Raw genomic sequence first — 57671 nt, 5'->3', positions numbered from 1 at the left:
ATGGATCCCATCCAAGCACCGGCCGCCCACCCGGCCGCCGTGCGGTCAGACTGCGGTCAGACTGCGGGCGGGGTGACGCCCAGCTCGACCAGCGCCGCGACGTACCCCTCGACGTTGCGGAGCTTGACCTCCTCGTAGCCGCGGACCATGTCCGGCAGCTCGGCGATGCGCACCGCGCGCTCGTAGTCGCCGGTGCCCAGCTCACGGGCCAGGCCGGTGACCGTCGCGCGGTAGTGGTCGCGCAGCTCCCGCTCGACCTTGCGCACGTGGGCGCGGCCGAACGGGTCGGCGGCGGTGCCGCGCAGCTTCTTCATCCTCGCGAGCGCCCGCAGCGAGCCGTGCGACTTCGGGCCGAAGGAGATCTTCTTCGTGCGGCCCATCGCGCGCAGCGCCGGCGGGTGCAGCTGGAAGGCGATCGTGCCGCCGGGGAAGGCGCCGCCGGTCTCGGCGAGGAACGCCGGGTCGGTCAGCAGGCGGGCCACCTCGTACTCGTCCTTGTAGGCCGTGAGCTTGAAGAGGTTGCGCGCGACGGCCTCGGTGAACCGGGTGCCGGTGCCGGCGGCCTGCTCGGCGCGGGCCACCTCGGCGACCAGCGCGACGTAGGAATCGGCGAGCTTCTCGTCCTGGTAGTCGACCAGGTCGGCGGCGCGCAGCTCGACGAGGCGGCGCACCTCGCCCTCCAGGCCGGACGCGGCGACGGACGCCGGGACGTGGCGCTCGCGCGCCGGTGCTGGGCGCGAGCCCGCGGCGCGGAACGCGGCCGGGTCGGTCACGGCGACGCGGCCCCAGCGGAACGCGGCGACGTTGGCGGCGACGGCGGTGCCGTTGATCCCGATGGCCTCCTCGATCGCGGCGGCCGGCAGGCGCAGCGCGCCGGTCTGGTACGCCGCACCGACGAGCAGGAAGTTCGCGGCGGTCGTGTTGCCGAAGATCCGCTCCGCCGCCTCGAGGGCGTCGAAGTCGAACATCTCGGCACTCACCGTGCGCACCCGCTCGAGCAGGCCCGCCTCGTCCGGGTGCTGCACCGACGGGTCCTCGACCATCGCACCGGTGGGGGTGCGGCTGGTGGAGACGACCGTGCGGGTCCACGCGGAGCTGCCGAACTGCAGGTTGCGGTCCTCGGCGAGGGTGAGCAGGTCGAAGCCCAGGAAGCAGTCCGCCGAGCCGGGCGTGAGCCGGTTGGCCGGCTCGAGGTCGTCGGCGGCGAAGCGCAGGTGGCCCACGACCGGGCCCGCCTTCTGGCTGAGGCCGGTCTGGTCGAGCGACTCCACGGCGTACCCGGCGCGCAGGGCGGCCGTGGCGAGCACCTGGTTGACGGTCACGATGCCCGTGCCGCCGATGCCGACCATGAAGACGTTCTGGGTGTGGTCCACCCGGTCCTCGGCGACGCTCGGGTCGACGCTCGGCGGGGTCGGGTACGACTTCTTGCCGCCGGACCTGCCGGACTTCGCCGCACCGGCAGCCTTCGCCGCGGCGGCCTTGCGGGCCGCCCGCTTCGCCCGGCGCGTGACCGGCGCCGTCTCGACGGTCACGAACGACGGGCAGTCGCCGTCCAGGCAGCTGTAGTCGGTGTTGCAGGAGGTCTGGTCGATCCGCGTCTTGCGGCCGTACTCCGTGTCGACGGGCTGCACCGAGAGGCAGTTGGACTTGCGGCCGCAGTCGCCGCAGCCCTCGCAGACCGCCTCGTTGATGACGACCCGCTTGGTGCGCGTCGGGAGCGTGCCCCGCTTGCGCTGGCGGCGCGCGTCCGCGGCGCAGTGCTGGTCGTAGATCAGCACGGTGACGCCGGGGATGTCGCGCAGCATCCGCTGCGCCTCGTCGAGGCGGTCGCGGTGCCACAGCAGCGTGCCGGGGGCCAGGTCGCGCTTCTTGTGCCGCTCGGGCTCGTCGGCGACGACGATGATCTGCTTGACGCCCTCGGTGTGCAGCTTGTGGGTCAGCGCCGGCACCCGCAGCGCGCCCTCGGCGTCCTGCGCGCCGGTCATGGCGACGACGTCGTTGTAGAGGATCTTGTAGGTGATGTTCACCCCCGCGGCGATGCAGGCCTGCACGGCCAGCTGCGCGGAGTGGAAGAAGGTGCCGTCCCCGACGTTCTGGAACATGTGCTCGGCCTCGGTGAACCAGGCCTGGCCGATCCACTGCGCACCCTCGCCGCCCATCTGGGTGACGCCGGTGACCGCGCTGGAGGGGCGGTCGGAGATGGTGACCATCGCGTGGCAGCCGATGCCGCCGCCACCGAGCGAGCCCTCGGGCAGGACGGTCGAGCGGTTGTGCGGGCAGCCGGAGCAGAAGTACGCCGAGCGGCTGGNCAGCCGGTCCTGCAGCAGGTGGCGCAGCGGCGCGAGCAGGCGGCCCGAGGTGAGCTCGCCGTCCGCGGGGATGAGCAGGTTGCCGTTCGCGTCCTTCTTGCCGAGGATCCGCGGCGCGCCCGGCGTGCCGTAGAGCAGGTCGCGGACCTGGGTCTCGATGAAGGAGGTCTTGTCCTCGACCACGATGACCTCGTCGAGGCCCTCGGCGAAGCGGTGCACCGCCTCGGGCTCGACCGGGCTCATCATGCCGAGCCGGAGCACGCGGATCCCGGCGGCGGCGAGGTCCTCGTCGGAGACCCCGAGGTCCGTGAGCGCCTGGCGCAGCGAGTCGAAGCAGCTGCCGGAGGCGACCAGGCCGGTGCGGGCGCCGGGGGCGTCGACCTCGGTGACGGACAGGCCGTTGCGGGCGGAGTACTCGTGCACGAGCGCGGTGCGCGGGCCGACCAGCTCGGCCTCGGCGCCGACGATCATCGCCGGGCGCAGCACGATCGGGCTCTGCGTGTAGGCATAGGGGTTGCCGTTCCAGTCGATGGTCGGCATGACGGGGTCGACGCCGAGGTCGGCGCCGTCGACGACCCACGCGCCGTCGGCGACGTCGGCGACGATCTTCAGTGCGACGACGCAGCCGGTGTTGCGCGACATCTCGACCGCGTGCAGGCCGAGGGTGACGATCTCGGTGGCGTTGCGCGGGAAGAGCACCGGGATGCCGAGCGCAGCGAGCGAGCGCTCGCTGACGGCCGGGACGGTCGACGACTTCGACGCCGGGTCGTCGCCGACGAGCAGCACGGCACCGCCGCGGCGGTTGACGCCGTACATGTTGGCGTGGCGCAGGGCGTCCGTCGCGCGGTCGACGCCGGGGCCCTTGCCGTACCAGAAGCCGGTGACGCCGTCGAACTTCGAGCTGGCGGCCGGCAGGTCGATCTGGCTGCCCCACACGGCGGTGGCGGCGAGCTCCTCGTTGAGGCCCGGTACGAAGCGGATGTCGTTCTCGTCGAGGACGTCCTTCATCCCCGACAGCATCTTGTCGAGGCCGCCGAGCGGGCTGCCCTGGTAGCCGGACACGAAGGTCGCGGTGTGCAGGCCGCGGCGGCGGTCGAGCGCGCGGTGCTCGACGAGCAGGCGGGCGATGGCCTGCACGCCGGTGAGCAGCACCGGCGGCGCGTCGTGGCGGAACCGGTCGTCCAGGTCGTACGGCGCAGCCGGCTCTGCCGGGGTGCCGGGGCGGTCGAGGAGCTCGGTCATGCGCGCACCTCCGGGGTGCTCTCGGGGACGGACGGGGCGGCGGCCAGCCGCTCCGCGACGATGTCGGCGGCGACGTCGCTGGTGGTGCGGCCCTCGGCCGCGGCGCGGGTGAGGATGGCCTCGACGGTGGTGGCGATCGCGCCGATCTCCGCACGCACCTCCTCGGGGGTGCGCGACCAGATCTCGCTGGCGACCTGGATCAGGCCGCCGGCGTTCGCCACGAAGTCGGGCACCCAGGTGATGTCGCGGCGCTGCAGCAGCGCGGCGACGGAGGAGTGCAGGAGCTGGTTGTTGGCGGCGCCGCACACCACGCTGGCGCGGATGGCGTCGACCGACGAGGGGGTCAGCGTCGCGCCCAGCGCGCACGGGGCGTAGACGTCGACCGGGGCGTCGAGGACCGAGCCACGGACCTCGACCTCCGGATGGGCGGCACGCAGCCGCGTGACGCCGGGCTCGTAGGGGTCGGCGACGGTGACCCGGGCGCCGGCCTCGAGCAGCAGGCGGACCAGGTGGGTGCCGACCTTGCCGACGCCCTCGACGCCGACGCTGCGCCCGCGCAGGCCGTCGGGACCCCACCGGTGCTCGGCGGCGGTGCGCAGCGAGCAGAAGACGCCGTACGCGGTGGAGAAGCCGCTGTCGCCGGAGCCGCCGTTGTGGCCGACGACGTACTTCGTGCGCGTCGCGACGACGTCGAGGTCGTCGGCGGTGGTGCCCACGTCGGCGGCGGTGAAGTAGCGGCCGGCGAGGGTGTCGACGAAGCGGCCGTAGGCGGCCAGCAGCTCAGGGGTCTTCGTCGTCGCGGGGTCGCCGATGATGACGGCCTTGCCGCCACCCAGCGGCAGGCCGGCGGCTGCGGCCTTGTGGGTCATGCCCTGCGAGAGGCGCAGCACGTCGGTCAGCGCCTCGGCCTCCGAGGCGTAGTGGTGGAAGCGGGTGCCGCCCAGGGCCGGGCCCAGGCGGGTGTCGTGGATCGCGATGATCGCCCGCAGGCCGCTGGCCTCGTCGCGGCAGAAGACCACCTGCTCGTGGCCGGCGGCGCTCAGCTCGTCGGTGCGCTCGAAGACGAGGTCGGCGTGCGGGGCGGTGATGGTCATCGGCTCTCCTGTGCGCGAGGAACGGGTCAGCGCAGAGCCTGCGGCCTGGGTGGGCCCGGTCACAACCATGATCGTCCAGTTTGGCGACGACGGGCAACGCCCTCGGGGTCAGCCACGACGGGCGCGCAACAGATCGACTGCGTGACCTACGATCTGTTGCGTGAGCGAACCGGCCGTCATCGACCAGACCGACCGCGAGATCCTCGACCTCCTGCGCGAGAACGCACGGCGCCCGCTGCGCGAGATCGCGGAGGCCGTCGGGCTCACCGTCGCGCCCGTCCAGCGACGCATCGCACGGCTGGAGCGGCTGGGGGTGATCGAGCGCTACACCGTGCAGATCAACCACGGCCGGATCACCGGCGGGATCGAGGCGGTGACCGAGCTGCAGTTCGCCGACGACCTCGACCTCGCGCAGATCATGGAGTACGTCGCCGGCATCCCCGAGGTCGAGGAGGTCCTCACCCTCGCCGGCGACCCGGACGCGCTGCTGCGCGTCCGGGTCGACGGGGTGGAGGACCTGCGGCGGGTGGTCAGCCGGCTGCGGGCCGGGGGCCAGATCTCCAGCACCAAGACGCTGGTGGTCCTGGAGCAGTGGACCCGGATGGGGTGAGCCGGGGCGGCTCGTCCCTCAGCGCCCGGGCGTGAGCCGGACCTGGGTGGTGACCGCGGCGGCGGCGCAGGTGGCGGTGCCGCGGCGGCCGTCGGCGAGCACCACGTCGATCGTGGCGAGGTACGGCGTCACGGTCTGCCGCTGCGTGGCGCCCTCCTCGACGCCGACCTCGCGCTGCTTCGTCCCCGCCTGCTGCAGGGTGACGCCGATGCTCGCGCGGGCGCTGGTCTCCCCGGTGAACAGGTCGACGACGTCGGTGTGCAGGGTGCCGCGGCCGCTCGGCATGCGCAGCGTGCCCTGCGCCTTCTCCGCGCCGGCCTCGCCGTGGTCGAGGACCACCTCGACCACGACGTCGGGCAGCTGGCCGCTGAGCCGGACCTCGCCGTCGGGCAGGCCGGGGACGGCGCAGATGTCGGAGCCGAAGTCGTGCCAGGTGCTCACGTGCGCGGCGGGGTTGTTGCTGCGCACGTGGAAGCCGGTGATGTCGGCGGTGCACGCGTTGCTCGCGAGCTCGACCGGCGCGCCGTCGTACGACGCCGTGGTGCCGGACAGCGTCATCTCGGTGTAGGTGCTCGTGCCCTTCGTCCACCGGTTGCCGTCGCGCTCGTCGACCTGCTCCGTGGTGGTCTCTCCGGGCGCGGCGTCGGCGGCGACGGCGAAGGTGTGGCCGTCGTCGAGCGGGACGGTCGCGGCGAAGCTGCTGCCGAACGTGAGCTCGGTCGCCTCGCCCTGGGCGACGAGGCCGCCGTCGGCGTCCTCGACGAACGCGCTCACGCCTCCCTCGGAGCCGTCGGTGGCGCCGCCGCCGACGAGGAAGAGGGTGTGGCCGTCGCCGAGGTCGGCGACGCAGCTTGCGCCCCAGTACTCGGCGTCGATGCGGGTCGGGGCACCGGCGTCGGCCGGTGCGGCGGCGAGGGCGAGGAGGGCGGCGCCGCAGGTGGCGCCGAGGCCGGCGCGGAGCGCACGGCGGGGGATAGTGGTCATGGCTGTTCTCCTGGGGTGGTTGTCGAGAGAGGTACGCCCGGCGGGGCCGCCGGGTTGCCGGCCGGGACCGGGTTTCTCGCCCCAGGCCGCCGGTCAGTCCCGGTCGGGGAGGGGCAGGCGCGAGCGGAGCCAGGACACCGTGCCGGCGGCCGCGCCCCGGGCCTTCGGACGGTGGTCGAGCGGAGCGACGAGGAGTGGGCAGTCGTCGGGGATCATCCACTTGATCTCGTGGAAGACCCGGGACAGCGTGTCCGTCGCCTCGATCAGGAGGAGGCCCGGCCCGGCCTCGTGCATCTCGCGCCACGGGCCGGGTGCCGAGCGGACCTCCGCGACGACCGCCGGGTCACCGAGCCATGCCATGCAGACAGCCATGACGCGAGGGTGCCCGGAAGCGACGGCGGCAGTCGCCGCGGAGATCGGGATCACTGCTGGTCAGCGGGTGCTCAGCGGGTCGGGGCGGCGAGGCCCTCGACCCGGACCGGACGCCCGGAGGAGACCACGACGACCTTGATCGTCCCGGACCAGGCCGAGCCGAACGTGGTGACCGGGATGACCCGCCTGGTGGTGGTGCGGGCCGTCCTGAGCTTGACCGTCTTCACCAGGCGCTTGCCGGCGTAGACCCGCACGGTGCCGTGGGTGCTGCCGCCGCTGGCGACCAGTGCGACGCGGCGCGCCTTCCTCACCGGGTAGGTCAGCGAGGCACCGCGGCGCGAGGTCGTGGCCACCTTGCCGCCGTACGCCGCCGGGGCGGACGCCAGCTTCCAGCCGGCCGAGCGCTTGAGCGAGCGCGCGGGCACGGGCACCGTCCAGGTGCGGGTCGCGGCCGTCGGGTCGGTGTTGCCGGCCGCGTCGGTCGCGCTGGCCCGGAACACGTGGGTGCCGGGGGTGAGCCCGGTCAGCGTGTGCTTGCCGGCGGTGCAGGCGCGGTCCCGGCCGTCGAGGCTGCAGCCGAAGCTGGACCCGGCCTCGGAGGAGCCGAGCGTGAACGACGCCGAGGTCGACGTGGTGATGGCGCCGTTCGCCGGGCCGCCGGACAGCGACGTGCTCGGCGGGGTGGAGTCGCCACCGCCACCGCCGCCACCACCGGTGCCGGCCTTCGTGGCGAAGAGCGGCACGTACGGCGTGACGTACTGCTTGTCGCTGCCGTGGCCGGTGACGGTGAACGCGACCTGCAGGTGGTCGCCGGACTGCGAGACCGGGCAGGGCGCCGTGCCGTCGCGGCGGGACTGGCAGGTCGGCGCCTGCGTCGCGGTGCCCTTGAGCTCACGGGTCGCGACGACGGGGAACTGGAACTCCAGGATCTGGCCGCGGCGCAGGACGAACGGCTCGCCGTCGGCCTGGGTCAGCGCGATGCCGCCGTTGACGCCGTCCCAGATGCCGAGGTCGGCGTCGGTCAGCGTGCCCGGCTGGTCGACCTGGTTGATGCCCCAGATGACCGGCTCCTCGGGGTAGGCGAGGCCGGGCGGCGGGAGGATCTCGGGGATCGTGTAGACCTTGTCGCTGCACGGCAGCCCGACGAGGGCGACGTAGCCGCGCAGGTAGAACTTCTCGCCGACCTTCGGCACCTGGCCGGTCGGGGAGCGCCAGCCGGTGTTGCCGCTGACGCCGACGGTGGGCGTGCCGGTCCAGCAGTTGATGATCGTGTCGGACTGCGAGTAGCCGTCCTGCCACTCGCTCTCGGCGGCGGCTGCGGCGCCGGTGATCGGTGGGGCCGCGACGAGGCCGGCGGTGAGGATCGCCGCGGCGAGCGTGGCGAGCCGGCGGGTGCGGGTGCGCATGGTGGTCCTCTCGGGTCGGGGGAGGCGGACGGTTCGGGGGCGGGGGTGCCCGGGCGTGCTCACGCGGTCTCCTGGACGAGGTCGGGCAGTGCGAGCCACTCGGCCCACGACAGGTCGCGGCCGACGTACCGCGGCCGGGCCAGGGGCCACTCCGCCGCGATCCAGCGGGGCACGAAGGCGTCGAGCGCGGCCTCGAGGTCGGACCCGACGAGCGGGTCGACGACCCACCACGAGATGTCGGCGTCGGCGCCGACCTTGGCCGGCGGGTCGACGTACAGGCAGCCGAGCAGAGCGGTCTCGTCGGCGTCGAAGAGGCCGTAGAGGAAGGACTCGTGGGCCTCGATCTCGGCGGCGTGGTGGGCGAGGTCGTCGATGTCGGCCTCGCGGCTCAGGTGCACTGGCGGCCAGCCCCAGGCCTGGCCGTAGATGGACCAGAGCCGGTCGCGGGAGCCGCGCACGGCGGGCAGGTCGAGGTCGACGTCGGCGGGCCCCATCGGCCGGAGGTGGTGGCGGTCGGTGAGGGCGACCCGGGTCGGGTGGGCCCAGTCGTCAGGCAGCCAGGCTGCGGGTTCGGTGGTCATGGGACGACCTTGTCCGCGCGCGCTTGCGGTGCCCTTGGGATCGGCTTGCGGGTGCTTGGGGCCGCCTGGCGGCGCTCGCTCAGGCGTCGGCGAGCGCGGCCATCGCGGCCACGTCGAGCGCCCGGCCCGTGGCCACGTCGTCGTCGTACGACGGCCCGCGGGTCGCGCGCGCGGTGGCGGACGCCTGCTCGATCAGCGCCTCGTCGGGCCGGTAGTAGCCGTAGACGTTGCCGCCCGCGCCGGCCCGCAGCTCGGCGGCGGCGCCGCGCAGCACGCCCACCCGGGCGAGGTCCCCGTCGCCGTCGAGGGACTCGACGACGGCCAGCGCCTCCAGCAGGTAGGCGAGGTTGGCGTGGTCGCCGGTGTCCATGCTCAGCGTGACGCCCTCGCGGATCTGGGCGCGGGCGCGGGTGAAGTCGCCGCGGACCACGGACACCTGGATCGCGGTGAACAGGGCGATGTAGACCGCGAGCGGGTCGTCGCGGCGCCGGCCCGCGTCGAGCGCGGCGTCGACGAGCGCGGCGGCCCGGTCGGCGTCGCCGCGCAGCAGCTCGACGGTGCCGAGCCACACGTGCGACAGCGTCCACAGCCACTCGCCGCCGAGGCCAGCGACGACGGTCAGGTCGATGGTCTCGGTGAACACCGCCGCCGCGGTGTCGAGGTCGTCCTCGGCGAGCGCGACCAGGCCGATGCCGCCGTACGCGTAGGGCAGGCCCTCGACGTCGTCGGTCGCCCGGGCGAGGTCGGAGGCGACAGCCCAGCCGGCGCGGGCGAAGGCGAGGTCGCCCTGGGCGAAAGCCAGCGCCGAGGAGACCGCGCCGGCACGGACCCGCACGCGGTCGTCCTGCGCGCCGGCGAGCACACCCTCCATCAGGCGGCGCCCCTCGCGCAGCGCGCCGCGGACCCACCAGAACAGCCACAGGTGCCAGCCGAGCCAGCCGCCGGCGTCGGCCTGCCCGGACGCGAGCGACCACTCGACGGCGGCGACCAGGTTGGCGTGCTCGCGCTCGATGCCGGCGAGGGTGTCGACGGTGCCGGGGCCGCGCAAGGAGGGCTCGTAGTGGGCGGCGAGGTCGGTGAAGTGGCGCAGGTGTGCGTCGCGGGCGACCCGCTCGTCGGCGGGTGAGAGCCGGGTCAGGGCGTACTGCGCGACCGGCTCGAGCAGCCGGAAGCGCGTGCCGCCGGCGCTCGGCTCGGCGACGACGAGGGACTGCTCGACGAGGGTCTCGAGCACCGCCAGCGCGCTGCCGCCGTGGTTGCTGTCCGTGCTGCCGTCAGTACGGCGGTCGAGGACATCGGCCAGCACCGCCTCGGCGGCGCGGAGGTCGAAGCCGCCGACGAAGACGGCCAGCCGCGGGAAGACCGCCTGCTCGGTGGGGGAGAGCAGCTCAAAGCTCCAGTCGATCGCCGCGCGCATCGTGCGCTGCCGCGGCGGGAGGTCGCGCGCGCCCTCGGCGGCCATCACGTCCGCCAGCCGGGCGCCGATGTCGGCCGGCGTGAGCAGCCGGACCCGGGCCGCCGCGAGCTCGATGGCCAGCGGGATGCCGGCCAGGCGCTGGCAGAGGTCGACGACGTCGGGGTCGTCCGCGCTGGTCGCCGAGCCTGGCGCGACGCTCGCGGCGCGCGTCGCGAACAGCCGGGTGGCCGCCGGCAGGTCCAGCGGGGTGAGCGGGTAGAGCACCTCGCCGCGCACCCGCAGCGGGGTGCGGCTGGTCACGAGGACCCGCAGTCCCGGGCAGGCCGCCGCGAGGGTCGCGACCTCGGGCCACGCGTCGAGCAGGTGCTCGGCGTTGTCGAGGAGCAGCAGCTGGTCGCGCCCGCGCAGCAGGTCGAGCAGCGCCGCGAACGGGTCGCCGCCCTCCGCGACGCCGACGGCGTGCGCGATCGCCGGGATCACCGCGGACGGGTCGCGCAGCGGCGCCAGCGGCACCAGGGTCACCCCGTCGGCGAAGTGCCGCTCAGCGGCGTGCGCGACCGCGAGCGCGACCCTGGTCTTGCCGCAGCCGCCGACGCCGGTGACGGTGACCAGCCGGGACGTCGGCGCGCGCAGCAGGTCGACGAGGTAGTCGACGTCGCGGTCGCGGCCGACCAGCTCGCCGAGCAGGTCGGTGGAAGGGATCCGGCTCGGTCGCGGCGGCTCGGCAGCGGGCGGCCCGGGGGTGGTCGCCGGTGCGGCCGGCGCCGGCTGGGTCGCCGGTCGCAGCGCCGGGTCCTGCTCGAGGATCTGCTGGTGCAGCTGCTGCACGGCGGGACCGGGGTCGACGCCGAGCTCCTCGACGAGGCGGGCGCGGAGGTCGGCGTACTCCTCGAGGGCGTCGGCCTGCCGCCCGGCGAGGTAGAGCGCGCGCATCAGCTGCCCGCGCACCGACTCGCGCAGCGGGTGCTGGGCGGCCAGGTCCTGGAGGCGTACGACGGCGGCCGCTGCGTCGCCGATCATCAGGTCGACCTCGGCGGCGAGCTCCTCGCCGGTCAGCCGCAGGCCCTCGAGGCGCAGCGCCTCGGCCCGGGCGAACATCTGCGGCACGTCGGCCAGCGGCTCGCCACGCCACCAGCCGAGCGCGGTGGCCAGGTGCTCCCGGGCGGCCGGGGCGTCGCCGGCGGCCAGCGCCTCGCGCGCCCGGTCGAGGCCGGTCGCGAGGCGGTGCGCGTCGATCGCGGCGAGGTCGACCTCGAGCCGGTAGCCGGGCGGCGCCGTGACGATCTCGGCCGGCACCTCGGCCTCGCGCAGCCGCGCGCGCAACCGGGAGATCACGGCCTGCAGGTTCGCCAGGGTGCCGCCGCGCCCGCTCTCGCCCCACACCCGGTCGAGCAGCATGTCGGTGGACACCACGCGACCGGCGTCGACGGCCAGCGCGGCGAGGGTCTCCCGGTGCCGGGGCGAGCCGACGTCGACCGGCTCACCGGCTGCGTCGAGGACCGCCAGGGGACCGAGCAGCCGGAGCGGGACGTCGCTCACTCGCTCACCCTCCTGCCGCCGGACACCGGGCAAGGCTATGGGCGCGCAGTCGGCGGTGCAGGAGATTGCCCGAGGAGCCGTCGGCGGCGGCGCCATGTAACACGTTGATCGCGGCTCTTGCCGCCCGTTGGCGTCTGTTCCAGCCGCACCCAGCGCGGGTTCTCCGCGGTCACGTGGCGCGTACGTCAGCGAACGACGTGTGACAGCGGCCGGCGCGCGGCCGGCCCGCCATGTAACACGTTGATCGCGGCTCTTGCCGCCCGTTGGCGTCTGTTCCAGCCGCACCCAGCGCGGGTTATCCGCGGTCGCGGGGCGCGTAGGTGGGCGGACGACGTGTGACAGCGGTCAGCCGGCCGCCAGAGCCGCGATCAACGTGTTACAGCGGCCGGCGCGCGTACGACGAGCACCTGCCCGTCCCCGTCCCGAGCCGCCCTCACCCAGCCTCGGGCAGCTCGTCGCGGAGCAGGACCACGCGGTCCATCTCCTCGCCGCCGTCGCAGGTGCACAGCGCGACGGTCACCCGGTCGCCGGACTCGGCGACCACGTCCCACTGGCCGCCGGAGGCGATCCAGCGGTCGAGGGCGGCGCGGGCGGTGCTCACCCCTCCATCATGCCGCGTGGATGCCGCGACGACGCCGCGCGAGCATCCCGCACGAGCGCAACGAGCGTTCACCACTCGCTTGCCACACTGGCTCCATGGCGACCGCGACGCAGGACCACGCCCCGGCCGGGCGGCCCGACCGGCCCCTCGACAAGGCCACGACGTGGCTCGGCCTGGTGCCCTTCGCCGTCGCCGTCGCGGCCGTCTCGGCCCTGGGCGGCCTGGCGTCGACGTCGTCGCGGGCGACCTACAAGAGCCTCGACCAGCCGTGGTTCGCGCCGCCGTCGTGGCTGTTCGGCCCGATGTGGACGATCCTCTACGTCCTCATCGCGATCGCCGGCTGGTGGGCGTGGCGCAAGCACGCCGGCAACCTCGCGCTGGTGCTGTGGTCGGTGCAGCTCGCCCTCAACCTTGCGTGGACGCCGCTCTTCTTCGCCGAGGACCTCTACACCTGGGCGCTCGCCGAGATCGTCGTGCTCCTGGCCGCGATCGCCGCCACCATCGTGGTCTTCTTCCGCCGCGGCGCGAGGGGCTCGGGCTGGCTGATGGTGCCGTACCTGCTGTGGGTCGGCTACGCCACCGCGCTGAACGCCGCGATCGTCGTCCTCAACTGACGTCCCGCTCCGAGCCGGCCCGGACCGCTCGGGACGGTTGTCCGCACGGCACTGCCGGCACAGGCCGACGTGCACCGTCTCGGCGTACCCGACCTCGAAGCCGGTCCGCTCGACCAGCTCCTGCGGCGCGCGCGGAGCGGGCCCGGGCACGTTGACGATCCGATCGCAGCGGCTGCACACGAGATGGTGGTGGTCGGGACCGGTGGCGGCCTCGAAGCGCACCGGCCCCTCGGGCAGCGAGACCCGGCGCACCAGCCCGGCCGCGGTGAGCGCGTCGAGGCACGCATAGACGGTCTGCGGCGAGACCCGGCCGAGGATCTCCCGGCTGCGCGCGGCGACCTCCCCGGCGACCAGGTGCGCGCCCTCGCTGCGCGCCCGGTCGAGCACCGCCACGACCGCCAGGCGCTGAGGCGTGACGCGGAGGCCGGCGTCCCGTAGCCGAGTCTCGGGATCGGTCATGAGCCGCGCGGTACCCCGCTGATCTGGACTGAGTCACGAACACGCCGCGCCTCGGCGGACCAATCGGATCACTGCTCCTGCGAGCCGTCTTGCCGCCGCGGGCCGGGGTACGGCGCGGCCAACGCACCGATCCACGGATGGAAGGAGGAGCGATGACGACGTACTACCCGCCCGGGACCCAGGACCAGACCGGCATCGCCGACAGCGGCACCGCCGAGCAGGCGAAGCACGCGGCCGCCACCGCGAAGGAGGACGGTCGCCAGCTCGCCGCGGAGGCGAGGGACGAGGCGAGGGCCGTCGCCGCCGACGCGCAGGAGCAGGCCCGCCGCCTGCTCGACCAGGCCCGTACGGAGGTCGAGAGCCAGGGCCGCTCCCAGCTCGACAGCCTCGTGACGACCCTGCAGGGCTTCGCCGACGACCTCGAGCGGATGGCCCGCGGCGAGGGCGCCGGCAACGGACTCGCGCACGACGTCGTCCGCGAGGTCGGCGACAAGGCGACAGCACTCACGCAGCAGCTGCGCGACCGCGAGCCCGGCGAGCTCCTCGACCAGGTCCGCTCCTACGCCCGCCGCCGCCCGGGCACCTTCCTGCTCGGCGCGCTCGCCGCCGGCGTCGTCGCCGGACGAGTGGTGCGCGGTGCCAGGGAGGCCAACACCAGCGGCGGCACGCACGCCGCCGGCACCTCCGCCACCCCGACGGGTGGTACGGCGGCCGGTGCGCCCCTCGACGAGGCGAACTCCGCCACCGGCACCACCAGACTCCCGACCCAGCCTGCTCCGCCGCCGCCCGCACCTTCGCCGGTGCCCGGCTTCGACGGCCCCACCGGACAGGCAGGCACGCCGTGACCGCGCAGCAGACGCGACCCACGGCGCAGGAGACCGGTCCCGCAGGGACCGACGCGACCGCTGAGGATCGCACCCTCGGCGAGCTCGTCGGCGACATCGCCACCGACCTCACCACGCTCGTGAAGCAGGAGGTCGAGCTGGCCAAGGCCGAGCTCAAGACCGAGGCGACCAAGGCGGGCAAGGGTGTCGGCCTCGTCGGCGGAGCCGGCGTGGCCGGCCACCTCGCGCTCCTCTTCGGCTCCTTCGCCCTGCTGTTCCTGCTCGACAGCTGGATGCACACCGGATGGGCAGCACTGGTCGTCGCGGCGCTGTGGGGCGTCGCGGCGGCGGTGATGGCGATGTCGGGGCGCAAGGAACTGAAGTCGTTCAACCCCAAGCTCGAGACCACGCAGAAGACCCTGAAGGAGGACGCGGCATGGGCCAGGCAGCTGAAGAACGGATGACCACGGGGATCGACCGGACGCGGCAGGACCTCTCCCGCGACGTCGACGCCCTCTACGACCGGGTCAGCCCGGGCCGGATCGTCGACCGGCGCAAGACCGCCGTGCGGCACCGGGTGTCCTCGATGAAGGACTCGGTGATGGGCACCGCCCACGACGTGGGTGGGTCCACTCCGTCGGTCTCCGACGCGGCCGGGTCCGTGCAGGGCGCCGCCGAGTCCGGCATCAACGCCGTGCAGCGTCGTACCGAGGGATCGCCCATCGGCGCCGGCCTTGCCGCCTTCGGCGCGGGCCTGGTCATCTCCGCCCTCATCCCGCCGAGCTCGAAGGAGACCGAGCTCGCCGGCCGCCTCACCGACGCCGCGAAGGACTCGCCGCTCGTGGACGAGGCGAAGGCCGTCGGCCAGGAGATGGGCCAGCACCTCCAGCAGTCCGCCACCGAGGCGGCCCAGGAGGTCAGGGCCAGCGCCCAGCAGTCTGCCGACCACCTCAAGGACGAAGGCCGCTCGGCGGCCGACGACGTCAGGAGTCAGGCTCCAGGCACCTGACTCCCTTCGTGGGACAGTCGACGCCCGCCCGTCCTCCTACGGGCGGGCGTCGGCGCTTCCGGACGCCTGCGCGGCCCGGTTGTCCACAACCGGTCACGGGCCCCTACCGGACGGACCCGGGTTGGCATACGGTCGGAGCCAGCCAAGGAGTCCTATCTCGGGGGAGTCGCCATGGCCCTGCTCCAGCCACCCGTGCAGCCGCCGGTGGTGGCGCCTGCCTCCGACGAGGTGGTCGCCCGGCTGGACGAGGAGCTCCGCGCCGCCGTACGACGCGACGGGCTCGACCCGCAGCGCGAGGTCCCTGCGGTGCGTCGCCTAGCCACCGCCCTGGTGCGTGAGCACGACGAGCGCAGCCTGACCGGTGTGGTCGCCCCGGTGGCCGATCCCGGCGCCCTGGTGTCGGAGCTGGTCGCCCGCGTGGCGGGCTTCGGGCCGCTGCAGCCCTTCCTCGACGACCCCACGATCGAGGAGGTCTGGATCAACAGCCCGGACCGCGTCTTCGTCGCGCGGCAGGGACGGCACGAGCTGACGAACCTCGTGCTCACCGAGGCGCAGGTGACCGAGCTGGTCGAGCGGATGCTGAAGTCGACGGGGCGCCGCATCGACCTGAGCCGCCCGTTCGTCGACGCGATGCTGCCCGCCGGGCACCGGCTGCACGTGGTGCTGCAGGGGATCTCGCGCGGGTTCTCGGCGGTGAACATCCGCAAGTTCGTGGTGCGCGCGACGCGGCTGGCCGAGCTCGTCGACCTCGGCACGCTGACGCCGGCGGCCGCGCGCTTCCTCGAGGCGTCGGTGCGGGCGGGGCTGAACATCCTCGTCACCGGCGGCACGCAGGCCGGCAAGACCACCATGCTCAACTGCCTGGCGGCCGCGATCCCCGGTGGGGAGCGGGTGATCTCCGCCGAGGAGGTCTTCGAGATCCGGTTCCCGCACCCGGACTGGGTCGCGCTGCAGACCCGGCAGGAGGGACTGGAGGGGACGGGCGAGGTCCGGCTGCGCGACCTGGTCAAGGAGTCGCTGCGGATGCGCCCGAGCCGGCTGATCGTGGGGGAGGTGCGGGCCGAGGAGTGCCTCGACCTGCTGCTCGCGCTCAACGCCGGGCTGCCCGGGATGTGCACGCTGCACGCCAACAGTGCGCGCGAGGCGCTGACAAAGGCCTGCACCTTGCCGTTGCTGGCCGGGGAGAACATCTCGGCCCGCTTCGTCGTCCCCACCGTTGCGGCGTCCGTCGACCTCGTCGTCCACCTCGCGCTCGACCCGTCGGGTGCGCGCCGCGTGGTGGAGGTCGTCGCGGTCCCCGGCCGCATGGAGGCTGAGGTCATCGAGACCGAGCCGGTCTTCGAGTGGCGCGACGGCCGCCTGGCGCGGGGGATCGGGCTGCCACCGCGGCTCGAGCAGTTCCAGCGCCTGGGCATCGACGTCATGCGGCTGCTGAACGAGGATGCCGACTGATGGGTGCCCTGGTCGGCCTCGCCTTCGGTATCGGGTGCCTCTTGGTGTGGTCGGCCTTCCGCTCCCCGCGGCCGGCGGTGGCGGCCTCGAAGGAGAGCGGCACCCGCCGGTTGCTCGCCGAGGCCGGGCTGCGCGACGTCGCGCCGCGCTCGCTGGCCGCGCTGTGCGCCGGGAGTGCCCTGCTCGCGACGGTGCTCGTGCTGGGGCTGACCCGCACGGTGCCGATCGCGCTGGTGCTCGGTGCGCTGGCGGGATACCTGCCGCTCGCGGTGGTCCGCGGGCGCGCGCGGCGCCGGCAGCGGGAGTTCGCCGAGGTCTGGCCCGAGGCTGTCGACGACCTGGCTTCCGCCGTACGTGCGGGGATGTCGCTGCCCGACGCCGTCGCCGCCCTCGCGGTCCGCGGCCCGGACGCCCTGCGACCGTCCTTCGAGGCGTTCGCCCTCGACTACCAGGTGTCCGGCCGGTTCGGCGACTGCCTCGACCGCCTCAAGGAGCGCCTGGCCGATCCGGTCGGCGACCGTGTCGTCGAGGGCCTGCGGATTGCGCGTGAGGTCGGTGGTGGCGAGCTCGGCCGGCTGCTGCGGAACCTGTCGGGCTACCTGCGCGACGACCTGCGCACGCGCTCGGAGCTCGAGGCGCGCCAGTCGTGGGCGGTCAACGGGGCGCGGGTCGCGGTCGCGGCGCCGTGGGTCGTGCTGCTCGTGATGTCCACCCAGCCGGAGGTGGTGCAGCGCTACCAGAGCGCCGCAGGTGCGGTGGTGCTCGTCGCCGGCGCGGGCGTGTGCGTGCTGGCCTACCGGCTGATGATGCGGCTGGGCCGGCTGCCCGTCGAGCGGCGGATCCTGCGATGACGCTGGGGATCTGGGGTGGCCTGCTCGGCCTCGGTACGGCGGCCGGGTTGCTCCTCGTCGCCGCGCGGGTCGTCGTGATCCGTCGGCCGCCCCTCGAGCTGCGCGTCCTGCCGTACGTCCGCGACCTCGCGCCCCCGCAGCGCGGCCCCGCGGTTGGCGCGCCGCCGGGCAACGCCGTGGCGGCAGTCTTCGGGCCGTTGCTGCGCCGCGCGGCCGATGGTGTGGAGCGGGTGCTGGGCGGCTCCGCCTCCGTCCGCCGGCGGCTCGACCGCGCCGGGATCGACCTGGAGGTGCACGACTTCCGCGTCCAGCAGGTGCTGTGGGGCCTGGCCGGGTTCGGCGTCGCTGCGGCGTACGGCCTGCTCCACAGCTGGACGAACCCGGGCAACCCGCTGCCGCTGCTGATCGGTTGCGTCGGTGCGTGCATGCTCGGGGTGATGCTGCGGGAGAACCGGCTCTCCGCGCAGGTGCGACAGCGCGAGACCGCGATCGTCGCGGAGTTCCCGACCGTCGCCGAGCTCCTCGCCCTCAGCGTCGCGGCCGGCGAGGCACCCGTCGCCGCGCTGGCCCGGGTCGTCCGCCGCAGCGGCGGCGAGCTGTCCCGCGACCTGGCCGACGTGCTGGCGCGGATCCGCACCGGCGAGCCCGTCGCCGACGCCTTCGACCGGCTCGCCGCGTCGTCCGGCGTGCCCGTCGTCGCTCGGTTCGCCCACGCCGTGGCGGTCACCGTCGAGCGCGGCACGCCGCTCGCCGACGTCCTGCACGCCCAGGCTTCCGACGTCCGTGAGGCCGGGCGCCGCGCGCTCATCGAGCAGGCCTCGCGCAAGGAGATCTTCATGATGGTCCCGGTGGTGTTCCTCGTGCTGCCGGTGACCGTCGTCTTCGCCTTCTGGCCGGGCTTCATCGGCCTCACGCTCAGCTACTGAACCAGCACCTCTCGGGAAGGAACCACCGTGCACCACCGGACACCGATCCACCTGGCCCGACGGCGCTGGCGGCAGCGCGACGAGCGCGGCGACGTCCCGGGCTGGGTCCTCGTCACGATCATGACCATCTCGCTGGGCGTCGCGGTCTTCGCCCTCGCCCGCCCGCAGCTGCTGGCGATCCTCCAGTCCGCGCTCAACTCGGTGCGGTGACCGCCCGTCGGCGGGACGAGCGCGGTTCGGCCCTGGTCGACTTCACGCTGGTCTCGGTGGTGCTGCTGCCGCTCGTGCTCGGCATCGTGCAGGTGGCGCTGGTGCTGCACGTGCGCACGACGCTCGCCGCAGCCGCCGCCGAGGGGGCCCGCCTCGCCGCGACCTCGGGCAGCAGCCCCGGCGACGGCGTCGCGCGCACCCGGTCGCAGATCGCCGACGCGGTGGGGAAGAGGTACGCGCGCGACGTCCGGGTCCGTCGCGTCACCGTCGGCGGGGCACCTGCGATCGAGGTCGTCGTGAACGCCGAGGTCCCGGCGCTCGGGCTCGGTGGCCCCGCGGTCGGGTTGAGCGTGTCCGGCACCGCCGTGGAAGAGCGTCCGCGATGAGCCGGCTGCGTCGCCTGCCGGCCCGCGACGAGCGGGGGAGCGGGCTGGTCGAGGTGATCTGGATGGGCGTGCTCCTGCTGCTCCCGCTGCTGTGGATCGTGGTCTCGGTCTTCGAGGTGCAGCGCGGCTCGTTCGGCGTCAGTGGGGCGGCGCGGTCCGCCGCTCGCGCCTACGCGCTCGCCCCGACCGACGCGGCCGGGGAGAAGCGGGCTGCCGCGGTCGCGCGACAGGCGCTGGCTGACCAGGGACTGGAGGACGTGCCGGTGCGGGTGACGGTCACCTGCACGCCGTACCCGCGCAGCTGCCACTCCGGCACCTCCGTGATCACGGTGCGGATCGAGTCCGCCGTCGCGCTGCCCCTGCTGCCCGACGTCCTCGGCTCGGGCTCACCGAGCTTCCGCCTCACTGCCCAGCACTCCGTGCCGATCGGGCGCTACCAGGAGGTCGAGCGTCGATGAGTCGCGAGCGCGGCAGCTCCACGCCCCTGATCGTCGCCTTCGTCGCGGTGATCCTCCTGCTCGTGGCCGCCGTCGTCGACGCCAGTGCCGCCTACCTCGCCCGCCAGCGCCTCGACGAGCTCGCCGACGGCGCCGCGCTGCAGGGTGCGGACCTCGGCGCCCAGGGCCAGGACGTGTACGACGGCGGCCTGGGCCGCGGCGACCTCGCCATCTCCCGCCGCGAGGCCGAGCGCGCGGTCCGCGCCTACCTGCGTGCCTCCGGCGCCCACCGCGACCACCCCGGCCTCCGGACATCGGTGCGGGTGGACGGGACGCGCATCGTGGTCGAGCTGACCGCGTCGGTCGACCTGCCGCTCGGCCTGCCCGGCGCGCCGGCGCGGGCGTCCGTGCGGTCGGTGGGCTCGGCGGTGGTCGACCCGCTGGAGTGAGCTGGGCACCGTCCCGGCACCGAGGCCGGTGGTTTCGAGGCTCGGCCGCGGGCGGCCTCGCACCTCAACCACCGGCGATGGGGCCCCTCCGGTGGCCGCGTTAATCCCGGTGGTTGAGGTGCGACGAGCGCCAGCGAGGAGCCTCGAAACCGCCGGGCCCTGAAGGCGGGCGGTGGAGGGAGAATCTCCAGTCCACAGGCGGGTTTCCGGCCAGTCAAAGTGTCGGTGGTCGATGGAAGGATCCAGTCATGGATCTCGGGACCAGCGCTCCCTCGGTGGGGCAGTACGACGGCCGCTCGGTCGTCGAGCTGCTGGCCGACGCGAGGGCTGAGGTCCGGGCGCGGCAGGCGTCGCAGGTGCGGGAGTGGTTGATCATCTCGGCCTGGGCCGACCACCACGTGCTCGACACCGAGGAGGGTGCGGCCACGCTGCGGGACGGCTGGCTCGACACCGGTGTCCCGATCGCCGGTCCCGGCGCGCCGCTGGTGAGCGAGTTCGCGCTGATGGAGCTCATCGCCACGCTGGGCCGCTCGCCCGACGGCGGGCGCAACTACGTCGGGCAGGTCATCGAGTGCACCTGGCGGCTCCCGCGGCTGCACGCGGCGGTGCTGGCCGGGGAGGTCGAGACGTGGCGGGCGCAGCGGATCGCCGACCTGACCCGGTCACTGTCCGAGGAGGCGGCTGAGTACGTCGACCGCCAGCTCGACGCGGCCGTCGGCGGCGTCGGGTGGGCACAGCTCGAGCGGCTGGTCGCCGAAGCGGTGCTGCGGTTCGACCCCGAGCGGGCCGAGGCCGAGCGGCAGGAGGCAACCGACCACCGGCATTTCGACGTTGGCGACATCGACGAGACCGGGCACGTGCACGTCAGCGGGCGAATGGACGCAGCAGACGGCCACGACCTCAAAGAGGCGATCACCCGCCGCGCCACCCTGCTGAGGCGGCTCGGCGACGACTTCTCCCTCGACGTCCGGCGAGCACGAGCAGCGGCCGAGCTGGCCCGGCAGGACCTGTCTCTCGACCTGTTGTTCGCCGATCCCGGCACCGGAGAGGTCGTCGCCACCGCACCCGGTCGGCGCGTGATCCTCGACGTCCACGTCACCGACTCCACCCTCACCGGGGACAACCCGGCTCGCCCGCTGCGAGGAGGTCGGCACGCCCGTCCTCGCAACGCAGGTCAGGGAGTGGCTGCAGGCGCCGCGCACCACCGTGGTCGTCCGGCCGGTGGTCGACCTGGCCTACTGCGTGCCGGTGGACTCCTACACATCCCCGACCGCCACCGGCAGCGCGTCCAGTTGCGCGACCACACCTGCCGTTTCCCCGGCTGCACCCGGCGGTCGACGCGCTGCGACCTCGACCACGCGATCGAGCACGATCGCGGCGGACCGACCTGCCCGTGCAACCGGGTGCCGCTCTGCCGGCGCCACCACCGGGCGAAGACCTTCAGCCTCTGGCGCTACGTCACCGTGCAGCCCGGCCACTACCTATGGCTCTCGCCGCACGGCCGGCACTTCCACGTCGGGCCGCGGGGGACGAGGGCGCTCGACCCACCGAGACGCCCCGACCCCGACGACCACCCGCCCGACGACACCGCTTGACGAGGAGCTCACTCCTCCTTCGGGTCACCCGGCATGCTGTCCGCCTTCACCGCGCCCCGCTGGCCCATCGGCATCTCGGGGCCGACGGTGGTGTCCTCGGAGGTCTGCTGCTCGGCCTCGGCGTTGACCTCGGCGCCGAGGAGGACGAGGTACATCGTCAGCCAGAGCCACAGCAGGAGGACGACGACGCCGGCGAGCGCGCCGTAGGTCTTGTTGTAGGAGCCGAAGTTGTCGACGTAGAGCGAGAAGCCCAGGCTCGCGGCCAGCCACAGCAGGGKGGCGACGATGGAACCGATCGACACCCAGCGGAACTTCGGTGCGTCGCGGTCGGGGGCGACCTTGTAGAGGACGCCGAGGGCGGCGGACATAGCGAGCAGGAGGCCGACCCAGCGGGCGGCCTCGAGGCCCCAGCGAAGCGGGCCGCCCTCGACGACGTTGTCGAGCACGGCGGGGGCGACGGCGATCATCGCGATGGCGACGACGACGAAGACAATCGCACCGAGGGTGAGGCCGAGGGCCAGCAGCTTGCGCTTGACGAAGCCGCGGGTCTCCTCCTCGTCGTAGGCGAAGTTCACCGCGGTCATCACGTTGCCGACACCGCCGGACGCGCTCCACAGCGCGAGCACCAGGCTGATGATCAGGCCGAGGCCGAGCGAGCTGCTCGACGTCGACGTGAGCGCCTCCAGCTGGCCGGTCAGCAGGCTCGCGGCGTCGGAGGGGAGCGTCGCGGACAGCTCGTCGATCTGCTTCCGCACGTCGTCGGGGTCGCGCACGAGCCCGTAGAGCATGACGGCGGCGATCATCGCCGGGAAGAGCGCGAGGAACGAGTAGAAGGCGACGCCCGCCGCGAGCAGCGGGACCTGGTCCTTCTTCGTCTCCGCCCACGCCCGTCTGACGACCTGGAACCAGCCCTTGCGCGGGATCTCGGTCGGCTTCTCGGCGTGCGAGCCAGGGACGCGGTGGGGAGCGGTCTGGGTGGCCATGACCGCGCGGTACCCGGCTCCCCGCGGGCTACCCGACCCAGCTACCCGACCCAGCTAGCCGACCAGGTTGCCGCGCGCCGAGCTCGGGTTGCGGTTGCGGTCGCCGGCGTGCGTGGCGACGTAGCCCAGCCCGAGGGTCAGCAGCAGGTGCTTGGACCCGTCGCAGGTCGCGACGCCGTCGGCGTCGGTGGTCGCGGTGCACAGCGTCGTCGCGCCGACCGAGAAGGTCACCGGCTCGCCGGGGAGGGGCTGGCGGTAGGCGGTGAGCGTCGCGGTCAGCTGCGCCCTCGGCAGGCCCAGCGGGGCGAGGGTCAGGAGCACCGGGGTCGCCGTCAGGGTGGTCGGCTGCTTGTAGACCTCGTAGCCCTCGACGACGACCTCGCTCCCCTCGTGGAAGGGTCCGGCGAGGTAGACGGCGGTCAGCCGACGGTAGCTCCCGGCCGGGACGACGCAGCCGCCCAGGACGTCCTCCTGCTCGAGCACCGCCGTCGACGTGGTCGCGGCACCGGGTCCGGTGCTGGGGGAGAGCGGCACGGTGCCGAGCGTGCGGCCGTCGAGCCGGATGCTCACGTCCCCGGTCGGCGCCTCGGGGCTCGGCTCCGCGGACCGGACCTGGACACGGATCGGCAGCATCTGGCCGTAGATGTTCCAGCTGCCGGAGAGCACCTCGACCGTGGTGGCGGTCCGCAGCGACTCGTGGGTGCCGGAGCCGTGACCGGGCTCGTGGCGGGCGTCGCCGGAGTACGTCGCCAGCACGTCCCGCGTCGCGTTGCCGGTGAAGCCGGGGACCACGGCGGAAGCGGTGCCGTCCGGCCCGACCTGCGCCGTGACGGTGACGCCCTCGTAGTAGTCGTCGACCTCGAAGGTGACCGTGCCGCTCGGGCGTGCCGCCCCGGCCACCGGGGCCACGACGTCCGGGGTGACGGTCGCGGAGACGGTGCTCGGCGTCCCGGCGGGGCTCGGTCGGGGCGAGGTCACGTGGACGGAGACGGGAGCCTTCAGCACCTCGACGGTCGTCGACGACGACGAGGCCGCCGTCGACCCGGTGCCGAGGTAGTCGGCGCGGACGGTGTGGTCGCCGACCTCGAGTACCGGCAGGTCGGCCTCGCCGCGGGCGATGCGGCCGCCGGGCGTCTCGGGGGCGACCTGGAGGGTGCCGGAGGGCTCGCCGTCGACCGTGAGCGCCACGGTGCCGTCGGGGGAGCCCTGTTCGGCGACGACCCACACCTTCAGCGGGGTGCGCTCGCCGTACGCCACCTGTGGTGCGACCCGGCGACGGTGGCGGTCGCGAGCGCTGCGCCGTCGTCGGCGTGCGACGGCACGGCCGGCAGGGCGCCGACGAGCGCGAGCGGCAGGGCGAGGAGGACGGGGAGCAGGCGTCGCGCGGGGTGGGTCGTGGTCGTCATCGGGTTCTCCTGCCGCGGGTGGAAAACGGGCCGCGGGCCCCGGCGGTGGCCGGGGCCCGCGATCCGTGGGGGATGGGGATGGTCGTCAGTCGTTCGGGTCGTAGTACGGAGCCTCGGCCACCGCCGGGGCGTAGCTGTCGTTGCCGGCGAACGCGACCTGGAAGCCCTGCATGATCAGGGCACCCCAGCGCAGCGGCACGTCGCACTTGGCGTACCCGTCGGCGTTGGTGACCGCCGTGCACACCGAGGTGACGCCGCCGTTGAGGACCGGACCGGTGGTGAACACCAGGGCCTGCCCGGCGAGCGGCTCACCGCCGAGCCCGGTCAGCGTCGCCTCGACCCGCGAGTAGTTGTCGACGACCGGGTCCGCGATGTCGTGCGCGACCAGCGTCGGCTGGGCCCGCTCGACGACCTGCACCAGCACCGGCGAGGTGTCGCCGGCGTGGGCCACGTCGCCCGAGTACGTCGCGGTGATGTCGTGCGAGCCGGCCGTCAGGCCCTCGACCTCGAGGGTCGCCGTGCTGGTGCCGTCCTCGGTGACGACCTGCGCCTGGCCGACCACGTCGTCGCCGGAGCGGAAGACGACGTTGCCGGTGGGTGCAGCCACGCCCGGCTGGGCGTTGGCGACGGTGGCCGTGAGGGTCACCGTGTCGCCGTACACCGACGGGTTGGCGTCGGAGGCGACCCCGACGACGGTCTCCGCGACACCGACGGCCTGGACCGTCGTGGCCTCGGTGCCCTCGAAGTTGAAGTTGCCGACGTAGACCGCCCGCACCTCGTGGGAGCCCGGGGCCAGGCCCGCCGTCGCGAAGGTCGCGGTGCTGGTCCGCGGCTCGCTGGTCGGCGCCAGGCTGGCGGCGCCCAGCAGGGTGCCACCGTTCCACAGCTGGACGACACCCGTGGGCTTGCCGTTGGCGGGAGCGACCCCGGCGACGGTGACGGTGAAGGTCACCGTCTCGCCGTGGTCGGCGACCGGGGTGTCGGCGACGAGCTCCATGGACGTGGCGCCCTTCGTGACCTCCTGGCCGTTGCCCTGGTCGAGCACGCTGCTGCTCCCGACGAAGCGCGGGTCGCCGCTGTAGGTGGCGGCGATCCGGTAGGTGCCGGGCGAGAGCGAGCTGAACAGGTTGCTGGTCGCCGCGCCGTCCACGAGCGCCACCGGGCTGCCCAGGTTGGCGCCGTTGACGGTGAACTGGACGGTGCCGGACGGCTCACCCGCGCCGGGCGCCACCGGGGCGACGGTCGCGGTGAAGCGGATGCCCTGGCCGGACTGCGAGGGGTTCACCGACGAGGTCAGCGTGGTCGCGGTCTGGGCCCGCTGGACTTTCTGCGAGACCGAGCCGGTGCTGCCGGTGAAGGAGTCGTCACCGTCGTACGTCGCGACGACGGCGTGCTGGCCGATGCTCAGGTCGTCGACCGTCACCGAGACCACGCCGCCGGTGGCGGAGCTGATGTCGGCGGTGCCGAGGACGTCGTCACCGTCGGTGAAGGTCACCGTGCCGGTGGGCGAGCCGGCGCCCGGCGCGAGCACCGAGACGTCGGCGGTGAAGGTCACCGGCTGGCCGAAGGCCGACACCGGCGAGGAGCTGGTGACGACCGTCTTCGTGGCGGCCTTGTTGACGACGTGGGTCGCCGTGGTGGAGGTGCTGGGTCGGAAGTTGGCGTCACCGCTGAGGTACTGCGCCTTCACCTCGTGGTTGCCGCGCTCCAGCGTGCCGACCTCGATCTCGGCCTCGCCGTCGACCAGGTCCACGATCCCGACCACGGCGCCGTCGATCGTGAAGCGGATCGCGCCCTCCGGGGTCCCGGTCGCCGGGCTCACCGGGCTGACCGTCGCGGTGACGGTCACCGGCTGGCCGACGACGGACGGGTTGGGCGAGGTGGTGACGGCCGTGGTGGTGCGGGCCGACTCGACCTCCTGGTCGATCATCGCGCTGCCGCCGGCGAACCGGTTGTCGCCGGAGTAGTTGGCGGTGATGACGTGGTCACCCGCGTCCAGGCCGGTGGCGGGGGAGACCGCGACACCGTTGCTGACCGCGACCGGGGCGCCGATCGGCTCGCCGTCGGCGGCGAACTGCACGGTGCCCGTCGGCTGGCCGGCACCGGGGGCGACGACCGAGACCTGCGCGCTGAAGGTGAGCGGCTCACCCGCGACCGCGTCCGGGTTCGACGACGCCAGGGTGACCGAGGTGTCGGCGAGCTCGACGCCGTGCGTCACGGTTGCCGAGGTGCTGCTGGCGAAGTTGCCGGTGCCGTTGTAGGTCGCCTGGACGTCGTGGTTGCCGGGCAGCAGGTCCGAGACCTCGAGGGTCGCGGTGTCGCCGACGAGGTTCACGGCGGTGCCGTAGGGATCGCCGTCGATGTCGAACTGCACGCCACCGGTCGGGGTGCCGGCGCCGGGCGCGACGACGTCGACCTTCGCGGTGAAGGTGACCGTCTGGCCGCTCACCGTCGGGGAGCCCGAGGACGTGAGGACCGTCGCGGTCGGCGCCTTGGCGACGACGAGCTGCTTCGTCTCGGCCGAGCTGCCGGCGAGGGTGGTGTCGCCGCTGTAGACCGCGCCGATGGTGTGGTTCCCGGCGTTCAGCGTCGAGGTGCTGGGCGACGTGGCCTGGCCACCGCTCACCGGGACGGGGGAGCCGAGGTCCGCCCCGTCGACGGTGAACTGGACGGTGCCCGTCGGGGCACCGTTGCCGCTGCCGCGCGCCACCAGCGCGGTGAACGACACCGGCTGGCTGTGCACGACCTGCGCGGGCTGCAGGAGCGTCGTGGTCGACGGGTTCTTCGTGATCTCGAAGGTCACCGTCTTCGACGAGCCGACGAAGTGGGTGTCGCCCGCGAAGGCCGCCTTCAGCTGGGCAGTCCGCGGATCACCGTTGACGGCGAGGGACCCGCTGGCGACGCCGTTGGCGTTGGTGGTGACCGTGATCGAGGAGCTGTCCGGGTTGCCCTCGTCGAGCGTGAAGACCACGGACTTTCCGGCGACGCCCTCCGGCGACTTGTTCGGGTCCACCAGCGTCGCGCTCACCTGGACCGACGTGTTGATCGCTCCGGTCTGGACGCCGGTGTAGTCGAGCTGGGTGACGTTCTGGACGGTGTAGGAGCGGGTCGAGTTCCTGGTGGAGTTGGAGCACAGGATCGTGCCCTTCTTGTCCCGCTCGGAGACCTCGAGGGTGTAGCTCCCATTCGGCACGTTGTGGGTGTCGTAGGTGACGTCCATCGCCCCGGCGCCGGACTTGGTCTGGGTCCAGACCTGCCCGCCAGTGCTGTTGCGCAGCGTCATCACGGTCTGGGCGCTGCTGCCGTTGATGCACAGCGAGCTGCTGTCGGTGGCACCGCTGGCCTTGAAGGTGACGGTGCCCTTGATGGTGCCGGCCGCCGGGGCGGTGATGTCCGCCTGGGCGGGCGACACCAGCAGGACGGGCAGCCCGATGGTCAGGGCCACGGCCGCGAGGGCCGCGATCAGTCTGCGCATGGGAGTTCCTTTCTCCATGACTGCGCTCACTTGAGGATGGCGCCGCGCGCCGTGGAGGAGAGGTGGTTGGCGTCCCCGAGGAAGGTGGCCGTGTAGCCACCGTTCAGGACCAGGTTGAGCACCTGGGAGCCGCCGTTGCAGGTGGCGGTGCCGGTCTCGGCGGTCGCGGTCGTGCAGACCACCTTGTTGCCGACCTTGAACTCCACCGGGACGCCGGCGAGCGGCGCGCCACCTGCCTTGACCGTCGCGCGGAGCTGGCCGAGCGGCAGGCCCAGCGGGCTCAGCGAGACCAGCGCGGCGTCGGCCGTGAGGGTCGTCGCCCGCTTGGCCACGGTCACCGTCCGGACGGCCGAGCTGCTGCCGTCGTGGGCGGCGCGGCCGCCGTACACGGCGCGCAGCTGGTGGTTGCCCGCCACGAGCACCGAGGTGGACAGCGTGGCCTGGCCGTCGACGACCGGGGCGGTGCCCAGCTCGACGGTGCCGGCGAGGAAGGTGACCGTGCCGGTCGGCGTGCCGAGGTCGGCGTTGGCGGCCTGCACCTGCGCCGTCAGCTGCACCTGGTCGCCGTAGGTCGGCGTGGTCGGCGAGACCGTGAGGGTCGTCGTCGTGCCCACCCGGGAGACCGACTGCTCGAGCTCGGCGAGCTCGGGCTTGAAGTGCACGTCGCCGGAGTAGAGCGCCGTCACGGTGTGCGTGCCCGGGGCCAGGTCGCTGACCGCGCGGCTGGTCGCCACGCCGTCCTCGATCTCCACGGCGTCGCCGAGCGGCACGCCGTCGACCGCGAACTGCACGAACCCGGTCGGGTCACCCGCGCCGACCACCTGCGAGGAGACCTCGGCGCGGAAGCGGACCTGGTCACCGACCTGCGCGTCGGCGTCGGTCGAGGACAGGGCCAGGTCGACCCCGGCCGCCTCGACGGTCTGCACCAGCACGTCACCGCTGCCGGTGAAGCCCGGCGCCGGGACGAACGCCGCGATCACGGTGTGGTCGCCCGGGTCGGGCGAGGCCAGCGTGGCGCTCTCGGCGGTGCCGTCGGCGCCGACCTCGACCGGGTCGCCGAAGTCGTGGCCGTCGACCGAGAACTGCACGGCGCCCTCCGGAGCGGTGTCGCCGTCGGTCGTGACCTCCGCGCGGAAGGTGATCAGCTCGCCGTACGTCGACGGGTTGCTGCTCGAGGTGACCGTCGTCGAGGTCGTGACGACCGCGGTCGCCGCGATCACCGTGTGGCTGACCTCGTCGGAGTCGCTGGCCTCGTAGTTCCCGTCACCGGCGAAGCGCGCGGTGAGCTGGTGCACCCCCGGGGCCAGGTCGGAGACGTCGAGCGTGGCGGTGCTCCCCGCCTCGCCCGCGACGAGCGGGGCCGAGCCGATCGACTCGCTGCCGGCGAAGAAGTTCACCGTGCCGGTCGCCGAGCCGGAGCCCGGGCTGACCGCCGCGACGGTGGCCGTGAGGCGCACCTCCTGGTCCTGCAGCGACGGCGAGGGGCTGGCGAGCAGCGTCGTCGTGGTGTCGGCCTTGGCGACCTGCTGCGACAGCTGGTCGCTGCCGGTCAGGTAGCGGGCGCTGCCCGAGTAGGACACCGCGAGGGTGTGCGCACCGGCCGACAGGCTGGTCAGCGACGGGAAGGACGCCGAGCCGTTGACGAGGTCCACCGGGGCCCCGGTCGGGTTGCCGTCCACGATCAGCTGGACGGTCCCGTCCGGGCTGCCGCCACCGGGCGCCTGGACCGCGACCGTCGCGGTCAGGCCGATGGCCTCACCGGTCACGGTGGAGGAGCTGGTCGCGCTCAGCGTGACCTCGACGGCGGCCTTGCTCACGGTGACCGTGCGCGGCGCCGCCGAGCTCGGGCCGTAGACGTCGTCGCCGGCGTAGGTCGCCACGACCGCGTTGCTGCCGACCGGCAGGTCGGTCACGGTCGTGCTCGCCGTGCCGTCCGCCGCCACGGCGGCGCGAGCGACCTCGTTGCCGTCGACGGTGAAGACGACGTCGCCGGTCGGGGTGCCGGTCGCGGTGGTGACGGTGGCACCGAGGGTGACCGGCTGGCCGGCCACGGCGGTGGTCGGGCTGGCCGACGAGGTGGTCGAGGTCGGCTTCAGCGGCTCACGGACCCGGAAGACGACGGCGGCGGAGGTGCTGCCGGCGTGGTCGGCGGTGCCGTTGTAGACCGCGACGACGGTGTGGTCGCCCAGGCCGAGCGTCGACAGCGCGGCGCTGGTCGCCTCGCCGTCGGTCAGCGGCACCGCGGCACCGAAGTCGGAGCCGTCGACGCGGAACTGGACGCTGCCGCCCGGGTTGGCACCGTGCGTCGGGGCGACGGTCGCGTGGAACCGGACCGGGTCCCCGACGGTGACGACGGCGGGGTCGGCGGTGACCGTGGTGGTGGTCGCGATCGCGCCGACCGTGAACGGCACGGTCTGGCTCGCGGGCTCGGAGCCGGCGTTGCCGGTGTACGACACCACCAGGTTCGCGGTCCGCGGCGGTCCGTTGACCGCGATGGTGGTCTGCGCGACGCCCGACGCGTTGGTGGTCGCGGTGACGGTCTGGCCACCGGCCAGGGCGAAGTTGACGGTCCGGCCGCTGACGCTGGCGCCGGTCTTGTCGACGAGGGTCGCCGCGACGGTGGCGGTGGTGCCCTGCGGGGCGGCCGTGTCGCCGGTGTAGGTCAGGGCCGTGCAGCTGCGCGGGGTGACCAGGACGGTGGCGACGCTGGTCGCGCCACCGGSGGTGACGACGACGCCCCACGAGCCGCGGACGCCGGTGCGCTGGTAGCCGTCGGCCTCGGCCGGCGCCTGCACCGTGGCGGAGTAGTTGCCGTTGCTGGTGGTCGTCGTGCTGACGGTCTGGCTGGCGCCCGGGGCGACCGGCGACTTGTCGAGGGCGACGGTCACCGGGACGCCGGCAGCGCCGCTGGAGAGTCGGCCGGTGACGGTGAGGTCACCGCCCGCGCAGGAGATCGACGGGGTGACCGTGCTGGTCAGCGTGGTCGAGGGGGTCGGCGTGGAGGCCTGGCCCAGCTTCTGGTCGAGGGTCAGCGAGCCGCCCTCCATCGGGATCTCGAGCAGCAGGCGGGCGATGCCGCGGTGGGTGGGCGAGAACCACGTCGTGGCGGCAGTGCCGCTGCCGGACTGGCGGGCCCGGCGGGTGCTCACGGTCCCGGCCGGCACGGAGATGTTCTCGTTCGCGACAGTGGTCTGGTCGTCGAGGCGCAGCGCCCCGGCGAAGTCGGAGGAGCCGGTGCCGCCGAGCGAACCGGCGTCATAGCTGAAGCCGCCGGTGTAGTCGACGTCCACGTCGTTGGTCCACGAGTTGCCGGCCTCGGTCGGGAACTGCGTGAGGCGCCAGCCGCGGCGCGGGTCCATCGACAGCGAGATGTTCGCGCTGATGTTCGTGGAGATGATGGAGACGGCGGCCTTGGCGTTGAGCTGCTGCGACTGCGTCTCCTTCAGCAGGGCGAGGTCGGAGCGGCGCATGTAGCGCGTGCCGCTCACGGTGCCGCTGAAGTTCGACAGCGTCGCGTTGCCGACGCCGTCCACGGCGACGGAGCCGCCACCGCCGGTGATCGTGCCGCTCAGGTTGAGCTTGTACGCCGGCTGGCCCTGGAAGTTCTCGACGCCGGCGACCGTGTAGGTGACGTTCTCGTTGATGGAGACGTTCGTGCCGTCGGCGTTGTAGTTGAAGACGGTCGTGTAGGTCCACGACCACCCGTTCGACCAGGCGGGGACCTCGTCACCCGTGGCCTGCTCGGCCGTGGCGGGGCTGGCTCCTGCGCCGACGAGGGTGGCCACGACCATCGCGAGGACGCTGAGCCAGGCCATGCGTCGGCGGAAGTGGCGGGCCGCCCGGCGTCGGCCGGGCAGGAGGGGGGGCAGGGCGTTGTCGTTCGGCGCTGGGAGCATGCGTCACCGTCCCGTGAGTGGGGGGTGCCACCCGAGAGGAACGGACACGGGCGTCCGTGTGGCGGAGGGAGTGGCCGGATTCAAGCAGGTCTGTGACCGGCCGCACACCCCTTTCCTGAAAGAAGTTCATGTTTTTTCACCAAACCCTCCCGGGACGGCTCGGGTTCGCTACTCCTCCCGCGGGTGCGTAACCTTGCACCTTGTGGCTGGACCCGACTACGACGCCGAGATCAAGCAGCTGACTGCGACGATGCACACCATCGAGCAGGTCCTCGACCTGCCGAAGATGGAGCAGGAGATCGCGGACCTCGGCGTCCAGGTCGCCGCACCCGACCTCTGGGACGACCAGGCCAACGCCACCCGCGTGACCGGGCGGCTCTCCTCCCTGCAGGGCCAGGTCGAGCGCTTCCGCGAGCTGCAGCAGCGCATCGACGACCTCGGCGTCCTCGCCGAGCTCGCCGCCGAGGAGGCGGACGCCGACACCCTCGCCGAGGCCGACGCCGAGCTGGGCCGGATCAAGAAGGCCGTCGAGGGCCTCGAGGTGCGCACCCTGCTCTCCGGCGAGTACGACGAGCGCGAGGCCATCGTGACCATCCGCGCCGGTGCGGGCGGGGTCGACGCCGCCGACTTCGCCGAGATGCTGATGCGGATGTACACCCGCTGGGCCGAGCGCAACAAGTACCCCGTCGAGGTCTACGACGTCTCCTACGCGGAGGAGGCCGGCATCAAGTCGGCCGAGTTCGCCATCCACGCGCCCTACGCCTACGGCACCCTCTCGGTCGAGGTCGGCACGCACCGACTGGTCCGGATCAGCCCGTTCGACAACCAGGGCCGGCGCCAGACCTCCTTCGCCGCGGTCGAGGTCGTGCCGCAGCTCGAGCAGACCGACGAGATCGAGGTCGACGAGAACGAGGTCCGCGTCGACGTCTTCCGCTCCGGCGGCCCCGGCGGCCAGTCGGTCAACACCACCGACTCCGCGGTCCGGCTGACCCACATCCCGACCGGCATCGTGGTGTCCTGCCAGAACGAGAAGTCGCAGCTGCAGAACAAGGCGGCCGCGATGATCGTCCTCAAGGCCAAGCTCCTCGCCAAGAAGAAGGCGGAGGAGGCGGCGCTGAAGAAGGACCTCAAGGGCGACGTCGCCGCGAGCTGGGGCGACCAGATGCGCAACTACGTGCTGAACCCCTACCAGATCGTCAAGGACCTGCGCACCGGCTACGAGACCGGCAACCCGCAGCCCGTCTTCGACGGCGAGATCGACGGCTTCCTCGAGGCCGGCATCCGCTGGCGCCGCGGCGCCGACTCCGCCAGCGACAACTGAGCCTCAGCGCTCCACGTCAGCCGCGTCGAAGACCACCTCGGCCGCGGCGAACGCGACGACCGCGCTCAGCGCACCCACGGCCTCCCCGGTCAGCAGCAGCCCGAGGGCCGTCGCCGCGCCGACGCCGCGCCACGTCCAGCGCGGGACCAGCGACCCCTGCGGGGCGTGGTGCCGTTCGTCCAGCCTCTGATGCACAAAGGCAGTCAACTCGATCGACTTTGATCTGAAAAGCCCTGCGCGGGAGATCAGCGCGGCGTGACGCGGGCGGAGGCCACGCTCCAGGGGCCCCAGCCAACGGCGTTGCGGGCGCGCACCCGCACCACCCAGCGGCCCTTCGGCAGCCGCAGGGAGGCCTTGCGGACCGTCGAGGAGACCGCCCTCGGTGCGGTGCGGGCGACGACCCGGCCGGTGGTGGCGAGGCGGAAGGCCCGGACCTGGTAGCGGGTGATCGGCGCGCCGCCGGTCGCCGGCCGCGCCCAGCTCGCCGTGACGGTACGACGACCGCCGCGTGCCCCGGGGACCGCCCCGGGCCGCTTCGGGGCCCCGGGACGGGTCTTCTTCGGCGTCGCGGTCACCGGGGGCGGGCTCACCACGGGCTCCTCGGTGACCGGCTCGCCACCGGGGGTGCCGGTGTCGGGGGTGCCGGTGCCGGGCTCGCCGACCGAGCAGCCGGTGACGGAGACCGTGTAGGCGCCGAGGCTGCCGAAGTCGTCGTACCCGTTGACGGGCCAGGAGGCGGGGCTGTTCAGGCCGGAGCCGATGCCCTTCACCACGACGTGGAAGGTGCCGCCGGAGACCGTGCGCGAGAGCCTGGCGTCCATGCCCTCCAGGCCCGCCGACGTGCGGCTGGTGGCGGTCGCGGCGCTGGCCACCAGGGCGCCGGCCGCGTCGCGCAGCTCCAGGCCGATGTCGAGGTTGGCGCCGACCGCGGCCGGCTCGGCGTGGACCGTGACCGCGCCGGAGCAGTCGGTGACCTGCAGCCAGTCCTCGTCGGTGCGGGTGCCGATGATCCCGCGCCCGCCGGGAAGCGACGACAGCGGCACTGCCGTCGCCACCGTGCTGCCGGCCTCGTCGGCACGCAGCGGCGCGCCGTTGGAGATCGCGACCTGGATGTCGTCCTCGCGGTTGTTGGCGCCGGGGTAGTCGCCCTTCGACCACTGGGTGACGCTGGAGGAGTACGGGCTGCCCATCAGCGGTCCCCACAGCGTGGTGCCGGCGTAGTAGCCGCTCGTCGCGGTGCCGTCGTGGGCCAGGCCGAGGGTGTGGCCGGCCTCGTGGCTGCCTGCCTCGGCCATCGACTTGGCGCGGTTGCCCAGCGAGGACGGGAACACCCAGGCCGGGCTGCGGGTCTCGCCCTTGGTGAGGATGGAGTCGAAGGTGCCGATCCACGCGACCCCGCCGCAGCGGGCGCGGCACAGGGCGTCCTGGATCGCGGTGCCGGAGGAGAAGGCGACCCGGGTGCCGTAGGTCTGGTCGCTGGAGGTGGCGCGCCACAGGGCGCCCAGCGGGGGCTCCTCGGTCGTGACGTCGATGTCGAAGGGGGCGAAGTCCTCGGCCATCCGGGCCCACACCTCGAGGATCACCGCGCGCTCGGCGTCGGAGAACGCCGGGGAGGAGTCCAGCGACCAGCCGGGGTAGAGCAGCGTGGTCAGGCCCTGCAGGAGCCAGGAGTTGCCCGCCAGCAGGAGGCCGCCCTTGAAGTCGAGGTAGATGGTCCGGTTCGAGCCGGGCTTGCTGTGCAGCCTGAAGACGTCCGTCGTCGCAGACGCCGTCAGCGTGGAGGCCAGCGCGGCCTCCACGCGGTCCTCCGCCGGCGGCTCGGCCGGTGGCGGTCCCCACTCGTCGACGGCGTAGGTCGAGCCGTCGGCCGCGGTCACCACCCCGTGGTCGACCCCGTGCTCCACCCCGAGCTCCACCCCGTCGGGGTGCCCGGGCTCCTCCGTGGCTGCGGCCGGCACCGTGGCGCCGGTGAGCGCCAGCGCCAGGAGGGTCGTGCCGAGAACCGTGGATCGCAGCATGTCCCCCTGATCGGGCAGGGCGGGGGCGCACCTGATGCGGGACAGGGTCCCGATCCTTGACGGACGTCTCGGGCCGGGCCCGGACGAGGCTCAGGAAGGCGTGGCCGACGCCGCCCGCGCGACCGCCACGCACCAGCGGCCGGTGCGCTCGACCTGGGCCGCCTCGGGGGCGCCGACGCCCTGGGTGAGGGTGCAGGTCAGCCACGCATCGCCGAACAGGCCGCGCCACGACACCGTGCGCTGCTGGCCCCGGGTGCAGGTCGTCGACACCGAGGGCGTGCCGAAGGCGGGGGCGCCGTCGCGCACGGTGCAGCCGCGCGGGGCGGCGGTGCGCACGAGCTCCCGCGCCCGCTGGGGGGTCACCGGGGGAGCGAACACCCACGCCCGTGCCTCCGCCACGCTCGTGCTCCACACGCAGCCGTACTCGTGGGAGACGTCACCGCCGGGCAGCGCTTCGGCCTCCTCGCCGTTGGCGTAGTCGGTGAGCTCGCCCTCGTCGTCGATGGCCTCGGTGACCGCCTCCGGGTCCACCAGCTCGCAGAACGGCGCCCGCTGGACGACCGTGGTCGTGGTGTCGAAGTCGGCGAGGTCGGTCGCGCGGTAGACGGGCACCTCCGGCTCCGGCGTACGGTCGTCCGCCACGCCCACCCCGATGCCGACCGGCACCAGGGTCAGGAGCGCGGAGAGACCCAGCGCGCGAACGACGGTCGACACGTCGATCCACCCTAGAGGACCCCTCCACGTGTGACGCACCGGACGTCAGGGGTGCGCGGCGGCCGCGGTCGCGTCGCGTACCGTCTTGCCAGTGATTCGCTTCGAGAAGGTCACCAAACGCTACCCCGGTCCGGGCCGGCCGGCGCTCGACCAGGTCACCCTCGACATCGACAAGGGGGAGTTCGTCTACCTCGTCGGCCAGTCGGGCTCGGGCAAGTCGACCGCCCTGCGGCTGGTCCTGCGCGAGCTGCGCCCGACGACCGGGCGCGTCTACGTCGCCGGCAAGGAGATCAACCGGATGGCCGGGTGGAAGGTGCCCCGGCTGCGCCGCCAGATCGGCACCGTCTTCCAGGACTTCCGCCTGCTCCCGAACAAGACCGTCGCGGAGAACGTGGCGTTCGCCCAGCAGGTGATCGGCAAGTCGCACAAGGAGATCAGCAAGGCGGTCCCCGCGACCCTCGAGCTGGTCGGCCTCAAGGACAAGGCCGACCGCATGCCCGACGAGCTGTCCGGTGGTGAGCAGCAGCGCGTGGCCGTCGCCCGCGCCTACGTCAACCAGCCGATGATCCTCATCGCCGACGAGCCGACCGGCAACCTGGACCCGGCGACGTCGGTCGGGATCATGAACCTGCTCGGCGACATCAACGCCGCCGGTACGACGGTCGTGATGGCCACCCACGACCACGGCATCGTCGACCAGTTCACCAAGCGGGTGATCGAGCTGGAGCACGGCAAGGTCGTCCGCGACGAGGCTGCCGGGGGCTACGGCTTCCAGCACGAGGAGGGCTGATCCGTGCAGCTGCGCCATGTCTTCAGCGAGCTCCGCACCGGCCTGCGGCGCAACCTGTCCATGCACCTGGCCGTCATCGTCACGCTCTTCGTGTCGCTGACCCTCGCCGGCGTGGGCATCCTCGTCCAGCGCGAGGCCACCAAGACCGTCGACGAGCTCGGCAACGAGCTCCAGATCCGGATCAACCTCTGCACCGAGGACGACCCGTCCCTGCGCCGCGGCCTCGAGAATTGCGCCAGCGGCGAGATCACCGACGCCCAGCGCGACCGGGTCGAGGAGGAGCTCGAGGCCAGCCCCGAGGTCGAGTCCTTCGAGTTCGAGACGAAGCAGGAGAGCTTCGACCGCGCCTACGAGCAGAACAAGCGCAAGGACCGCGGCTACCTGTTCGAGGGCGAGGGAGCCGTCGTCACGGTCGAGAAGTGGCCGGCGGCGTACTGGGTGACCCTCAAGACCCCCGACGAGGCCGACGGCATCATCAGCGCCGTCGAGGGCCTCGACGGCGTCGCGAGCATCATCGACCAGCGCGAGGTGATGAACCAGATCTTCGGGATCATGACGGTCCTGAAGTACGGCTCGTGGATCGGCTCCGGGGTGCTGCTGCTCGCCGCGCTGCTCCAAGTCGCCAACACGATCCGGCTCGCCGCGCTCGCCCGACGGCGCGAGATCGGCATCATGCGCCTGGTCGGCGCCTCTACCCTCTACATCGCCCTGCCGTTCCTCCTCGAGGCGCTGGTCACCGCAGTCATCGGCGTCGGCCTCGCCGCGGGGGCGCTCGCCGCCTTCCAGTGGTGGGGCGTCGAGCAGGGGATGGCCGAGCGGGTCACCTTCCTGCCCTGGGTGGACTGGAACGACTACGCCCAGGCGCTGATCGGCACCTTCCCGCCCGGCATCGTGATCCTCGGCCCGGCGCTGACGCTGATCCCGACACTCCTGCTGACGCGCAAATACGTCAAAGTCTGATCGCCGGAAGTTAACGTCGAGGCTGTTCTCTTCCCCGAACACCGAAGGTTTCACCGTGCGCTTCTTCCCCAGCGCCCCCCGGCTCCGCCGTGCCCTCGATCGGCTGCCTGCATGGGCCCACCCCCAGTGGCTGGTGACGGCCGTCGCCGTCGTCGTCGCCGTGGCGGGACTCGCCGTCCCGCTGGCGCACGCCGACGACCGCGACGACCTCAAGGACCGGCAGAACAAGGTCCAGGGCCAGATCTCGGCGGTCAAGGACGACATCCACGAGGCCAGCGCGCGGGTCGCGCAGATCTCGGGCAAGCTCCGCAAGGCGCAGGGTCAGCTCACCGCGGCCCGCGCGCGGCTGACCAAGGTGCGCGGGGAGCTGGCCGACGCCCGTGAGGTCGCGACCCGGCTGAAGAAGAAGCTGGTCGCGGCCGAGGCGAAGCTGGTCAAGGCCAAGGCGGACCTGAAGCAGGCGAAGATCGAGGTCGCCGAGCAGCGCGAGGAGGGCCGCGACACCCTGATCCGGATGTCCACCGAGGGCAACCCTGAGCTGGCCCTGCTGGCGTCGTACGCCGAGGGCGACAGCCTGCAGGAGGTCATGGTCAACCAGACCGCCAACGGCGTGATCACCGAGCGGCAGCAGCAGGCCCTCGACGCCCTCGAGGTGGTCCAGGAGCTGATGGCCGAGCGCGAGGCTGCGGTCCGCGAGGCGCGCAACGACGTCGCATCGGCCAAGAAGGCCGCGGACGCGAACGTCGCGACGATCAGCACGCTCGTCGACCGGGCCGCGACCACCGCGGCCACGGTGTCCTCGCTGGTGAGCCGCACCGCCACCGCCCGGGCGGCCGTCGTCAGGGCCCGCGCCGCCGACAAGGCCGCGCTGCGCCGGCTCGAGGCACGCGAGGCGCGGATCAAGCGCAAGATCATCGAGCTGTCCCGCAAGCAGGGCGGCAGCTACAACGGCAGCACCAACGGCCTGCTGGCCCGTCCCGGCCCGGGCCCGGTCACCTCGCCGTACGGCTGGCGCACGCACCCGATCTACGGCTACTGGGGCCTCCACAACGGCACCGACTTCGGCACCGGCTGCGGCGCGCGGCTGGTGGCGGGGGAGTCCGGCACCGTCATCAACACCTACTACGACGAGGTCTACGGCAACCGCCTCTACCTCGCCATCGGCAGGGTCAACGGCGCCTCGATCGTGCTGGTCTACAACCACCTGAGCAGGTACGCCGTCGGCCAGGGCGCCCGCGTCAAGCGCGGCCAGACCGTCGGCTACTCCGGCAGCACCGGCTGGTCGACCGGTTGCCACCTGCACTTCATCGTGCTGCGCAACGGCAACGCCGTCGACCCGATGCCGTACCTGTAGGCGACCCGCAGCCGACCCGCGCCGACCGGCAGGCAAACCCGTTGCGGCACCCTGCGAGAATGGCGGCATGGCGAAGGGCAAGTCGGGAGCGACGAAGGACAGCGAGGGCCGCAAGCTCGTCGCGTCCAACAAGAAGGCGCGCCACGACTACCACATCGAGGACACCTTCGAGGCCGGCATGGTGCTCACCGGCACCGAGGTGAAGTCCCTGCGGCAGGGCCGCGCGAGCCTGGTCGACGGCTTCGTCGACATCGACGGCGGCGAGGCCTGGCTGCTCAACGTGCACATCCCGGAGTACGCCCAGGGCACCTGGACCAACCACGCGGCGCGCCGCAAGCGCAAGCTGCTCCTGCACCGCGACGAGATCGACAAGATCGAGCGCAAGGTCAGCGAGAAGGGGCACACGGTCATCCCGCTGTCGCTCTACTTCGTCAAGGGCCGCGCGAAGGTCGAGATCGGCCTCGCCAAGGGCAAGAAGTCGTGGGACAAGCGCCAGGCCATCGCCGAGCGGACCGCCGACCGCGAGAAGCAGGAGGCGATCGGCCGCCGGCTCAAGGGCATGCGTGACTGAGCCCGTCGCGGACGAGGCAGCCCAGGTCCGGGCCTTCTGGCAGCGCCTCGGCCTGCCCGGGCTCATGGACCTCCACGTCCACTTCCTGCCCCCGCCGATCGAGCGCGCCGTGTGGCGCGAGTTCGACACCGGCGGTGAGCTGATCGGCCGCGACTGGCCGATCCTCTACCGCTTCGACGCCGACGTGCGCCTGCAGCTGCTGCGCGACTTCGGCGTGCAGCGGTTCCCGACCCTGCCCTACGCGCACAAGCCCGGTGTGGCCGGCTTCCTCAACGACTGGAGCCGGGCGTTCGCGGCCGAGGTGCCGGAGGCGCTGTGGACGGCCACCTTCTACCCGGAGGCCGACGCTCCGTCGTACGTCGAGGCGCTGGTGCGCGAGGGCGTCGAGGTCTTCAAGGTCCACTCCCAGGTCGGCGGCTTCCACGTCGACGACCCGCAGCTCGACGACGTCTGGGGGGTGCTCGAGGACAGCCGGACCCCGGTCGTCGCCCACGTCGGGTCGGGACCCGTCGGCACGCCGTACACCGGTCCGGACGCGCTCGCGCGGCTGCTGGCCCGCTTCCCGCGGCTGCAGGTCGTCGTGGCCCACCTCGGGGCACCCGAGACCGCCGACTTCCTCGAGCTCGCCGACCGCCACGAGGGCGTGCACCTCGACACCTCGATGGCGCTGACCCCGTTCTTCACCGACCCCGTGGGCGGGCACGGCGGGCTCGCGCCGGACCTGCGGCCGCGCCTGGCCGACCTGCAGGAGCGGGTCGTCTACGGCTCGGACTTCCCGACCCTGCCGTTCCGGTACGTCGACCAGCTCGGGTGGATCGCCGACCTCGGGCTGGGCGACGACTGGCTGCGCGACGTGTGCTGGCACAACGCACAGCGGCTGCTGGGTCAATCCCTCGGAAACGCTTGACGGGGACACCCTTTTCAAGGCGGCTCGCCGGGTGCACGCTGGGGCACCCACCCGTTCCTTTACCGAGGAGAGAAATGCGAGCACGTCTCTCGGTCCTGGCCGCCGCCATCCTCGTCGGCCTGGGTCTCGTCGCMCCCGCCACGCCCGCTTCCGCCAGCACCGGCGGCACCGTCGACGGGGACACCCACCCCAACGTCGGCTTCATCCTCTTCTACGACGGCACCGGTCGCTACCGCTGCTCGGCCACCCTCGTCAGCCCCACCGTGGTGCTCACCGCGGCGCACTGCACCCTGGGCACGGTCGGCAAGACGCTGGTCACCTTCGACAGCGTCATCGCCCTGGAGCCGCCGAACAACCTGCCCCGCGCCGCCGACCCCGCCGCCGGCTTCACCGCCGAGGAGTTGGCCGAGGCTGGCTACCTCTCCGGCGAGGCGCACACCCACCCGGAGTACAGCGACTTCACCGACCTCGACAACTGGAACGACGTCGGCGTGATCGTGCTCGACGAGCCGGTCACCGACATCGCCCCGGCCCCGATCGCCGGCCTCGGCACCCTCGACGGCATCAAGCACCCGCGCAAGACCCTCTTCCGCGCCGTCGGCTACGGAACCGAGGTCCGCAAGCCCGCCACGGGTCCGCAGAAGCCGACCGTGGAGGACTACCCGATCCTGCGCCGCTACGTCGACATGCCGGGGCAGAAGATCACCCCGCAGATCCTGCAGACCAACGGCAACGAGAAGGACCCGTTCGGCACCGGAGGCACCTGCTTCGGTGACTCCGGCGGCCCGGTCTTCCTCGACGGCGAGATCGTCGCGGTGACGTCGTACGGCTACACCGCCAACTGCCGCTACCTCGGCGGCTACCAGCGGGTGGAGATCCCGGTGGTCGCCGACTGGCTGGCCACCTTCGGCCTCTGACCCTGACGACGACCCCGGCGACGCAGGCCCACCGGAATAGCCGGTGGGCTTGTGTCGTTGGGCTCCCGTACACTCGGTGTCGTTGACAACTCAAGAGGGGCTGATCGGTTTCGACTTGGGACGTTAGTTCCAGGGGAAGCGGGTCGAGAAGCCAGCGTCATCTCGTAAACGATCGCTGGAAACCAATAACTGCCAACGCTAAGCGCAGTTCCTTCGCTCTCGCCGCCTGAGCGGTGATCGAAGCGTCTGACCGGGCATCCGTCTCCGTCCCGGATCCAGGCGTCGCCTAGGAGACTTGCTGAGCAGCTGCTGTCAGGGTGGCTGCTCGGGACTCAAACCTGACTGGGCCTGTCGGCGACGTGTCAGTGCGAGCGCCGGGGCCGAGAAAACGCCAGCACTGACTGCACCCGGAGAAGACCTGGATCGACGCTCGAGGACCGGGGTTCGATTCCCCGCAGCTCCACAACAGAGGTCTTCGCAGAATTGGCGAAGATTCTTCGCAGAATTGAACAACCCCGGCGGGTCACCCGCCGGGGTTGTTGTCTGCCTGGTTGCGCTCGCGAAACGGCGTGCGAGAAGCCCTGCGTCGGTAACCTGTGGCTGTCATGAGCACCGGCGACGAAGCACAGCGGCTGGCGGCGGAGCAGCGTGCCCGCGTCCTGATCGACCAGCAGCTCGCTCAGGCTGGCTGGGTTGTGCAGGACCGCCGAGAGCTCAACCTCTTCGCCGCGCAGGGCGTCGCGGTGCGCGAGGTCGTGATGAAGCCCGGACACGGCCGGGTCGACTACCTGCTGTACGTCGACAAGGCGGTGGTCGGGGTCATCGAGGCTAAGCCGCAGGGCACCCCGTTGTCGGGGGTGGAGTGGCAGTCCGCGATGTATGCCGAGGGGCTCCCTGCTGAGATCCGGTTGAAGGCACTGACGACGGCCGGCCGGCTGCCCTTCGTGTTCGAGGCATCCGGTTCGGAAACCCACTTCACCAATGGCTTCGACCCGGAGCCGCGAGCCCGAGTGATCTTCAACTTCCCCCAGCCCGAGACGCTGGCCCGCACCATCCGCGCCGCGCAGGAGGACCCGGAGGACCCGACGTGGCGGGGGAAGGTGCGCAGCCTTCCCGCGCTCGACACCTCTCCGCTCCGTCCCGCCCAGATCACCGCGATCACCGGCGTTGAGCGGAGTCTGGCTGAGCAACGGTTCGACCGCTCGCTCGTCCAGATGGCCACCGGAGCCGGCAAGACCTATACCGCGGTCACTCAGTCCTACCGGTTGCTGAAGTGGGGCGGATTCCACCGCGTCCTGTTCTTGGTGGACCGCAACAACCTTGCCGAGCAGACGCTCGCGGAGTTCCAGAACTACCGCACCCCGGACGACGGGCGGCGGTTCACCGAGCTCTACAACGTTGCCAAGCTCAATCGCGGGGGCATGCCGGACTCCACCAAGGTCGCCATTTCTACGATCCAGCGCGTCTTCAAGGTCCTCAAGAACGAAGTAGTGCCCGAGGACGATGACCCGGGGATCGACGGATTCGTCCCTGACGAGCCGGTCGAGGTCGCCTACAACCCTGAACTCCCGCCCGAGGCGTTCGACCTGGTGATCGTCGATGAGGCGCACCGCAGCATCTATGGCGTGTGGCGCCGGGTCCTGGAGTATTTCGACGCCCACGTCGTCGGCCTCACCGCGACCCCAGGCAAGCAGACCTTCGGGTTCTTCCGCCAGAACCTCGTCTCGGAGTACACCTACCCGCAGTCAGTGGCCGACGGTGTCAACGTCGACTTCGACATCTACCGGATCAAGACCGCGATCAGCGAGCAGGGCTCGATGATCGAGGCCGGCACCATCGTTCCCACGGTCGACCGTCGAACCCGGGAGGAACGTCTCGAGAAGCTCGACGAAGACCTGGAGTACACCGACAAGCAGCTAGACCGGGCGGTCACCGCGAGGTCCCAGATCCGGCTGGTGCTGGAGACGTTCCGCGACCGGCTGTTCAGCGAGATCTTCCCGGGCCGCTCGACGGTGCCGAAGACGCTGATCTTCGCGAAGGACGACGCTCACGCCGAAGAGATCGTCACCACCGTGCGCGAGGTCTTCGGCAAGGGCAACGACTTCGCCGCCAAGATCACCTACAACGCCCGCGACCCCAAGGGCCAGCTCCAGGCGTTCCGCACCAGCCCGACCCTGCGCATCGCCGTGACCGTCGACATGATCGCCACCGGCACCGACGTGAAGCCGCTGGAGTGTGTGTTCTTCATGCGCGACGTCCGCTCGGCGCAGTACTTCGAGCAGATGAAGGGCCGGGGCGCCCGCACCATCGACAAGGCCACCTTCCAGAGCGTCACCCCTGACGCGGAGAACAAGACCCGCTTCGTCCTCGTGGACGCTGTCGGCGTGACCGAGCACGAGTACGTCGAGCCACCACTCAACCGCGAGAAGTCGATCAGCCTCAAGCAACTCCTCGACAAAGCCGCCACCCTCAACCTCACCGAGTCCGAGACCGCCACTCTCGCGTCCCGCCTCTCCGCGTTGGAGGCGCAGCTTGCGCCAGAGGAGCGCGGGGAGCTTGATCGGGTTGCTGGCCAGCCGCTGCGCCAAGTCGTCCGGTCGCTTGTCGACGCCGTCGATCCGGACACCCAAGCCAGGCACGTCGAAGCCGGCGGCGACATCCAGGAGCTGCTCGATCGGGCGATCGAGCCGATCGCTGCCAACCCCGGCCTCCGCACCCGCATCATCGAGCTCCGCCGGGCTCACGACCGGGTCATCGATGAAGTCAGCGTCGACACGCTCGTCGATGCCTACGGCGTTGTCGACACCGACCGCGCCCAGGCCGTCGTCGAGTCGTGGAGGGCCTACCTCGACGAGCACCGCGCCGAGATCACTGCGATCCAGGTCATCCAGGAGTCCAAGGAGCGCCGCATCGCCTTCCCCGACATCCAGGAGCTCGCCGACCGCATCGCCCGACCGCCCTACAACTGGACCCCGGACCTCATCTGGAACGCCTACGTCGCCCTCGGCGCCAAGTACCGGGGGAGCAACGCGACCCGAACCCAGCACTCGCTCACCGACCTCGTCTCGCTGCTGCGCTACACCGTCGGCGTCGATGACGAGCTCGTCCCGTACGCTGACCGAGTTCAGGAGAAGTACGCCGCCTGGTTGGTCCAACAGTCCCAACACGGCGTCACGTTCAGCGACGCAGAGAGGTGGTGGCTCGACCGCATGGTCGCCGTCATCGCTGCCTCCGCCGGGATCACCGCCGATGACCTGGACGAAGCGCCCTTCACCGAACGCGGTGGTATCGACGGAGCGCTCCGCGAACTCGGCGACAGCACTGGGGACCTTCTCGAGGTGCTCAACCGGGAGCTCCCCGCGTGACTTGGAAGCGCGTGCGGCTGAAGGAAGTCGGAACCTGGTACGGCGGTGGAACGCCGTCAAAGTCGGAGCCCAGTTTCTGGACCGGCGGCGACGTGCCGTGGCTATCGCCGAAGGACATGGGACCCGAGGTGCTGAAGTCGACAATCGACCACGTAACCGATGCTGCGGTGACGGGCTCCTCGACAAAGCTGGTGCCAGCTGGGTCAGTCGCGATCGTGACCCGCTCCGGAATCCTCGAACGAACGATGCCAGTTGCGCTGGTTCCGTTTGCGACCACGATGAACCAAGACATGAAGGCTGTCGTGCCACGCGCGGATATTGACGCCCGATGGATCGCATGGGGTCTGCGGGCATACGAACGCGAACTGCTGCGCGAGACACGGAAGGCAGGCACGACCGTCGCATCCATCGAGATGCCGCGCTTCTACGACTTCGAGTTGCCGCTACCTGCACTGGACGAGCAACGCCGCATCGTCGCCATCATCGAAGACCACATCTCCCGCCTCGACGCCGCCGCTGACTACGTCGCTGCTAGCCGCCGACGACTCATCGCCCTCGAGCGCGCCGCCCTCGACAGCCACTTTGGCGGAACGGAAGTTGCGCTCGCCGACTTGACTCGCGGCATCTCTGCGGGCAAGTCCTTCGGGTCAGCCAACGCGCCGGCAAAGGACGGCCAATGGGGAATTATCAAGGTAAGTGCGATGACGTGGGGCGAGTTCGATCCCAGTGAGAACAAGGCCGTCGCGGGAGACCGGATCGATCCGCGCTTCGAGATTCGCGAGGGTGACCTGCTCGTGAGCCGTGCAAACACCGCGGAGTATGTCGGTTCCAGCGTATTGGTCGGACCGGTTCGTCCCAAGTTGCTGCTGAGCGACAAGAGCCTGAGGGTGACGCCCAAAGACGACGTAAGTGCTGAGTGGCTGTGGCGGGCACTCCAGGCGCCGTCCGCTCGTCGCCAGATCACGGCCCTCGCGACCGGGACGAAGGATTCCATGCGGAACATCTCCCAGAGTGCACTCAAGCAGGTTCTCCTTCCGCGAGCGGACGTGGCCATGCAGGCTGACGCCCTGACGGCGTTCGGTGCGATCTCCGACGCAACTGCGACCCTCCGCAACGGGGTGGGCGCGGCCGAGAGCCGACTTGCAGCACTTCGACGTTCGCTTCTTGCGGCGGCGTTCTCGGGCAGGCTGACGGGTGCCCGTGAAACGGTGACCATGTCGGAGGAGTTGCAGCATGTCTGACCTGAAACTGTTCCGCCTCAGCGGTGGCGAGGCTACGGAGCTGGTGAGCGCCTCGGTTGCACTGGAGAAGTCTCTCCAGACGGTCGTCGAGCGCAACATGGAGCCCCTCTTCGGCGTGCGCTTCCTGGCATCTGAGTACTCAACCGGCGTCAAGCACGGGGGCCGTATCGACTCCCTCGGTATCGACGAGAACTCCTCGCCGGTGATCTTCGAGTACAAGCGCGCGGTCAACGAGAACGTCATCAACCAGGGGCTGTTCTACCTGGACTGGTTGCTGGACCATCGAGCCGAGTTCCAGCTGTTGGTGATGAAGCGGCTGGGGGCCGATGAAGCCGACTCGATCGACTGGCGCAACCCACGGTTGATCTGCGTCGCCAGTGGCTTCACCCGCTACGACGAGCATGCCGTCCAGCAGATCAACCGGAGCATCGAGCTTGTCCGCTACCGCGACTTCGGCGGTGAATTGCTGGCGCTCGAGTTGATGACGTCCACGAAGGTTGAGGTCACCAGTCCTGAAGGGGCGCCGACGCCGAAGGGTTCGGTGTCGGCCACTTCGTCCAAGACGGTCACCGAGTACCTGGCCCAATCCCCAGCAGAGTTGCAGGACCTGTACGCGGAGTTGGATGCGTACTGCGAGGGTCTCGGTGACGACGTCACGAAGAAGGCCCTGAAGTTCTACTTCGCCTTTCGCCGGTTGAAGAACTTTGCCTGCGTCGAGGTCCATCCCCAGACCCGGACGTTGCTGGTCTACCTCAAGGTCGATCCCGACAGCCTGGACCTCGAAGACGGCTTCAGCCGCGACGTCCGCAACATTGGCCACTTCGGAACCGGCGATCTCGAACTTCGTATCCAGACCCCCGAGCAGTTGGCGAAGGCGCTGCCGTTGATCCAGAAGAGCTACGAGGCGAGCTGATGTCCGCACCCGATTCCCGGCGGCTGGTCGACAAGCTGTGGTCGTACTGCAACGTTCTTCGGGACGACGGCGTCGGCGTCATCGAGTACACCGAGCAGCTGACCTACCTGCTGTTCCTGAAGATGGCGCATGAGCGGGCGACGCGGAAGTTGAAGCCGCAGCAGATTGTGCCGGAGGAGTATTCCTGGCAGCGGCTCCTGGATGCTGAAGGTACTCAGCTGGAGTTCGAGTACACCCGGATCCTGCAGGGCCTCGCGCAGCAGCCCGGCACGTTGGGCACGATCTTCCGCAAGGCACAGAACCGGATCCAGGACCCGGCCAAGCTCAAGCGGCTCATCGTCGACCTGATCGACCGGGAGCAGTGGTCGGCCTCCGGGACTGACATCAAGGGAGACGCCTACGAGGAGCTGCTCTCCAAGGGGGCGTCGGACAAGGGTTCCGGTGCAGGGCAGTACTTCACCCCGCGGGACCTGATCCAGGCGATCGTCGACGTCATCCAGCCGACCCCGGACGACACGGTCGTGGACCCGGCTTGCGGCACGGGTGGCTTCCTCCTCGTGGCGCACGAGCACGCAGCGAGAGATGCTGAGCACCTCACCCCGACCCAACGCGACAACCTGCGCGACAGGTTCGCGAACGGTTACGAGCTCGTCGACGGCACGGCCCGGCTCGCGGCGATGAACCTGCTCCTGCACGGCATCGGGACCGCAGACGGCGACTCGTTGATCGAGGTCCGCGACGCCCTCATCGCGGATCCTGGCAAGCGCTGGTCGGTGGTGTTGTCGAACCCGCCGTTCGGTCGGAAGTCGTCGTTGACGATGGTGGGTGCTGACGGCCGTGAGGTGCGCGAGGAAACCGAGATCGAGCGCCAGGACTTCGTGGTCACGACGTCCAACAAGCAGCTCAACTTCCTGCAGCACATCATGACCATCTTGGACATCAACGGCCGCGCCGCCGTGGTCCTCCCCGACAACGTGCTGTTCGAGGGCGGCGCCGGCGAGACCCTGCGTCGCAAGCTCCTCGCCGACTTCGACCTCCACACGCTGTTGCGCCTGCCGACAGGCATCTTCTACGCCCAGGGCGTGAAGGCGAACGTGTTGTTCTTTGATAAGAAGCCCGCCTCCGAGGAGCCGTGGACCCGCAAGCTGTGGGTCTACGACCTGCGCACCAACCAGCACTTCACCCTCAAGCAGAACCCCTTGCGGCGTCACCACCTGGATGAGTTCGTCGAGTGCTACCTGCCCGGCAAGGCCCGCGACGAGCGGGTCGAGAGCGGAGAGGACGGACGCTGGAAGTCCTTCACCTACGACGAGCTCATCGCGCGGGACAAGGTCAACCTCGACATCACCTGGCTACGGGATGAGTCGCTGGAGGACATGGACAACCTCCCTGCCCCGGAGGTGATCGCCCGCGAGATCGTGGAGGACCTCACCGCCGCGTTGGCCGAGTTCGAGGCGGTCGCAGCGGCTCTCGAGGAGGCGGCCGGCTCCTCGAGAGCGGAGGACGGCTGAGCAGGGTCCTGCGCGGCGTCGCGTTCGTTCACTGTTGAGTTGTCAAAGGTCGTGAGCGATCAGGCTCAGGCGGCGTCGGGCAGTGCTGTGACGTTCTCTCCGCGGGCGGCGGCCAGGTGGCGCTGGTCGATGTCCGTGGCCTGGTCTTTGGTGAGGTCGACGAATCCCCAGTCGGCGGGGTCGGGCTGCAGGAGCGGGTGGTCTGCGGGTCCGAGGCCGTGGTTCTCGTGCCAGATGCGGAGCTGTTCCTCGTTGTAGATGGCGACCTTGAAGCCGTTGATGAGGTTGGCCATGGCCAGGCCGGGGAGGCGGTTGTGGCCGCGGCGCATGCGCTGTCGGCTGGGGTTTTTCAAGATCCCGAAGGCGCCTTCCACGCTGGAGCGCAGGTTGAACGCGCGTCGCCAGCGGCGGGTGCCGACGTACTCGCGCTGCATGAGTTTGCGCTGGTGGTGGGGGTTGGCGGGGTCGGGGGTGAAGTCCATGGTCTTGTTGGTGCAGCAGGGGCGGGTCTGCCAGTCCTCGGGTGGGGTGATGATCGGCAGGCCGAGTTCTCGGGCGACGGTGACGTTGTCGTTGCCGCGGGCCCAGCAGCCGACGCGGCCGGCCATCGCGGGGCAGATCCACTTGGTCGAGCCGTTGCGGCCCAGCCCGGACTCCTTGCGGTCGAAGGCCCAGGTGGCCTTGAAGTCGTCGACTGCGTCGTAGTGCTCAGCGGTCTCTTCGGCCGCGGAGTTGCCGGGCAGCGGGCGGCGGTCCATGGGGGCGGCGGGGCAGTGCATCCATCCGTAGTGCAGGAGGGCACCGTTAAGGTCCATGACGCCGGCGTTGTTGGATCGCATGGCGAGGATCTGCTCGATGCCGCGCTGAGCCAGTGGGACGGCCCACCGCTCAGCCTTGAGGTTGGTGTAGAGGCTGTCACCGGCGATCCGGGCGATGGGCTGGCGGTCGTGGACCCTGTCGATCAGGCGCAGGGAGGCGGCCACGACGTCCTCGTTGGCGGGGACGACCGCGATGCCTTCGACCAGCAGCGGCTCGGGGCGTGCATCGGGCCGTGGGTCGGGGGTGCGGACGATGGTGTGCTGGTGGAACCCGAAGCCGACTTCCTTCTCGCCGGACTTGCTGGTCTTGTAGCCCCATGCGGCGTCGAGGCAGCGCCGCTGCTCGGGGGTGGGCTTGTCGGGTGCTTCAGTGTCGGCGGAGGTGTTCTCGGCCGTGTCGTCGTTGTCATCGGTCTCGTCGGGGATGTGGATGTCGGCGACTTCGAGGACGTCGGCGTCTTCTTCGCTGGGGCCGTGGTGCTGTCCGGCGGCGAGCTTGTCCTGGGCCTGCTTCTTCTCGCGCTTGGAGCCGATGGTCCACGACCACTGGCCGGTGGCGTCGATGGCGACGCTCTTGGAGGCGCGGGGGATCAGGGTGGTGCCGATGAGCTGGTCGACGGCTGCCTCGACGCGTGCGCGCCGTTGCTCACGTTCGGCGTCGCTGATCCGGTCCGCGACGCTGGGGCCGTAGTCGAGCTCCTTGCGGAGCCGAGTGGTGACGTTGTGGAGGTCGTCGTAGCTGATGCGCTCGTAGCCGTCCTCGGCCCAGATCTCCTTGCGGGGCTTACCCGTTTTGGTCAGTCGCGCCTGCTCGGGGTTCGCGGGCGCCTTGGCGTGGCTGCGGGAGGTGAGCGGGCGCAGGATCCCGAGCTCCCACTGCAGGTCGCGGGGCAGGGCCTCGGTGAGGACGTCGTAGACACCGCGGACAGTGGTCTCGCGGCCGGTGCGGGTGCACAGCGTGACCCCGAGCGCCCACAGGCGGGTGTTGTCCCGGACGCGGCCTCGGCGGCCGGCTCGACCCTTGGGTGGCTCGGGCGCGATGATGTCGAGCAGTCCGCTGTTGTCGAGGATCCACAGGGTGCGTTCGACCATCGGGCGGGTCAGTCGCTGGTTGCTCACTGCTGCTCACCACCCTGGCGGGTCTCCTGCGCGCCGCGGAACTGGGCGCTGGTGGTGGTCAGGCCTTTGTGCTCGACCCAGGGCCCGAGGTGGGGCTGGAGCTCGCTGAGGGTGCGGGCGGACTTCAGGCCGGCGGCCTTGAGGATGACGGCGATCGGGATGGTGTCGGTCATCAGGTCGGCCAGCCAGGTGGCGCGCAGCCGTGCGGGCTCGATGTGGGGGACGTTGTGCAGCGCGGCGCGCTCGGTGGCGCGGGCGGCGGTGTTGCGGCGGTCCTGCTTGCGGCCGATGAGGAGCTGTCCGGGCTGGAGGTTCTCGATGGCCTTGCGCAGGAGTGCCTCGTAGCGGGCACGCAGCACCACGGTGCGAGGGCGGGGGCCCTGGACGTGGATCAGGATGCCGCGTTCGCCGAGGTCCTCGATGTGGTCGGTACGCAGGTCGCGGATGTCGATGCTGTCCAGGCCGGCACCGGCGCCGAGCGCGACCACGATCGCGAGGTCGCGCTGACGGGCCTGGGAGGGCTGCACCTTGCTGGCGCGCAGGATGAGCGCCATCTCGGTGGGGGTGTAGCAGGGCTTGACCGAGCTGTGCCCGACCGGAGTGAGGCGGGGCGGCGCGTCGGGGCCGGGGTTGGCGTTGCGCGCCAGGGCGAGGAGCCGACGGCGCCGCTCGGCGCGGTTGTGGTCGGAGCCCTGAGCCATCCCGACGCGGATGTACTCGTCGATGAACTCGGTGGTCAGCAGCTTCTCGACCTGCAGCGCCACCCCTCGGTCGAGAGCGAAGCAGGCGAGCTGTGCGAGGTGGTTGCAGTACTTGCGGACCAGTTCGGCGCCGGTGTAGTCCGAGGCGGTGATGGCCGCGACCAGGAACGGTCGGACCTGCTCGAGGGTGTCGGGGTCGAGGATTCCTGACTTGTACTCGGCGATCACCGTCGCCAGGTGCTCGGGCAGCTCACGCTGCTTGGGGCGGGCCTCGACTTCGGCGAGGGCCCTGGCCACGGCCGCCTTGCTGGGGCGCTTCTTGCGCTTGATGGTGTCGGTCATCTCCGGTCTCCGTCCTGTGCCGCCACCCCGTCTGTCGGGGTGATCCGAACGGGACGGTGATCGAGGCCCAGAGCTGCGCAATCGCCGCACGAGCTTCCTGCAACTTTTTTTCCGCGGGTATCCCGGAACGCGGCTACAGGGGCAGCCGTAAGCAGGCGCTCCGGCGGTTCCGGCCAGACCTCGCCGACGGCAAAGTCACAGGTCAGCGGTGGTCCAGGCGCCCCACCACGGTCAGAGTGGGTGTCGACCGGGGACGGCTTCTCAGGCGCCGCGGAGCAGGTCGTGGAGCTCGGCGTCCGGGGTGTCGGGGAGATCGGAGACGTAGGTCAGCGCGAGGTCGAGGTCGCGACGAGACAGGTTGTTCTCGGCGATGAGTACTGCGGCGGGCAGGGGCTGGTTGAGCGCCTCGTGGGTCAGGGCCGCGAGCAGGTCCTTCTTGGTCATGTCCCAGCCGTGGCTGCAAGCGAAGTCACGCGCCCGCGCCCAGTCGCTAGCCGGGATGTCAACGCGGGGAGCGCCTGCACCCGGGGTGGTGGCGCGCAGCCGACGGGCCCCGCGCGCCGCATCGACGGCGGCGATGAACGCGATGGCACCGCGGTCAGCGGTGGCGCCGGACCGCTGACGGGCAGCACCTGACCGGTCGGAGGCCGCGGGGGCGGCAGACGGGGTAGCGGAGGACTGAAGCGGAAGTGTGGCGTTCGCTGCGTCCAGGCAGTTCCGCAGCTGGGTGAGGGCGTCGGCGGAGACCATCGAGGCCACCCGGGCGCCGTCCTCGCGGCGCTCGGCACGCCACGGCAGCCCAGCGTGCACGGCCTGCAGGCGACGGAACCGACCCCGCTTGTTGTGCCGCGTCTTCTCGCTCGCAACCAGCGCGGTGTCGTAGGACAAGAACGTGGGCTCGCTCAACGCCTCATCGAGGGTCACCGGCCGGCCACGCTCGACGAGATGCGCGACGATGTCGCCGATCGCCTGGATGTCCTTCTCCACCCGGGTGCGGGTCACAGTCCCGGCACGCAGCACGAGGTCGATCGCAGCATCCGAGACCTTGAGCCATTCCTGCTCGGCGACCTTGGAGGGGCGGTACGCCTCAAGGAAGTCGCGAATCTCGGCCGGCACGTCGTCGCCGCCAGCGGGGGAGGAGTGGGCGTTGTCGGTGGAGTTCTGGTGGATGTCCATGGCACGCACCGTCCGGCGTCTCACGGGATCGGCAACCGCCGCACAGAAATGTTTGCTGGGGTGGGCCGATCCGGCCCACCCCAGCGATGGAGTCACGCAGCGAGCGTCAGGTCAGGCCGCTTGCGGCGGTGCGGTGAACCCGCCATTTGGGGTTGCTTCGTGGGCGGTGATCGCCCGGCACAGGCTGCACGAGGACTCCCGGGACCACGGGTGGTGCAGCGTCTCAGCGTCCTCGACGGCCCAGTCCCCGACGACGGCGTCGAACGCGGCGGGAAACTCGTCGGCCAGGACCTGTTCGACCTGGAGCTGGTGGGTGTAGAGCTCGAAGTGGTCCTCGAGCCCGTGGGAGCGGTACTCCGCAGCCAGCTGGATCAGCCGCCTGCGGGTGTACAGCAGGTTCTCCAGTCGTCGACGCTGCTTGACCTCTGCAGCATCGCTGGCGCCGAGGCGCCGGCGGGAAACGATGTTGTTTGTGTGCATCGCGCCCTCCCGGGCGGTAGGTGCTCACACCGGCCCAATGCCGATGTGTGGCACGGAGCGTCGCGCGCTCGGAACCGACAGTCGGTGCATCTGCGAGAGGCCCAAGCGGTGGGATTGCGCAAGTTCGCAACCTCGCAACGATGTGGAGCGTGGTCCCCTACGCAGCGACGAAGCGGGATTGGGCAGACGCATGAACCTTGACAATTGAATCGGGCGGGGCCCGGCTCCGAGGATCCGATGCGCTCGCGGCATTCATTGCCCGAGAAGCGGCTGTGGTGAAACTCCCCCCGGTCGGCGTCGGTCGACCTACGCTGCCTTCAGTCGCATGAATGGAGAGCGAACGTGGTGGCGCTGCACACGTCTCGACCGAGCAAGCGGGGTGAGAGTGATTTTTTCTCTAAACTCGAGACCCTGTTGGGGGACGGGGCGCATCTGTGGGCTGAGTTGAACTCGCACACTCTGGGCTCCGGCAACGAGTGTGACGTGCTCTTGGCGGACGTGGAGGTCGGGGTTTTCGCCATTGAGGTGAAAGCAATCATCATCGACCAGATCGAGGAAATGGGTACGCAGGCCTGCACGATCGCCTACCCAGATGGCAAGCAGACCAAGCACCCGTTGGACCAAGCGCGGGGCGGCATGAACTCATTGCGCAACTACTTGCTCAAGCGCGCTGAGGGCTCGAAGGAGCGCCATCCGTTGCCTTTCATGTCGCACTGCGTCGCCTTTCCGAAGATCTCCACAACGGAGTTTTCGGAAGCCTTCGCTAGCAGTCGGCAGCTCATGGATCAGGCGGCGGGGTTCTTCATCTTCAGGGATGACCTCGACTCGTCAGCCGCGCTGATCACGAAGCTGCGTACCATCCGAGCCGGGAGGTCGAGCGCATCTCAGCGACAGGTTGATTTCCTCGTCGACAACCTCTCGGTCGACGCGCCAGTCAAGCGTCGGCCACGCAGTTCTACCGCCGACGCTGAACGAGCGCGAGTGGCGATCCAGCGGATCGCTGCAGCATCGACCCGCGTAGGCTCGAATGTCGCGCCGAAGATCGACCTACCTCGAGATCGCGCCTTCCTGGGGGACGACGACCCCAAGGTCGCGATCTTCCAAGGAGCTCCGGGGACAGGGAAGACGTTGGAACTCATGTCGCTAGCCCTGGAGCACGCGAAAGTGGGCAGGCGTGTTCTCTTCACCTGCTACAACCTCGTTCTGGCCAGCTACCTCGAGGGACTCCTTGCGCACGAGGACATCGACGACTCGTTGGCCGCGGAGATTGATGTGATGCCGGTGGGACGTCTGCTGAAGCTGGTTGACCACGACGGCCAGGTGATTGCTCACAGCTACGACACAGTGTGTGTCGATGAGGCGCAGGACTTCTCCGCCCGGGGTTTCGATGGCATTCGGTTGGTAGCGAAGCCCGACGCTCGCTGGTTCCTCGCAGACGGGCCGGGCCAGGAGCTGTTTGGTGACGCAGTCGCTGCTCCTCTGCTCGTGCGGGCACGTGAGCGTGCAGCGGAACTCGGTACGTTGTTCAAGTTGCAGGGCTCGAAGCGCGCAGCCAACGCCTCGCTTCAGATCGCCCGGTCAGTAAGGGACTTGGCCCCCAACGGGGAACGTCTGTCCGCCTGGTACTCACGTCGCGCTATCCAGCGGCGCCCGGCGCAGCAAGCCCTTGCCCTGGACGTTGAGGCGGTCCCGGATCCTGCCGAGCTGATCGACATCCGCTATTGGAGCGACCCGCCCGGCAAGGTGGAGTGCTTTCAGCAAGTATTGGCCGATCTACTGGAGAGGCTGGAACGCGAGAGGCGACCTTACGACCTAGCGGTGCTGGTCTCTCGCACGAAGCGTGAAGCGCTAAACCTTGAAACTGTTCGCCGCGCGTTGGATCTCATGGGAGTCCCGTACCTCGATCAGACCATCGATGCGAATAAGAGCATGGTCTTGCCGGAGAAACACGTGCGCCTGGTGTCGTACTCCTCGGCGCGAGGGATCGAGGCCAGCCGGGTCTTGTTGCTGGATGTCGGGCAGGCGTTTTGGCGGCCGAAGAATAAGTCCGAGGCCGAGGTGAGCCGCACGATGCTTTATGTGGCGTTGACGCGCGGTCGTCTTGGTACGACCGTACTTAGCGCGCCTGTCGACAGGTCTGCGGTGTACTTGCAGTTCCTGCAAGCGTCGGTGGACGAATACGAGCGGCTGATGAATGCTGAAATCGGTCCGTAGGCCGAGTCACCTTCCGCGGCCTGCGGCCACGACCGGCACCTTGGGAGCTGCTCGGCGGATAGGAAACAGGTTGGCCCGACAACCGATCGTGCAGCCGGCCCGACCCAACGGGCGCAGGCCCACTAGTTGGCCGAGGACAGAGCCGCGAGGAGTGCCTCGATGTCACTGTGGGCGTGAGCCAGGAACTCGGCATCGGCGCGATGCCATGGCTACGCATCTCGCTCCGGAAACGCGGTCATGCCGAGCAGCGCGACAGGATGTCCCATGAAGTCCTTGAGTACGTCGCCATCCACCCGCCACGGCCCGGCGACGCCTGCAAGAGACGCCGGCGAATGTCGCTGACTCGGTCGGCATCAGCAATTCCGGACCGCCGATTACTCTCGATCTGCGCGACGGTCCAACGCAACGCAGCGACCTGACGGGCACTGAGGTGTTCGGCGGCGCCCCATACTGGGGAGCGTTCGAGAGTGGTTCGGGGAGTTTGCAGCGCTGCGTCGGTCAGGTCAGCAGGAACGGTCATGGTGTCATGTGTGCCCGGCTTGCTCCGCGGCGCAGTCGGCCGGCGGGTGACACATCTACGGATTAGCGGCGCCCGCGTCCCGGTCGTTCGCCATCCGAGGCAGCTCCGCGTCTTGCGGTTTCTGTGGCGGGGACGGAATTCCGCCACCGGCCGCTCGCCACCAGAGCCGCCCTGTCGACACAAGCCAGCAGGACCAGATCAAGGTGAACGCGACCTTGGTTGCCGATACCGGCTTGTCTGGGTGCACCTGCTCTATAACGGCGATGATCGCGACTCCTGTGACCAATACGAAAGACGAGGTGCCAAGCGCCCACATTCGGTACCGGCGACGAAGTCTCGCTGCACCCGTTAGTTGCGCTGCGTAGAGCGAAGGCACTGGACTCTTGCGGCTCGGGGCGCTCGATGCTGATTCACGAAGAGATCCGGTCAGGTTCCAGACCAGTCCGGCGACGGCAACCATGAGCCCCGAAAGAACGCCGGCCACCGCGTCGGTGACCATCATTTCCCGGACCCACGCGAACGGCGCGACCTCGTGCGGCCTTTGGGCGCGGCTTCCCCCGCCGCTGCTCGGGCCGTATCCACCTGAGCTCGAACGCGTTCGCGGTCATCAAGGCGAACCATGTCGATTGCATCAACGCCGAACCGAGCGCTGAGCGGTGGGAGGGCCGAGCCGTGAACCTCGTAGGTGTTTGTGGCTTCTCGTGACTTAGTGATCGGCACGACAGTTTCGTCACTGTCTGCCAACGCCTGCTTCATCGCGGCCATCGCAGAGGCGTCTCTACAACGGAAGTGGTACAGGTTGTTGGTCGGGTCCTCGGCTTCTTCGGCAAGGGTAAGCGCCCCTGATAGAAGCTGGCGAATGGCATTGTTTCTAGCCACGCTCATGTCAGTGGCGTATCGGGCCTCGGTGCTGGCCAGGAGGGTGGCAGCAGCAGATGGCGTCACGTGAAAGAGGGCGGCGATGACCGACGCAGGAGGAATTTCATCGTTGAACGCGTGCTTGACCATTCCGCGAATGCGTTCGTGCCGCGCTGCGGTCTTAGTCGGGTAATCCCGGGCGCCCAGCAACTCATCAAGGAACATCTGCCCAGCCACCGTGGCTACCGCAGATAGAAAAACGCTGATTTCGCCATCGCTGTCGACGTTGAGGGCGCCGCGCAGTTGCGCTATGGCGTCAGAGGTCACCAGCAACGTCGCCTCAACTGATTTCTCGTCACTCATTCAGAAAGCCCTTCACTTGTATCGGTGGTCAATGTCGAATGCGGAGCGACTGCATGTGCGGACGGGCTCAATCGGTGACCGCCGCGACGAAAGCGGTCAGGTCGGGGTTTAGCGCTGCAGAGGGGCCGAGGCTTAGAGCGACGAGCGTCTCGGCGGCGTCCCACTCCGTCAACGGGTCTCGGTCGCCAGTCGCCCACTCGCGCAAGATCTCGGGAACCACAAGACGGACGGGGCGCCAATCCGCATCTGGTCCGCCGCCGTCGCCTTGGCGAAGGGGCGCGGGCTCGACTCGGTCAATAGCGTCCGCGATGTCGACCATCATTCGGTAGTAGCGGTGGATCCACTGGCGCGCCGTGACGTCGAGTTGTAGCGGCTCGACAGGGTCGGTCACATACAGGCCAGTACGGGCGGTCGTCGCCGTGACCGCGAACCCGTAGCGCGCGGCGACGGGTTGACCTCCTACGGAAGCGACCGCCTTACCCTGCTCCTTGCCGTCGAGAGCTTTCTTCAAGTCTGAACGGAGCACTACGCGGCCCTTTGCTTCAGCAACGAAGAACGAGGAGCCGTCGTCTGTGAGTCCGATGTAATCGGGTCGTTTCGGATTTGCAGGGTCAAACGCCGCCTGGTAACTCGTGCTTGTCTGAGCTAACGACAGGTGAGCCAGCCACCTACAGCCGAGCTTCTCGGCGGCGTATGCCTTGGCGATGGCACCAGCCAGGGCGTAGTTCAGGTGTCCCTTCTCCGTAGGGTCCAGTGCCGCGAAGTGCTTGGTACGACGTAGGAGGTGTACGTCGTAGGGCTCAATGAGCCCGAGGCTGGCCCAAATCCGCCAGTTGCGGTAATCGCGACCCGCTAGAGTAAGCGCGGACGCGTCCAGCGCTGGCGGGCGTCCCGAACTGATAGCCGCCCAAGCTAGCCGGTAGCCAGTTACAGACAAGTCGACCGGTGTCTTGGTCGCGCCGGGCGGCATACTTTTTCCCAATGTCACTGGGATTGTGTACTTCGTTCCGGCCATCGCCCATTTGGGGAGCATCAGTACCACTCTCGCAACCCTACAGACACTGAGGTCCATCGCAATCGAGGGCGACCGGGTCTGCTGGTAAGAGTCCCCAGGAGTGGTGGGCTTTGAGGAACCACGGCGAGGCTGCCTGACGTAGACGGCCATCGGCGGGATCTTCGGTGTGAAACGACCAAGAGACACACTGAAGGAGATCCACCGATGGCCTTGCCCCAGTCTGCCCTGTCCGAGCTGCTCGAGGCATTCCGTGCCGGTGATGGCGTCGATCTGATCCGTGATTCAGTCCGCGTCGCGCTGCAGGAGTTGATCGAGCTCGAAGCGACCGAGCGGATCGGCGCCGCCCCGTATGAGCG

At 71.0% G+C, this 57671-nt stretch carries 48 protein-coding genes, 1 other RNA gene and 2 pseudogenes (1 of these 51 running past the window's edge); 27 read left to right on the top strand and 24 right to left on the bottom strand.

Translation table 11 applies throughout. The features are described 5' to 3' along the window. The 3 genes from L615_RS02625 to L615_RS02615 form a co-directional block, all read right to left on the bottom strand. Positions 1-2: a 2-nt sliver of an alpha/beta hydrolase fold domain-containing protein gene (locus L615_RS02625; RefSeq protein WP_186449692.1), read on the bottom strand. 883 nt of this gene lie to the left of the window's left edge; just 2 of its 885 coding nucleotides fall inside the window; the start codon is cut by the window's left edge — 2 of its three bases fall inside, at positions 1-2; the stop codon falls past the left edge of the window. A gap of 54 nt (positions 3-56) precedes the next feature. Further along, positions 57-3551: an indolepyruvate ferredoxin oxidoreductase family protein gene (locus L615_RS02620; RefSeq protein WP_145724025.1), complete on the bottom strand. Its 3495-nt coding sequence runs from the start codon at positions 3549-3551 to the stop codon at positions 57-59. Then, complete coding sequence (locus L615_RS02615; RefSeq protein ID WP_145724024.1) at positions 3548-4645, bottom strand: Glu/Leu/Phe/Val dehydrogenase; 1098 nt, start codon at positions 4643-4645, stop codon at positions 3548-3550. The genes L615_RS02620 and L615_RS02615 overlap by 4 nt, the downstream gene beginning before the upstream one ends. Before the next feature lie 160 nt (positions 4646-4805). Here L615_RS02615 and L615_RS02610 point away from each other — a divergent pair, with 160 nt between their 5' ends. Beyond that, the gene (locus L615_RS02610) at positions 4806-5255 is read left to right on the top strand and encodes an Lrp/AsnC family transcriptional regulator (RefSeq protein WP_028656137.1); all 450 of its coding nucleotides are present in this window, start codon (positions 4806-4808) and stop codon (positions 5253-5255) included. Between the two features lie 18 nt (positions 5256-5273). On the opposite strand, the gene L615_RS02605 is transcribed toward L615_RS02610, so the two are convergent. The 6 genes from L615_RS02605 to L615_RS23030 form a co-directional block, all read right to left on the bottom strand. Beyond that, entirely contained in the window at positions 5274-6239 is a 966-nt protein-coding gene (locus L615_RS02605) for a hypothetical protein (protein ID WP_145724023.1), read from the bottom strand. 93 nt (positions 6240-6332) lie between these two features. Next, positions 6333-6611, bottom strand: coding sequence for a hypothetical protein (locus L615_RS02600; protein WP_145724022.1), 279 nt, complete (start codon positions 6609-6611; stop codon positions 6333-6335). A gap of 71 nt (positions 6612-6682) precedes the next feature. Beyond that, positions 6683-8017 carry a hypothetical protein gene (locus L615_RS02595; RefSeq protein ID WP_145724021.1) on the bottom strand — a complete coding sequence of 445 codons (1335 nt, stop codon included), beginning with the start codon at positions 8015-8017 and terminating at the stop codon, positions 6683-6685. A 59-nt stretch (positions 8018-8076) separates the two neighbouring features. Then, positions 8077-8598, bottom strand: coding sequence for an N-acetyltransferase (locus tag L615_RS02590; protein ID WP_145724020.1), 522 nt, complete (start codon positions 8596-8598; stop codon positions 8077-8079). Between the two features lie 79 nt (positions 8599-8677). Then, positions 8678-11554 carry a BTAD domain-containing putative transcriptional regulator gene (locus tag L615_RS02585; protein ID WP_186449691.1) on the bottom strand — a complete coding sequence of 959 codons (2877 nt, stop codon included), beginning with the start codon at positions 11552-11554 and terminating at the stop codon, positions 8678-8680. 433 nt (positions 11555-11987) lie between these two features. Next, positions 11988-12155: a hypothetical protein gene (locus L615_RS23030; RefSeq protein ID WP_186449690.1), complete on the bottom strand. Its 168-nt coding sequence runs from the start codon at positions 12153-12155 to the stop codon at positions 11988-11990. A gap of 95 nt (positions 12156-12250) precedes the next feature. Here L615_RS23030 and L615_RS02580 point away from each other — a divergent pair, with 95 nt between their 5' ends. Further along, the gene (locus L615_RS02580) at positions 12251-12769 is read left to right on the top strand and encodes a TspO/MBR family protein (RefSeq protein ID WP_028656142.1); all 519 of its coding nucleotides are present in this window, start codon (positions 12251-12253) and stop codon (positions 12767-12769) included. A gap of 102 nt (positions 12770-12871) precedes the next feature. Here the strand turns inward: L615_RS02580 and L615_RS24560 are convergent. Further along, positions 12872-13228 (bottom strand): annotated as a pseudogene (locus tag L615_RS24560) (Fur family transcriptional regulator); the annotation flags it as partial. Positions 13229-13380: 152 nt separating this feature from the next. On the opposite strand from L615_RS24560, the gene L615_RS02570 reads away from it, so the two are divergent. From L615_RS02570 to L615_RS02520, 11 genes are all read left to right on the top strand, one after another. After that, positions 13381-14073, top strand: a complete 693-nt coding sequence (locus L615_RS02570; protein WP_145724018.1) for a hypothetical protein — start codon at positions 13381-13383, stop codon at positions 14071-14073. Further along, entirely contained in the window at positions 14070-14516 is a 447-nt protein-coding gene (locus L615_RS02565) for a phage holin family protein (protein ID WP_145724017.1), read from the top strand. The genes L615_RS02570 and L615_RS02565 overlap by 4 nt, the downstream gene beginning before the upstream one ends. Continuing rightward, positions 14489-15061 (top strand): DUF3618 domain-containing protein, encoded by a 573-nt coding sequence (locus L615_RS02560; RefSeq protein ID WP_028656144.1) that lies wholly within the window; start codon positions 14489-14491, stop codon positions 15059-15061. Before L615_RS02565 ends, L615_RS02560 begins: the two co-directional genes overlap by 28 nt. Before the next feature lie 171 nt (positions 15062-15232). Beyond that, complete coding sequence (locus L615_RS02555) at positions 15233-16513, top strand: CpaF family protein (RefSeq protein WP_145724016.1); 1281 nt, start codon at positions 15233-15235, stop codon at positions 16511-16513. Continuing rightward, on the top strand, positions 16513-17364 hold the full coding sequence (locus L615_RS02550; protein WP_028656145.1) for a type II secretion system F family protein: 852 nt from the start codon (positions 16513-16515) through the stop codon (positions 17362-17364). The genes L615_RS02555 and L615_RS02550 overlap by 1 nt, the downstream gene beginning before the upstream one ends. Next, on the top strand, positions 17361-18290 hold the full coding sequence (locus L615_RS02545; protein ID WP_145724015.1) for a type II secretion system F family protein: 930 nt from the start codon (positions 17361-17363) through the stop codon (positions 18288-18290). Before L615_RS02550 ends, L615_RS02545 begins: the two co-directional genes overlap by 4 nt. A gap of 27 nt (positions 18291-18317) precedes the next feature. Next, complete coding sequence (locus tag L615_RS02540) at positions 18318-18500, top strand: hypothetical protein (RefSeq protein WP_036518157.1); 183 nt, start codon at positions 18318-18320, stop codon at positions 18498-18500. Then, positions 18497-18886, top strand: coding sequence for a TadE/TadG family type IV pilus assembly protein (locus tag L615_RS02535; protein ID WP_028656147.1), 390 nt, complete (start codon positions 18497-18499; stop codon positions 18884-18886). Before L615_RS02540 ends, L615_RS02535 begins: the two co-directional genes overlap by 4 nt. Then, a complete protein-coding gene (locus tag L615_RS02530; protein WP_028656148.1) occupies positions 18883-19344 on the top strand; it encodes a hypothetical protein in 462 nt (153 codons plus the stop codon). The genes L615_RS02535 and L615_RS02530 overlap by 4 nt, the downstream gene beginning before the upstream one ends. Next, positions 19341-19772 (top strand): pilus assembly protein TadG-related protein, encoded by a 432-nt coding sequence (locus tag L615_RS02525; protein ID WP_028656149.1) that lies wholly within the window; start codon positions 19341-19343, stop codon positions 19770-19772. The genes L615_RS02530 and L615_RS02525 overlap by 4 nt, the downstream gene beginning before the upstream one ends. Positions 19773-20020: 248 nt before the next feature. After that, positions 20021-21367, top strand: a complete 1347-nt coding sequence (locus L615_RS02520; protein ID WP_145724014.1) for an HNH endonuclease signature motif containing protein — start codon at positions 20021-20023, stop codon at positions 21365-21367. 8 nt (positions 21368-21375) lie between these two features. On the opposite strand, the gene L615_RS02515 is transcribed toward L615_RS02520, so the two are convergent. The 5 genes from L615_RS02515 to L615_RS02500 form a co-directional block, all read right to left on the bottom strand. After that, on the bottom strand, positions 21376-22350 hold the full coding sequence (locus tag L615_RS02515) for a YihY/virulence factor BrkB family protein (protein WP_145724013.1): 975 nt from the start codon (positions 22348-22350) through the stop codon (positions 21376-21378). A gap of 54 nt (positions 22351-22404) precedes the next feature. Next, a complete protein-coding gene (locus L615_RS02510) occupies positions 22405-23607 on the bottom strand; it encodes an Ig-like domain repeat protein (protein WP_145724012.1) in 1203 nt (400 codons plus the stop codon). Continuing rightward, the gene (locus L615_RS23025; protein ID WP_157514987.1) at positions 23580-23756 is read right to left on the bottom strand and encodes a hypothetical protein; all 177 of its coding nucleotides are present in this window, start codon (positions 23754-23756) and stop codon (positions 23580-23582) included. Before L615_RS23025 ends, L615_RS02510 begins: the two co-directional genes overlap by 28 nt. An 85-nt stretch (positions 23757-23841) precedes the next feature. Continuing rightward, positions 23842-27231, bottom strand: a complete 3390-nt coding sequence (locus tag L615_RS02505) for an Ig-like domain-containing protein (RefSeq protein WP_186449689.1) — start codon at positions 27229-27231, stop codon at positions 23842-23844. Between the two features lie 26 nt (positions 27232-27257). Further along, positions 27258-31127, bottom strand: coding sequence for an Ig-like domain repeat protein (locus L615_RS02500; protein ID WP_145724010.1), 3870 nt, complete (start codon positions 31125-31127; stop codon positions 27258-27260). Positions 31128-31329: 202 nt separating this feature from the next. Between L615_RS02500 and prfB the strand changes: the two genes are divergently transcribed. Beyond that, positions 31330-32448: a peptide chain release factor 2 gene (prfB, locus tag L615_RS02495; RefSeq protein ID WP_145724009.1), complete on the top strand. Its 1119-nt coding sequence runs from the start codon at positions 31330-31332 to the stop codon at positions 32446-32448. A gap of 3 nt (positions 32449-32451) precedes the next feature. Here the strand turns inward: prfB and L615_RS02490 are convergent, their stop codons facing one another. From L615_RS02490 to L615_RS02480, 3 genes are all read right to left on the bottom strand, one after another. Further along, positions 32452-32643, bottom strand: a complete 192-nt coding sequence (locus L615_RS02490; RefSeq protein WP_145724008.1) for a hypothetical protein — start codon at positions 32641-32643, stop codon at positions 32452-32454. A 50-nt stretch (positions 32644-32693) separates the two neighbouring features. After that, positions 32694-34466, bottom strand: coding sequence for a fibronectin type III domain-containing protein (locus L615_RS02485; RefSeq protein WP_145724007.1), 1773 nt, complete (start codon positions 34464-34466; stop codon positions 32694-32696). Positions 34467-34556: 90 nt separating this feature from the next. Beyond that, on the bottom strand, positions 34557-35180 hold the full coding sequence (locus L615_RS02480; RefSeq protein WP_145724006.1) for a hypothetical protein: 624 nt from the start codon (positions 35178-35180) through the stop codon (positions 34557-34559). A 91-nt stretch (positions 35181-35271) separates the two neighbouring features. On the opposite strand from L615_RS02480, the gene ftsE reads away from it, so the two are divergent. The 11 genes from ftsE to L615_RS02420 all read left to right on the top strand — a co-directional run bounded on the left by ftsE (position 35272) and on the right by L615_RS02420 (position 47709). After that, positions 35272-35970 (top strand): cell division ATP-binding protein FtsE, encoded by a 699-nt coding sequence (gene ftsE / locus L615_RS02475; protein WP_145724005.1) that lies wholly within the window; start codon positions 35272-35274, stop codon positions 35968-35970. A 3-nt stretch (positions 35971-35973) separates the two neighbouring features. Then, entirely contained in the window at positions 35974-36930 is a 957-nt protein-coding gene (gene ftsX, locus L615_RS02470; RefSeq protein ID WP_145724004.1) for a permease-like cell division protein FtsX, read from the top strand. A gap of 55 nt (positions 36931-36985) precedes the next feature. Beyond that, positions 36986-38284 carry a M23 family metallopeptidase gene (locus tag L615_RS24555; protein ID WP_145724003.1) on the top strand — a complete coding sequence of 433 codons (1299 nt, stop codon included), beginning with the start codon at positions 36986-36988 and terminating at the stop codon, positions 38282-38284. 67 nt (positions 38285-38351) lie between these two features. Next, entirely contained in the window at positions 38352-38855 is a 504-nt protein-coding gene (gene smpB / locus L615_RS02460) for an SsrA-binding protein SmpB (protein WP_028657004.1), read from the top strand. Then, on the top strand, positions 38848-39762 hold the full coding sequence (locus L615_RS02455) for an amidohydrolase family protein (protein ID WP_261376530.1): 915 nt from the start codon (positions 38848-38850) through the stop codon (positions 39760-39762). Before smpB ends, L615_RS02455 begins: the two co-directional genes overlap by 8 nt. Before the next feature lie 74 nt (positions 39763-39836). Continuing rightward, entirely contained in the window at positions 39837-40679 is an 843-nt protein-coding gene (locus L615_RS02450) for a trypsin-like serine protease (RefSeq protein ID WP_028657003.1), read from the top strand. A 96-nt stretch (positions 40680-40775) separates the two neighbouring features. Next, positions 40776-41145, top strand: a transfer-messenger RNA (tmRNA) gene (gene ssrA, locus L615_RS02445). A gap of 139 nt (positions 41146-41284) precedes the next feature. Then, positions 41285-44044 carry a DEAD/DEAH box helicase family protein gene (locus L615_RS02440; protein ID WP_186449688.1) on the top strand — a complete coding sequence of 920 codons (2760 nt, stop codon included), beginning with the start codon at positions 41285-41287 and terminating at the stop codon, positions 44042-44044. Next, complete coding sequence (locus L615_RS02430; protein ID WP_145724002.1) at positions 44041-45285, top strand: restriction endonuclease subunit S; 1245 nt, start codon at positions 44041-44043, stop codon at positions 45283-45285. Before L615_RS02440 ends, L615_RS02430 begins: the two co-directional genes overlap by 4 nt. Further along, positions 45278-46198, top strand: a complete 921-nt coding sequence (locus L615_RS02425; protein WP_145724001.1) for a DUF5655 domain-containing protein — start codon at positions 45278-45280, stop codon at positions 46196-46198. The genes L615_RS02430 and L615_RS02425 overlap by 8 nt, the downstream gene beginning before the upstream one ends. Further along, complete coding sequence (locus L615_RS02420) at positions 46198-47709, top strand: class I SAM-dependent DNA methyltransferase (protein ID WP_145724000.1); 1512 nt, start codon at positions 46198-46200, stop codon at positions 47707-47709. The genes L615_RS02425 and L615_RS02420 overlap by 1 nt, the downstream gene beginning before the upstream one ends. A 65-nt stretch (positions 47710-47774) precedes the next feature. Here the strand turns inward: L615_RS02420 and L615_RS02415 are convergent, their stop codons facing one another. From L615_RS02415 to L615_RS02400, 4 genes are all read right to left on the bottom strand, one after another. Further along, the gene (locus L615_RS02415) at positions 47775-49646 is read right to left on the bottom strand and encodes a hypothetical protein (RefSeq protein ID WP_145723999.1); all 1872 of its coding nucleotides are present in this window, start codon (positions 49644-49646) and stop codon (positions 47775-47777) included. Beyond that, positions 49643-50689: a hypothetical protein gene (locus L615_RS02410; RefSeq protein ID WP_145723998.1), complete on the bottom strand. Its 1047-nt coding sequence runs from the start codon at positions 50687-50689 to the stop codon at positions 49643-49645. The genes L615_RS02415 and L615_RS02410 overlap by 4 nt, the downstream gene beginning before the upstream one ends. Before the next feature lie 261 nt (positions 50690-50950). Next, a complete protein-coding gene (locus L615_RS02405) occupies positions 50951-51865 on the bottom strand; it encodes a hypothetical protein (protein ID WP_145723997.1) in 915 nt (304 codons plus the stop codon). A 111-nt stretch (positions 51866-51976) separates the two neighbouring features. Continuing rightward, positions 51977-52345, bottom strand: coding sequence for a hypothetical protein (locus tag L615_RS02400; protein WP_145723996.1), 369 nt, complete (start codon positions 52343-52345; stop codon positions 51977-51979). 342 nt (positions 52346-52687) lie between these two features. On the opposite strand from L615_RS02400, the gene L615_RS02395 reads away from it, so the two are divergent. After that, positions 52688-54559: a DEAD/DEAH box helicase family protein gene (locus L615_RS02395; RefSeq protein WP_145723995.1), complete on the top strand. Its 1872-nt coding sequence runs from the start codon at positions 52688-52690 to the stop codon at positions 54557-54559. Between the two features lie 1018 nt (positions 54560-55577). Here the strand turns inward: L615_RS02395 and L615_RS02390 are convergent. Continuing rightward, positions 55578-56300, bottom strand: coding sequence for a hypothetical protein (locus L615_RS02390; protein ID WP_145723994.1), 723 nt, complete (start codon positions 56298-56300; stop codon positions 55578-55580). A 67-nt stretch (positions 56301-56367) separates the two neighbouring features. Next, on the bottom strand, positions 56368-57342 hold the full coding sequence (locus tag L615_RS02385) for a hypothetical protein (protein ID WP_186449687.1): 975 nt from the start codon (positions 57340-57342) through the stop codon (positions 56368-56370). A 177-nt stretch (positions 57343-57519) separates the two neighbouring features. Between L615_RS02385 and L615_RS02380 the strand changes: the two are divergent. Next, a pseudogene (locus L615_RS02380) lies at positions 57520-57671 on the top strand (IS256 family transposase); the annotation flags it as partial.

The sequence above is a fragment of the Nocardioides sp. J9 genome (genome assembly GCF_007829375.1).
Taxonomy (GTDB): Bacteria; Actinomycetota; Actinomycetes; order Propionibacteriales; family Nocardioidaceae; genus Nocardioides.
Note: the sequence above shows the minus strand (reverse complement) of the source record. Positions and strands in the feature narration are given on the sequence as shown.

Bases quoted from the DNA above. Each gene is read 5' to 3' on its own strand.
- L615_RS02615 (WP_145724024.1), bottom strand. From the start codon at position 4,645: ATGACCATCACCGCCCCGCACGCCGACCTCGTCTTCGAGCGCACCGAC.
- L615_RS02605 (WP_145724023.1), bottom strand. From the start codon at position 6,239: ATGACCACTATCCCCCGCCGTGCGCTCCGCGCCGGCCTCGGCGCCACC.
- L615_RS02600 (WP_145724022.1), bottom strand. From the start codon at position 6,611: ATGGCTGTCTGCATGGCATGGCTCGGTGACCCGGCGGTCGTCGCGGAG.
- L615_RS02595 (WP_145724021.1), bottom strand. From the start codon at position 8,017: ATGCGCACCCGCACCCGCCGGCTCGCCACGCTCGCCGCGGCGATCCTC.
- L615_RS02590 (WP_145724020.1), bottom strand. From the start codon at position 8,598: ATGACCACCGAACCCGCAGCCTGGCTGCCTGACGACTGGGCCCACCCG.
- L615_RS02580 (WP_028656142.1), top strand. From the start codon at position 12,251: ATGGCGACCGCGACGCAGGACCACGCCCCGGCCGGGCGGCCCGACCGG.
- L615_RS02570 (WP_145724018.1), top strand. From the start codon at position 13,381: ATGACGACGTACTACCCGCCCGGGACCCAGGACCAGACCGGCATCGCC.
- L615_RS02560 (WP_028656144.1), top strand. From the start codon at position 14,489: ATGGGCCAGGCAGCTGAAGAACGGATGACCACGGGGATCGACCGGACG.
- L615_RS02555 (WP_145724016.1), top strand. From the start codon at position 15,233: ATGGCCCTGCTCCAGCCACCCGTGCAGCCGCCGGTGGTGGCGCCTGCC.
- L615_RS02550 (WP_028656145.1), top strand. From the start codon at position 16,513: ATGGGTGCCCTGGTCGGCCTCGCCTTCGGTATCGGGTGCCTCTTGGTG.
- L615_RS02545 (WP_145724015.1), top strand. From the start codon at position 17,361: ATGACGCTGGGGATCTGGGGTGGCCTGCTCGGCCTCGGTACGGCGGCC.
- L615_RS02530 (WP_028656148.1), top strand. From the start codon at position 18,883: ATGAGCCGGCTGCGTCGCCTGCCGGCCCGCGACGAGCGGGGGAGCGGG.
- L615_RS02525 (WP_028656149.1), top strand. From the start codon at position 19,341: ATGAGTCGCGAGCGCGGCAGCTCCACGCCCCTGATCGTCGCCTTCGTC.
- L615_RS02520 (WP_145724014.1), top strand. From the start codon at position 20,021: ATGGATCTCGGGACCAGCGCTCCCTCGGTGGGGCAGTACGACGGCCGC.
- L615_RS23025 (WP_157514987.1), bottom strand. From the start codon at position 23,756: ATGACGACCACGACCCACCCCGCGCGACGCCTGCTCCCCGTCCTCCTC.
- L615_RS02505 (WP_186449689.1), bottom strand. From the start codon at position 27,231: ATGCGCAGACTGATCGCGGCCCTCGCGGCCGTGGCCCTGACCATCGGG.
- L615_RS02485 (WP_145724007.1), bottom strand. From the start codon at position 34,466: ATGCTGCGATCCACGGTTCTCGGCACGACCCTCCTGGCGCTGGCGCTC.
- smpB (WP_028657004.1), top strand. From the start codon at position 38,352: ATGGCGAAGGGCAAGTCGGGAGCGACGAAGGACAGCGAGGGCCGCAAG.
- L615_RS02440 (WP_186449688.1), top strand. From the start codon at position 41,285: ATGAGCACCGGCGACGAAGCACAGCGGCTGGCGGCGGAGCAGCGTGCC.
- L615_RS02425 (WP_145724001.1), top strand. From the start codon at position 45,278: ATGTCTGACCTGAAACTGTTCCGCCTCAGCGGTGGCGAGGCTACGGAG.
- L615_RS02420 (WP_145724000.1), top strand. From the start codon at position 46,198: ATGTCCGCACCCGATTCCCGGCGGCTGGTCGACAAGCTGTGGTCGTAC.
- L615_RS02410 (WP_145723998.1), bottom strand. From the start codon at position 50,689: ATGACCGACACCATCAAGCGCAAGAAGCGCCCCAGCAAGGCGGCCGTG.
- L615_RS02405 (WP_145723997.1), bottom strand. From the start codon at position 51,865: ATGGACATCCACCAGAACTCCACCGACAACGCCCACTCCTCCCCCGCT.
- L615_RS02400 (WP_145723996.1), bottom strand. From the start codon at position 52,345: ATGCACACAAACAACATCGTTTCCCGCCGGCGCCTCGGCGCCAGCGAT.
- L615_RS02390 (WP_145723994.1), bottom strand. From the start codon at position 56,300: ATGAGTGACGAGAAATCAGTTGAGGCGACGTTGCTGGTGACCTCTGAC.